The organism is Actinocrinis sp. (assembly GCF_035938995.1).
Classification (GTDB): domain Bacteria; phylum Actinomycetota; class Actinomycetes; order Streptomycetales; family Catenulisporaceae; genus DASZGI01.
Genome location: NZ_DASZGI010000070.1, coordinates 1 through 57,671 on the forward strand (window position 1 = coordinate 1; position 57,671 = coordinate 57,671).

Annotated in this window: 20 protein-coding genes (1 of these 20 running past the window's edge); 15 read left to right on the top strand and 5 right to left on the bottom strand. The window is 69.7% G+C overall.

Annotation, left to right across the window (positions count from 1 at the left end; genetic code table 11):
* Window positions 1-35: 35 nt before the first annotated feature.
* Together VGZ32_RS04475 and VGZ32_RS04480 are read right to left on the bottom strand one after the other, a co-directional pair.
* Window positions 36-1,004, bottom strand: a complete 969-nt coding sequence (locus VGZ32_RS04475; RefSeq protein ID WP_326884520.1) for an NADP-dependent oxidoreductase — start codon at window positions 1,002-1,004, stop codon at window positions 36-38.
* A gap of 185 nt (window positions 1,005-1,189) precedes the next feature.
* Window positions 1,190-1,891 (bottom strand): helix-turn-helix domain-containing protein, encoded by a 702-nt coding sequence (locus VGZ32_RS04480; RefSeq protein ID WP_326884521.1) that lies wholly within the window; start codon window positions 1,889-1,891, stop codon window positions 1,190-1,192.
* Between the two features lie 171 nt (window positions 1,892-2,062).
* On the opposite strand from VGZ32_RS04480, the gene VGZ32_RS04485 reads away from it, so the two are divergent.
* Entirely contained in the window at window positions 2,063-3,577 is a 1,515-nt protein-coding gene (locus VGZ32_RS04485) for an MFS transporter (protein ID WP_326884522.1), read from the top strand.
* A 58-nt stretch (window positions 3,578-3,635) separates the two neighbouring features.
* Here VGZ32_RS04485 and VGZ32_RS04490 read toward each other — a convergent pair whose 3' ends face one another.
* Entirely contained in the window at window positions 3,636-4,526 is an 891-nt protein-coding gene (locus VGZ32_RS04490; RefSeq protein WP_326884523.1) for a LysR family transcriptional regulator, read from the bottom strand.
* A gap of 284 nt (window positions 4,527-4,810) precedes the next feature.
* Here VGZ32_RS04490 and VGZ32_RS04495 point away from each other — a divergent pair, with 284 nt between their 5' ends.
* The 7 genes from VGZ32_RS04495 to VGZ32_RS04525 all read left to right on the top strand — a co-directional run bounded on the left by VGZ32_RS04495 (window position 4,811) and on the right by VGZ32_RS04525 (window position 36,920).
* Window positions 4,811-5,818, top strand: a complete 1,008-nt coding sequence (locus VGZ32_RS04495) for an alcohol dehydrogenase catalytic domain-containing protein (protein ID WP_326884524.1) — start codon at window positions 4,811-4,813, stop codon at window positions 5,816-5,818.
* Window positions 5,819-5,828: 10 nt separating this feature from the next.
* A complete protein-coding gene (locus tag VGZ32_RS04500; protein ID WP_326884525.1) occupies window positions 5,829-6,722 on the top strand; it encodes an SDR family NAD(P)-dependent oxidoreductase in 894 nt (297 codons plus the stop codon).
* A gap of 501 nt (window positions 6,723-7,223) precedes the next feature.
* Window positions 7,224-7,958: a response regulator transcription factor gene (locus VGZ32_RS04505; RefSeq protein ID WP_326884526.1), complete on the top strand. Its 735-nt coding sequence runs from the start codon at window positions 7,224-7,226 to the stop codon at window positions 7,956-7,958.
* A 215-nt stretch (window positions 7,959-8,173) separates the two neighbouring features.
* Complete coding sequence (locus VGZ32_RS04510) at window positions 8,174-8,617, top strand: YbaB/EbfC family nucleoid-associated protein (protein ID WP_326884527.1); 444 nt, start codon at window positions 8,174-8,176, stop codon at window positions 8,615-8,617.
* 283 nt (window positions 8,618-8,900) lie between these two features.
* The gene (locus VGZ32_RS04515; protein ID WP_326884528.1) at window positions 8,901-9,878 is read left to right on the top strand and encodes a hypothetical protein; all 978 of its coding nucleotides are present in this window, start codon (window positions 8,901-8,903) and stop codon (window positions 9,876-9,878) included.
* Between the two features lie 327 nt (window positions 9,879-10,205).
* Complete coding sequence (locus VGZ32_RS04520) at window positions 10,206-35,750, top strand: scabin-related ADP-ribosyltransferase (RefSeq protein WP_326884529.1); 25,545 nt, start codon at window positions 10,206-10,208, stop codon at window positions 35,748-35,750.
* Between the two features lie 57 nt (window positions 35,751-35,807).
* Window positions 35,808-36,920, top strand: coding sequence for a hypothetical protein (locus tag VGZ32_RS04525; protein WP_326884530.1), 1,113 nt, complete (start codon window positions 35,808-35,810; stop codon window positions 36,918-36,920).
* An 89-nt stretch (window positions 36,921-37,009) separates the two neighbouring features.
* Here VGZ32_RS04525 and VGZ32_RS04530 read toward each other — a convergent pair whose 3' ends face one another.
* On the bottom strand, window positions 37,010-38,479 hold the full coding sequence (locus VGZ32_RS04530; RefSeq protein ID WP_349263482.1) for an ATP-binding protein: 1,470 nt from the start codon (window positions 38,477-38,479) through the stop codon (window positions 37,010-37,012).
* Window positions 38,480-38,778: 299 nt separating this feature from the next.
* Between VGZ32_RS04530 and VGZ32_RS04535 the strand changes: the two genes are divergently transcribed.
* On the top strand, window positions 38,779-39,819 hold the full coding sequence (locus VGZ32_RS04535; RefSeq protein WP_326884532.1) for a hypothetical protein: 1,041 nt from the start codon (window positions 38,779-38,781) through the stop codon (window positions 39,817-39,819).
* A 116-nt stretch (window positions 39,820-39,935) separates the two neighbouring features.
* Here VGZ32_RS04535 and VGZ32_RS04540 read toward each other — a convergent pair whose 3' ends face one another.
* A complete protein-coding gene (locus VGZ32_RS04540) occupies window positions 39,936-41,300 on the bottom strand; it encodes a hypothetical protein (protein ID WP_326884533.1) in 1,365 nt (454 codons plus the stop codon).
* Between the two features lie 246 nt (window positions 41,301-41,546).
* Here VGZ32_RS04540 and VGZ32_RS04545 point away from each other — a divergent pair, with 246 nt between their 5' ends.
* From VGZ32_RS04545 to VGZ32_RS04570, 6 genes are all read left to right on the top strand, one after another.
* Complete coding sequence (locus VGZ32_RS04545; protein WP_326884534.1) at window positions 41,547-42,206, top strand: sigma-70 family RNA polymerase sigma factor; 660 nt, start codon at window positions 41,547-41,549, stop codon at window positions 42,204-42,206.
* Window positions 42,203-42,433 carry a hypothetical protein gene (locus VGZ32_RS04550; protein WP_326884535.1) on the top strand — a complete coding sequence of 77 codons (231 nt, stop codon included), beginning with the start codon at window positions 42,203-42,205 and terminating at the stop codon, window positions 42,431-42,433. Before VGZ32_RS04545 ends, VGZ32_RS04550 begins: the two co-directional genes overlap by 4 nt.
* Window positions 42,434-42,745: 312 nt before the next feature.
* Entirely contained in the window at window positions 42,746-43,891 is a 1,146-nt protein-coding gene (locus VGZ32_RS04555) for an ROK family protein (protein WP_326884536.1), read from the top strand.
* 13 nt (window positions 43,892-43,904) lie between these two features.
* Window positions 43,905-44,663 carry a GntR family transcriptional regulator gene (locus VGZ32_RS04560; RefSeq protein ID WP_326884537.1) on the top strand — a complete coding sequence of 253 codons (759 nt, stop codon included), beginning with the start codon at window positions 43,905-43,907 and terminating at the stop codon, window positions 44,661-44,663.
* 295 nt (window positions 44,664-44,958) lie between these two features.
* Window positions 44,959-47,631: a hypothetical protein gene (locus tag VGZ32_RS04565; protein ID WP_326884538.1), complete on the top strand. Its 2,673-nt coding sequence runs from the start codon at window positions 44,959-44,961 to the stop codon at window positions 47,629-47,631.
* Window positions 47,632-48,097: 466 nt separating this feature from the next.
* Window positions 48,098-57,671 carry the 5' portion of a LamG-like jellyroll fold domain-containing protein gene (locus VGZ32_RS04570; protein ID WP_326884539.1) on the top strand. The gene runs 2,099 nt beyond the window's last position, so the window shows 9,574 of its 11,673 coding nt (coding positions 1-9,574); the start codon lies at window positions 48,098-48,100; the stop codon falls past the right edge of the window.

A 57,671-nucleotide genomic window follows, 5' to 3' on the forward strand; every position in this document is an offset into this window, starting at 1 on the left:
CGTGCCAGGGCCGTGAGGCGAGGAGCGGCGGCAGCTTAGGGAAGGAACAGCGTCTTTCCTCGGGCATGGCTGACGCGAGCGTGGGCCACGGCGGCAGGTGCGGCGCTCAGGCGTACCTGCCGGTCGATGTGCACGCGAAGGTCGCCGGTCGCCGCGAGCTCGGCGAGCTTGGTCAGGATGTCGGCGCTCGCGGCGCTGGACAGGTTGATCCCGCGGATGCCGCGCCCGGCCAACGCCTCCGGCGGGGCCGCGTGGTTGGCGCTGACCAGCGTGCCGCCCGGGCGGATCAGGGCGCTCATGGCCTGAAGGTCGCCGCCCGCCGGGGTGACCAGGTCGACGATCGCGTCGATTCCGCCCGGATACGCGGCGGCGACCTGCCGGTGCGTGGGCGCGCGGGTGAAGTCGAAGACCGTGGCGGCGCCGAGGCTCCGCAGATGGCCGGCGAGGTCGGTGGCGCCGGTGGCCAGGACGCGGGCTCCCGCCAGCACGGCGAACTGGATCGCGCACTGCCCGACGCCGCCGCTGGCCCCGTTGATCAGCACCACGTGCCCCGGCTTGACGCGCGCGGCCTCGACGGCCTGGTAGGCGGCCACCCCGGCCGTGGGCAGCGACGCCGCGACGGGAAACGGCACGCCGTCGGGGATCGTCGCGATCGCGCCGTCCTGATCGGCGACGCTGTACTCGGCGTAAGAGCCGAGGCCGCGCTGGACGTGCATGAACTGCCCGAAGACACGGTCGCCTGCGCGAAAACGGGTGACCCGCGATCCGGCCTTCTCGACGACCCCGGCGCCGTCCGAGCCCATCACCAGCGGAAACGTGTGAGGCACGACGTCTCTGAGGGCGCCGTCCGCGACTTTCCAGTCCGAGGGGTTGAGCCCCGCGGCATGGATGCGCACGAGCAGTTCGGTGGGTCCGGGCTCGGGGACGGGCAGCTGCGCGAGCCGGGGCTCGGCTCCGAACTCGCTGACGACGACGGCTTGCATGGCGTGCATGGCGGTGGTCATTCTCCAGGGCGTGCAATGAGCGTGTGGGTCGGCCGGTCCCGACCGGGCGCACCGGCGTCCGGCGGAACCGCGGCGCCCCCCGTCGGCGGGCTCCTGCACAAGGAAAACGGAGGGCTCGCACTTTCGTCACCATACGCGACCGACGTGATGCGCTGAGCGACCGGTCTGCGTCGCCGGGCGCGAGCCTAGTGGTGCTGGCGTGGAATCTGTCGCGAGCCGTACTTCCAGCCCTCGAAGCAGACTTCCAACCGGTCGTCGTCGATCGGCGGCTGCTCGAGCCGGCTGTTGCCGCCCTCGGGCCGCGCGCGCATACCGTCGAACACGATCGTCATGTACCGGCGCCACGCCTCGGGACCGGCGGCGGCGACGAACTCCGCGGCGCCGACCGCGGCCACCTCGAGGACCGAGACGTCCGCCGCGACCATGTCCGCACGCAGGTCGCCCTGCTCCTTCGCCCGCTGCACCAGAGTCTCCAGCGGCGGTTTGATGCGCTCGCGCAGGATGTCGTCGGCGGGGTCGTTCGCCCGCTGGGCGAGCAGGACGTCGCGCAGGCCCTTGTCGCGCGCCTGCAGTTCGAGCAGCGCGACCATGAAATGCTGCAGCCCGTCCCAGCCCCTCGGCATCGCCAGCGCCTCGTCGACGATCCGGACGATCGTGTCGATCGCGTCCGCGAACAGGGCGTCGATCAGCGCCTCGCGGTTCGGGAAGTGGCGGTACAGGGTGCCCACGCCCACGCCCGCGCTGCGGGCCACGTCCTCGAGGGAGGCGGCCAGGCCCCGCTCGGCGAACAGGGCCCGCGCGGTGGCGAGGATGAGCTGCCGGTTGCGCTCGGCGTCTCGGCGCAGCGGCCGCGCCGGGGCGGTGGTGGTGATCTGTCCCTCATCCATGGCAGCTCGCAGCCTACCTTTCTCCCCCGCCCATCAGGCCCGATCCAGCGGATCCGGCGCCGTCGGAGGTTAATCGGAAGATGACCCTCCATATGGAGGACAACATTCCGCTTCCTATGCTACGCTCGTCCCTGAAGCGGAAGAGAGACCTCCGGATAAGCGGGAGCAGCCATGTCAGAGACCCGGACGGCGGCCGTGGGGAGGCCGGTCCACGAACAAGACCCGGCGCACGACCGCCACCACGCCAGACGCTGGTGGACCCTCGCCGTGATCGGCCTGGCCCAGCTGATGATCGTGCTCGACGTCACGATCGTGAACATCGCGCTGCCCGACGCGCAGAAGGACCTGGCCTTCTCCAACGGCGACCGGCAGTGGATCGTCACCGCCTACTCGCTTGCCTTCGGCAGCCTGCTGCTCCTGTTCGGCCGCGTCTCCGACCTGGTCGGACGGCGGGTGATGTTCCTCGTCGGCCTGGTCGCCTTCGCCGGCGCCTCCGCGCTGGGCGGCGCGGCGCCGAACTTCGAGGTGCTCGTCATCGCCCGCGCGCTGCAGGGTGCGGGCGGCGCGATCCTCGCCCCCGCGGCCCTCTCGCTGCTGAGCACGACCTTCACCGACACGAAGGAGCGCGCGACCGCGTTCGCCGTGTTCGGCGGCATCGCCGGTTCGGGCGCGGCGATCGGAATGCTGCTCGGCGGCGTGCTGACCGAGTACCTCAACTGGCGCTGGACGCTGTTCGTCAACGTCGGCATCAGTGTCCTGGCCATCGCCGGGGCGGCCGTCCTGATCCCGCGTCAGCAGCGCGTCGAGGACCGGCCGAGGCTCGACCTGCCGGGCACGCTCCTGGTCTCCGCCGGCTTGTTCGGCATCGTCTACGGCTTCGCCAACGCCGAGTCGCACCCGTGGAGCGCCCCGAGCACCTGGGGCTTCCTGGCCGGCGGCGGCGTGCTGCTCGCCCTGTTCGCCGCCTGGCAGACCCGGGCCGCGCACCCGCTGCTGCCGATGCGCGTGGTGCTCGACCGCACCCGCGGCGGTTCCTACCTGGCGATGTTCATCACCGGCATCGGCATGTTCGGGGTGTTCCTGTTCCTGAACTACTACCTGCAGGTCATCCTGCACTACTCGCCGGTCGCGACCGGCGTGGCGTTCCTGCCGATGGTCGGCGTCCTGATGCTCACCGCGACGATCATGACCATCCAGGTCTACCCGCGCATCGGGGCGAAGCCGCTGATCTTCCTGGGCATGGCGATCGCGGCCGGCGGCATGGCCTGGCTCACCGGCATCAGCCTGACCAGCACCTACGCCGCCGACATCCTCGGACCGCTGCTGGTCATCGGCGTCGGCATGGGCGCCGTCTTCGCCCCGGCGATGAACGCCGCGACCTCCGGCGTCCGGGACCACGACGCGGGCGTCGCCTCCGCCATGGTCAACACCTCGCAGCAGGTCGGCGGGTCGATCGGCACCGCGCTGCTCAACTCGCTGGCCGCCTCCGCGGGCACGGCGTACCTGGTCGGCAAGAACCTGCACAACCCGATCGTGCTGGCGAACGCCCAGATCCACAGCTACGTCGTCGCGTTCTGGTGGGCGGCCGCGATCTTCGCCGCCGGAGCGGTCATCTGCGGCCTGATCCTGCGCGCCGGAAAGCCCGACCCGGTCGACCCGGACGCCGCCCCGGTCGTGCACGCATAGTCCACGCCGAAGCCCTCACCCGGCGCCCCTCCCGCAGCGACAAGCGGGAGGGGCGCCGTCATGCTCGCCCGTCGCCGACGGTCTGCTGGGCGGCTTCGGCGAGGCCGTCGACCAGCGGTGTGCGGCGACCGGCCGCCCAGGCCAGCGCCACCTGGCCGGGCGGGATGTCGGTGACGGGCACATACGCGATTCCGGGCCGCGGGAACATGGCGCAGACCACCGCCGGGAGGAACGCCACACCCCGACCGGTCCGCACGTACTCCACGATCTCCTCCATGTCGTGCACGACCGGCCCGCGGCGGGCCTGGGTTCCGTCGGGGCGCGGGTCGACGCACCAGAAGGCGTTCCAGGCGGCGATGGCGTCGGCGTAGTGCAGAACGGGCTCGTCCGCGATGTCGGCGATGCCGACTTCGGATCGGCTCGCGTGGGGGTGGTAAGCGGGGAGCGCGACGCTGACCGGCTCGGTGTACAGCGGCAGCAGCTCGAGCCCTTCACCGGCGATGGGCAGCCGCACGAAGCCGGCATCGACGCTGCCGTCGAGTATCAATTCAGCGTGTTTCCACCAGCGCAGACGCTGGAGCAGGACACTCACCCCGGGGTGGCGCGCGCCGAAAGCCGCCAGCACCGCTTCCGTGTCCATGGCGAGCATGAATCCGACCCGCAGCGTGTGGTCCCCGGCGGCCGCGCGGCGGGCGCCTTCCAGCGCCGTTCGACCGGCGGCCAGCAGCTGCCGACCGCTGCGGAAGAACGCCTCGCCGGCGGGAGTGAGGGCCACTTCGCGGCTGCTGCGCGCGAACAGCTCGACGCCGAGGTCACGCTCGAGCTGCTGGATCTGGCGGGACAGGGCCGGCTGGGTGATGTGCAGCGCCGAAGCCGCCTGGCCGAAGTGCAGCCGCTCGGCCACCGCGACGAAGTAGCGCACCTTGCGCAGGTCCAGGTCCGGATCCACTGCCTGACATCTCCTACCCACCCGTAGCCATCGATGCCTCGGCTGCATCGATCACGTCGAAAGAAGCCTTGGACGCCGGGGGACCTTCGCCTGAAGACTGGCGACATAAATCATAGGACTGGATGTGACGGGCCGAAACCGCACGTCGGCCGCCCGTGGGCGCACGGCGGACGCCGCCGCTCCGGTGCGGACCTCCGCTGCGCCGGCACGCCCAGCCCTGCTCGCCGAGCGTGATCGCCGATCGCGGCCGGGGGCACGATCCGGGTCGAGGGAGTTGTTCCGCCATGCGCGCTGCCATCGCCACCGCCGTCGACCAACCGCTGTCCGTGAGCGATCTGGACGTGCCCGAGCCGGCGGCGGGCGAGGTGCTAGTGAAGATCACCGCCTGCGGCGTGTGCTTCTCCGACCTGAACCTGCTGCGCGGCCACTATCCCTTCGCCCGCTTCCCCGTCATCCCCGGCCATGAGATCACCGGCACGGTCGTCGCTGTCGGCCCCGGCGTCACCTGGCCGGAGGTGGGCACCGCGGTCGGCGCCCAGTTCCTCTACGACTCGTGCGGGCACTGCGATTACTGCGTGCGCGGCGAGCAGATCCTGTGCGCCCAAAAGCGCATCACCGGAATCGTGGCCGACGGCGGCTACGCCGAGTACGCGGTGCTCAAGGCCGGGTTCGTCACGCCGCTGCCGACCGGCCTGGACCCGGTGGCCGCCGCGCCGCTGATGTGCGCGGGCATCACCGCGTTCAACGGCCTGCGCAAGGGCGGCGCGGCGCTCGGTTCGCGGGTCGCGGTGATCGGTCTCGGCGGCGTCGGCGGCATGGCCGTGCGCTACGCGGTCGCGATGGGCGCGCGCGTCGCGGTGATCGGCCGGTCCCGCCGCGGTGAGGACCAGGCCAAACAGCTCGGCGCGGAACTGTACATCGCCAGCGGCGACACCGATCCGGCCGCGGCGCTCAAGGCGTGGGACGGCGGCGCCGAGCTGATCCTGAACGCGGCACCGTCCAGCGCCGCGGCGGCCGCCACGCTCGGCGGCCTGGCCCCCGACGGCACCCTGCTGCTCTGCGGCTACGGTCCCGACCCGCTGACCCTGCCCACACAGCCCATGGTGCTGAACCGGCTGCGGGTGATGGCCTCGCCCTCCGGATCGCCGCACGACCTGCGCGACACCCTCGCGTTCTCGTCCCGCCACGGCATCATCCCCGACGTGACGCCGATCAGCCTGGACCAGGCGTCCGGTGCGCTCGACGACATGGCCGCGGGCCGTGGCCAGGGCCGCTCCGTCATCGTCTTCTGAGGGAGATCCAATGAGTAAGGTTATTGTCATTACCGGTGCGGGCTCCGGCTTCGGCGCGCTGAGCGCTCGTGCGCTGGCCGACCGGGGTCACACCGTGTACGCCGCGATGCGCGACACCGCCCGCCGCAACGCCGGCCGAGTCGCCGAGGCCGCCGACTACGCCGACGCGCACCAGGTGGATCTGCGCACTGCCGAACTCGACGTCCTGTCGCAGGAGTCTGCCGACGCCGCCATCGGCGCGATCGTCGCCGAGCAGGGCCGAATCGACGTCGTCGTGCACAACGCCGGGCATATGGTCACCGGCCCCACCGAGGCGTTCACCCCTGAGGAGATCGCCGCGGTCTACGACACCAACGTGCTCGGCACCCAACGCGTCAACCGGGCGGTGCTGCCGATTCTGCGTGCCCAGCGGGAGGGCCTGCTGCTCTGGATTGGCTCGACCAGCTCCCGCGGCGGCACCCCGCCCTACCTCGCGCCGTACTTCGCCGCGAAGGCGGCCATGGACGCACTGGCCGTGAGCTACGCGGGGGAACTGGCCCGCTTCAATATCGAGACCACCATCGTCGTCCCGGGTGCCTTCACCTCGGGGACCAATCACTTCGCGACCGGCGGCCACCCCGAGGACTTGGAGATCGTCAAGGCCTACGAGGAGCGCTACGCCGGAATGATGGACCAGGTCTCCCAGCGCCTGGCCGCACTCGCCCCCGCGGACGCGAACGTCTCCCAGGTCGCCGACGCCGTGGTCGAGGTCGTCGAAACCCCGCACGGCAGCCGCCCGTTCCGCGTGCACGTCGACCCCGCCGACGACGGTTCGGAAGAGGTCTCCGTCGTGGCCGACCGCATCCGCGAGCAGTTCCTCACCCGCATCGGCCTGGAAGACATCCTCCACCCACACACCGCCTGACGGTTGAAACCTCGAGGGGCCAGAGCCCGCGAACCGGAATCACTCCCGGTTCGCGGGCTCTGGCCCCTGCACGTTTTGACCGGCGTGAGCAGCCTGGCTGAACGGACTTCCCACGAAGTGCGGCTGCGATTGAGCAATGCCAGCGTGAAATGCGTACTCCATTTGAGAGCTTCGCCACGGCGGCGAAACGAACGCTCTTGTGAGGGCGCTGAGTTGGGGTGTGGGCAGCCATGAGTCCGACTGAGAATCCTGTTAGCGGGACGGCAGTCGGCCGGCCCGCGTGGTCAGGGCGCAAATCCAGTGGCCTGCTTCAGTCGGCCCGGCGGCGCACGCACACCCGCTCCGCCTGACGATCTCACAGCGTTACTCCGCTCTGTACAGCGAGCATAATACGTATCATGTTTGAAGAGCGCCACGTCAGCCGCGTCGTCGAGACGCCACCTTCGGGAAGAGTGGATCGTCGTGTTGGATGTCAAGCCCACTGCTCGTCAAGACCCTGTGATGGTCGCCAGCCGTCCCGCCGCCGTCCAGGAACAGCGCTCGGCGGCGATGTCGGTGCCTCCTCAGCCCGCGGCGCGCCGGACGGTCCTGCCACAGGCGTCCACAGTGGGCCCGATCACGGTCGCGGTGCTCGCGGGTGACCCGATCACAGGACAGGGCGCTGCGGTGTACCTGGATTCGTGCCCTCATGTGAAAGTGCTGCCGGCCAGCAGGCAGCACGAGGCCGAGGTGATCCTGATCCTGGTGTCGTGGATCACCGATGAGACCCTCGCGTGGATGCAGCAGGTCGCGGACGCCGCGCAGCGCGATGTCCGGTTCGTGCTGGTCGGCGACGGGATCCGCGAGCATCAGCTGCTGCGGGCGATCTCTTGCGGCCTGGTCAGCGTGATCCCGCGGCAGGAGGCTGACTTCGACCGGATCCTGCGCGTGATAGCGGCGACGCGCGAGGGCAGCCTCGAGATGCCCGGGGTGGCGCTCGGCTGGGTGATGAATCAGATCAGGGGGATCCAGCAGGACGTGCTGGAGCCCAAGGGTCTGACGACGGCCGGCCTGGAGGCCCGCGAGACGGACGTGCTGGGTCTGCTGGCGGAAGGGTTGGGGACCGCGGAGATCGCCGAACGGCTCCATTATTCCGAGCGCACGGTCAAGAACATCATCCATGGCGTGCTGACTCGCTGCCGGCTGCGCAATCGGGCTCACGCGGTCGCCTTCGCCCTGCGCAACGGTGCCATCTGAGTCGGCGCGGACACGCGCCGATGTCCGATCGGGAAACGTGGGTCGAGCAGGCTTCATGCGCGGCCGCGGTGCTTCGAGCGCTGTGACCGACAGGGCAGCGGTCAAGGATGTGTCGGGCACTCACAGGTCTGGACGGTTCGTCCGTAGCGCAGGCAGGCGCAGGATCGCAGTACATGGACGTTGCCGCGGGAACACGCGACTGAAGGTGATGTGAGATGAGCCTGCCGTTTGAACACGAGCTCGAAGGACTGATGGAGGAGTACCGCAAGCGCCGCGCGCGCACCGCCGAGCTGCAGCGCAGTATCCGGGAGATCTCGGCGACGGCGACGACTCCGCGCCAGACGATCAAGGTGACGGTCGGTGCGCAGGGGGACTTGACCGGGATCGAGTTCCCCACGGGGGCGTACAAGCGGATGGCGCCCAACGAGCTTTCCGAGGCCATCCTCGGCGCGGTCGCCGAGGCGAAGGTCAAGGCCACGGACGCCCTCCGGGAACTGATGCAGCCGGAGCTGCCCGCCGGCTTGAACTTCGACGACCTGATCCAGGGCAAGGCCGATATGTCGAAGGCGCTGCCGGAGAATTCGATAATGCCCGGCGCCGTTCGGGACTACATCGACAGTGGACGTGTGCCGGGGATGGACGGACGCGGCAACGGATAAACACGTCGGGGCCGACTCGATTCCTGTGGCTGGCAGAAGGAGCCATCCGCCGGTGTCCGTTCGGGCAGACGTGCTCCGCTGTACCTAGTAGGTCATATACCGCCTGAATAGCTTGTGAATATCGGTCGCGAGAATTCGACCAGGCAGGTCCCCAGGAAAGTCCGGCCGTGATCACGGCGAACCGCTGTTAAGGCGTCCTGTCACGGCGCTGTCGGCAAGCGGCGAAGTGCGCGAACACCGATTCGCGGTGCCACGGCGAGCATTGAGGGAGTGGATGGTTCAGATGGGCGAGACGACATCGGTTGACACCGATCTGATGGCCAAGCTGCTGCCGCAGATCGCCGCAGCCCGGCAGTTCGCCGCGGCGGCGCGCAGTGCTCTGGTGGCGAGCCAAGAGCCGCTGTCTGACGCGGCCGGCGACGACGCCGCGGGAAGACAGTTCCGCGATGCGCATACGAGCGCGCTGAGCCAGTGGGTGCAGTCGGCGGATGGCCTGGTGGGGACCTTGGTCGGCATCGAAGACGGTGTTAACACATCGGTTCGTGGCTACACCCAAACGGAGGAAGGCAACATCATCCTCAAGCCCCGTGCGGAGGATGTCACTACCAATCCCATGCCTGGTGCGCAGGAGGCCAGCCTCGACCTTAAGCCTGGTGCGCAGCAAGGCAATACCAATCCCGTGCCCGGTGCGGAGCGAACTACTACCAATCCGATGCCTGGTGCGCAGGAGGCCAACCTCGACCTCAAGCCTGGTGCGGGGCAAGGCAATCCCAGTCCGATGCCTGGTGCGCAGGAGGCCAGGATCGATCTCAAGTCTGGTGCGCAGGAGGCTAACCTCGACCTCAAGCCTGGTGCGGAGCGAGCTGCTACCAGTCCCATGCCTGGTGCGCAGGAAGCCAGCCTCGATCTCAAGCCTGGTGCGCAGCAAGGCAATCCCAGTCCCGTGCCTGGTGCGCGGGAGGCCAGCCTCGATCTCAAGCCTGGTGCGGAGCGAGCTACTACCAATCCGATGCCTGGTGCGCACGAGGCGAAGATTGACCTCAAGCCTGGTGCCGGACAAGCCCATGCCAATCCGATGCCCGGTGGGCACGAGGCGAAGATTGACCTCAAGTCCGGTGCGGGACAAGCCCATGCCAATCCCACGCACGGTGCGCACGAAGCCAGGATCGACCTCAAGCCTCGTGCGGAAGGCGACACCGGCACCCCTGCGGATACTCACATCCGCCCGGACACCGGCGACAAAGCCCCGCGGCGGGCCTAGTTAATCCGATCGTCACTTATCTCAGCGAGGAGATCGTGCGATGCGTAGCGAGCTTCGGGAGATGCCGGGTCGACCCGGCATCTCGCTGAACCGCGTCGCGTCGCACAATCGACTCGCCACCTGGCGGCGGCACGTGGTCCGGGGCGGGCGTCGCAGCGCACCCGTTCCGGAGGTGCTGTCGCGTGCTGGGGGCGTCTTGCTGTGAGTATTCAGATGCCTCCGGCTTTGCAGTGGGTGTCGCAGTTGGCGGTGGGTCAGCAGTGGCCTCAGGGGGATGAGGACCGGCTCAGTGAGCTTGGGGATGTGTGGCATAGCACTGCGAATCAGATGTCGGGGTTCTCGGATCAGCTCGGTCCGTTGTCCTACGGGATGCAGGACGCGATGTCGGGTCCTGCGGGGGAGCAGTTTCATGCCCTGATCTCGCAGATCGGGTCGATGGCGCCGCAGATGGTGGCGGGGGCGCAGCAGGTCGGGGATATGGCGAGGAGCACCGCGGTGCAGACGCAGTATTCCAAGCTGATGATCCTGTTGCAGTTGATCTGGATGGCTGAGCAGATCATCGAGTGGTCCACCACGATCTGGGGCCTGGCCGTGGCGGCGGAGGTGGAGGCGATCGGCCGCCTGGTGGTCTCCCAGATCGCCAGAAGGTTCCTGACCACCGTGATCTCGGCCACGGCGATCCAGACCGGGATGGACGCGCTGGTGCAGGCGTTCCAGATGTTCGTGCTGCACGACCGCACCAAGTGGGACACCTCCGCCACCGTGAGCGCGGCGGAGATGGGCGCGGTGGGCGGCGCGGTCGGTGGGGTGCTGCACGAGGTCGGGCACGCCCTCGCGCCGAAGTTCATCGAGACCGTGCCCGGGCGCTTGGGGATGGCCGGGGTGACCGGGTTGGCCACCGGGCTGGTGTCCAACGCGGCGTTCGGCGGGAGCCAGGACCTCGGGCTCGCGGTCACCTCCGGGATCGCCGGCGGCCTGTTCGCCGGGCGCGGCGGACAACACGGACACGGCGCCGAGAGCGGGGCGGGCATCGAGATGCCGAGCCCGGGCGCGCTGGACGAGCTTAAGGGCCTGCTCGATGAGGTGCGCTCGCAGAACGGCGACGAACCCGGCGTGCCCGGCGAACCTGGCGTGCCGGGTGAGTTCGGCGGACCGGGTGAGCCAGGCGTGGTGGACGGATCGCGGCAGGCGGCGGTGTCGTTCCCCACGGTCACCGGGCAGGTCGCGCCGCTGATCGGGTTGCCGGAGCGGACCGTGGCCGCGCCCGAGTCCGTGGCCGCGCCCGAGTTCGCGGCGGCCGCCCCAGATGCCGCCGGACTGACGGGGCTGACAGGACTGACGGGGCTGACGGGGCTGACCGGGTTCGAGACCGGGCTGGTCGACACCACCGCGGCCGTCGCACCCGAGAGCGGCGCGGCGCGGGCGGACATCGGCGCGGCTGCGGCTGCGGGTGTGACCGAGCCGGGACTGGCGACGGCTGGGTCGGCGATGACCGCCGCGCAGTATGCCGAGCAGTTGCGCGGGCTGGACTTCGCGCCGACCCAACCCGCGCAGCACACGGCCTTCTCGGAAGCAGCCAGCCTGACCAGGCCCGGGTTCTCCGACGCGGCTGGCCTGACCGGGCAGCACATCGAACCAGGCGCGGCACAGACCGGTTCCGTGACCGGCATCGGTCATGGTGCGGCACAGACCAGCATCAGTCATGCGGTGGAGACCAGCCCGATGACCGACGTCAGCCGGGTGACGGCGCCCGACGGTGCGATCGTGCCAGGGGAGCAGATTACCTCGGCCGAGTCGGCCGCCGTTCCGACGCACGTCGCCCCGGTCACCGAGCCGTCCGGGCTGGCGCACACGGTAGCCGAGCCCGCCCTCACCGGGCATCTCGACGCCGCCGCCCCCACCGCCGCCCCGACCGTCGTGGCCCCGAGCGAGCGCGTGCAGGCTGAGCTCGCCGCATCCAGCACGGCCGAAACGACGCGCTTCACCACACCAGAGCAGACAACTGCCATACCGGAGGCGTTCGGCGCACGGCTGGAGTCGGCCACACCCGCAGAATCCCTCGTCGCAGCACACGACGTGACCACGCCGGTGGAACCTCACAGTGTGCCGGAGGTTACCGGTGTCCGGCCGGAGCTGGCCACGGCAACCGAGCACACAGCTACACCGGCGGAAACTGTCACGGCGTCAGACGGGGTCGCCGAGCCGTCGGATGCCGCGCGTGCACGACTGGAGTCGGGCACGCCGACAGAGGCCACCGCGATGGACCGGGCGAGAACCGGCACCAGCGAACCGGCGCGGCCGGAATCTGCGGCCGATGAGACGAGCGCGCGGCTCGAGGGTCCGGCCACGGAGCGGCCTTCGCACCTTGAGACCGCCGCTGCGGCGTCCGAGGATCGCCAGGGCGATGCTGCCGGAAGGTCGCAGGAGGCGGCTCGCGGCGTGCGTCAGGACTCCGGGCCGGCCGACCACGCCGACCAGGCCAGCCTCCCCGACCAGTCCGGCCACCCCGATCGCGCCGCGTCCGAGCCGAAATCAGCCGAACCTGAGATCCCGGCGATCGTCGTGACCGCTCCGCACGAGGCGGGCGGGGAACCGACTCTGTTCCTGAGCGCCGGTGGCAAGGAGCCTCCGGCGTTGACGCGGCTGCGTCTGCCGGGTGACGTCGTCGAGCACGCCCAGGCGGCTGCCGCTGTGCCCCGGGCCGTGGGTTGGAAGACACTGCTGGCCCACTCCCGCGACGGGAAGATCGTGGAGGGCGACGGCACGGCGGCCGGCGATCGTGTCGTGTCGGCGGCGGAGCTGGCCGACCGCCTCGGGGCCGCCGCCGGTGGATTCGACGGTGTCGTGATGGTGGTGTGCCAGGCCGGCTCGGACATACAGGCCGGGGCCGCCGCGGCACTGCACGCTGAAACCGGCGGGAAGTTCCCGATCCTCGCGCCGACCCACGAAGCGATCATGAACGACAAGGGCGACGTCGTGTCCGGCACCTGGGGCAAGAACGCGCGCGTGCCCAACCCGAACGGCGGCTGGGTGTTGTTCCACGCCAAGGCTCCCGCCGGGGAGGGTTCAACCGGGGACGCGGGTCCGACCCAGGACAGGCCTCCGACCGAGTTCAAGACCCCGTCGCTCAAAGAGGTCCTGCAACAGATCAAGGTGGAGGCGGTCCCTGGCGGGCTTCCCCCGGACCGGGCCGTCGGCTTCATGTCCGCGGTCGTGCCCGCGCAGCCGCGACGCCCCGCCCCGCAGCCACTCTCCCCCGGGCAGCGCGCCGCGCTGAATCAGCTCAGGTACGAGGTGCGGCCGGAGGATCTGGCGGTGCAAGTGGGCGTGGACTCGTTCTACCATGCGTTGATCGACGCGGGCGCCGTCAGGTATGACCCCGCAACCGACGTCCGGCGGGACGTCATCGACAGGCTGCGGAACGCGATCGCGGACAGCGTGGAGCGAAATTGGGACGTACGCTACCGAACTCGTGCGGCTCCAGGTCAAACTCGAGACGAGGCGGTCGCCCTCATCCGTGACCCGTCCAGGTGGACGGTCACCGACTCCAGGATCGTCCCGCAAGCCGTCAGCGACTTCCTGCGCGTCAACGTGGGCGTTATCGGGCCGCTGGGCCATCCCGAGGCGGTCGGCGATGCGGGCCGCGACCGTCTCAACGACGCGAACAGAAACGCGTTCGTCCTGGTGGAGACGGTCGGCAGGTATGTCGCCGCGCACCCGCTCCCCGACGATCCCAACCAGCCGGCCCGACCCGAGCTGCAACCGCCGCGCCCGCGGGACGCCCAGAACGCGTGGATCGCGCCGCTCACGCAAAACGAGTATCAGCGGCTCCAGCAGGTGTCCGCGCGCGTGGGCCTGTCGGCGGACGGCTTTCGAGACGCCGAGGCGGCGCGTGTCAGGGCCGTATTCGAGGGGGTATCTCGCAACGCCGCCGCCCGACGACCGGATCCGATCGAATACAACCGCGTTGTCGAGGAACTCAGGCAGAACTTCAGGAACGCGGTACTCCACCCGGAGGAGGTGGCTCGGCGCGCTGAGCTCAATCGCCTCATTCGCCGGGAACAGGTGCGCGACGCCCTCGCGTACACGCAAGCCGACATCAACCCGCGAACGACCGAGCGGCGGGACGCGATCCTCGCGGCGCTCGGCCCGCAGGCTGACGCGCCCACCCGCGCAAGGGTGGACACGGTAGCACGTGAAATGGCAGAGGCCGAATTCTTCCCCGCCGCCGCACGGCATTACGACCGCATGGGCGCTGATCCTCAGCGGCAGTACGCGGTCGAAACGTTCGTGGAAGGGCTGCGTCACATCGAGACCGCGGGAGAGCCGCACGAACTGGCGGCCGAGGTGGAAGGGGCGCTCGCCGGCCCGGCGGTCGTCGCCCTCTTCCACGAGGTCGCCACCGCCCGCATCCGCTTTGACGAGGCCCAATTCAACCGGCGGGTCGTCGAGCTGGCCCTGCAAGACGGCCAACGGGCCTTCGCACGCAGGGAGCAGGAAATTCTCGACCCGCACCGACGCGAGGCCTTGGCCATCGCCGAGTGGCACCTCCGACAGGGCAACGCGATCGAGGATCTGTGGACCGAGCGGCCGGCGCGCTACATGCCGCCGGGTTTCGGCGAGCTGCGACCCGATGGCGAGCGGCACTTCGCGTTGGGGCGCACCGGCCAGTTCGTGCGGCTCGGCGAGGTCGAGGTGCACCAGCACGACCGCCTCGCGCAGTTGCTCGCCCAGTCCGCCGTGATCGGGCTGAGAGACGGCCTCGTGAACCCTGACGCCATCCCCGCGCAGCACCAGACCCGATACGAGGATCTGCGCCTTCGGATCGGCGGCTTCATCGACCACTACGGCGAATCCGTTTTCGCGCAGCGGCTGCTCGAGGACGGTCTGGAGTTCGAAGACCGGGCGGGCGGCGATCGCGTCGTGGTGCGTTTCCGGCTGGAACCCGACCCCGACAGCGCGCACGAGACCAACCCGAACCTCGTCGAAGCACAGCTCGGCGTCAAGTCCGGCGTCGTGTGGCACACCCCGGTCGAATCGGACACCGAGCGGACATCCGGTAACGGCCGTACGGTGGAGAGCGACAACACGCTCGGTGTTTCCGGCAGCATGGGCGGTTCGTTCGGCGAGATTCCCGCCGACGAGCCGAACCTGGTCTTCTCCGTCTCGGGCGCCCCGTCGGCGAGCGCGTCGGCCTCCGAGTCACACAGCTTCAGTACAGCCGCGGTGTCCGCCACCAAGCGGCTCTTCGCCGACAGCAGCGGGCTGACCGCATTCTTCGACTTCCCACGCGCCACTCTGCAGGTCGACGTCGAACGACGCTTCCAACCACGCCACGAAAGCTTCCCGCTGACCGCCCGTTTCGGGTTTCCCGAGGATCTGTCGCCGATCAAACCGGCCGACGCCGGGCCAGGGGTGGTGTTCGAGAAGCGCGAGGATCCCGCAGAGCGGTTCGGTATGTCGCAAGCCGACCTGGCGGCACTCGAGACCGAGCCGGCCGGCGGTGCGCTGCACCAGGCCGCCGCCCGCGTCGCCGCGGTGCCGCACCACTTCTTCTTCCTCGGCGAGTCCGTCGCGGGGCTGGGTCCGGTCCGCAGGCAGGTCCTCGCTCTGCTCGGTCCGGAGGCGAAGCGCGAGCTGATCGAAGGCGTGCAGTTCAACCTGGGCGAACGCGCGGTCCTACGCGTGCTCGTCGACAACATGAACGACGCCGGTTACACCTCCCCGGAGTTCTTCACCGCCGACGGCCGCGAGCGGGTGCGGATGACGTCGCAGCTGGACATGCGCAGCGCCGTCTTCCTGAATGAGAGCGACGTCAACATCAAGGAGGAGGCCCAGCGCTTCGTCAGCTTCTCCCTGGGCGACACGGAGGGCGATTCCTTCGGGGCGACGTTCGGCCTCAACGGCGGCCACACCTTCGGAGACTTGAGCGCACCCGCGGGGGGCAACGACAACCTGTCAGCGAGCGGGAACGCTTCGGCCCGGATGTCATCGAGCCGCTCGACGAACGCGAACATCGGGTCCGGGCACATCGTCGGTTTGGTCTACGAGGGCCCGACCGCCCTGTACAGGGTCACGTTCGGGATGAAGGTGCGGCTCGAGCAGACCGGCCAGGAGAGCCGTCCGGTCGCGGGCGACATCACCGTGTTGCTGCGGGTACCGCTGTACCAGCGGGCGCGGTTCGAGGCGATGCTCGCGGACCAGGCCTCGCCCGCGCCACGGGGCCACGCGTCCTACCCGAGGGACGTCGAGCCCATCGGCCACCTTCCCCAAGCGCGGCAGGACGAGCTGCTACGGCTGCAGGCCGAGGAGCACTTTCCCCCCGTGTCGATGGCTGCCGGCAAGGGTGTCGGGTTCAGCGCGATCAGCCATATCGGCGGCGGCGAGAAGGTGCTGCCGGAGATGGTGGACATGGCCAAGCAGGTCGGCGCGAACCTGGCCTACTCGCGTCCCTGGGATGCGGAGCAGGCCGACTACATGGCCACGCAGCTGGCGTCTCGGCTCCCCCGGGGCGGCCTGATGAACTGGGGCAGCGCGCTGTTCCAGGACGGCGGCGTGCGCATGGAGGTCACGCGTCCGGCCTGGGAGGGCCGCGAGGTGCTCACCTTCACCGTCAAAGGCCGGCTGTTGGGCTCCGCCCAGGCGGAGGCGGAGGCGGCGGCGAGGGCGGCTGCCCGGCCGCAGGACCCGCCGCCCCCGCCGCCCCTGCCGGAGCCGATCGACAAGGGGCGGCTCAGCAGCGCGAAACTGGAGATCATGCCGTCGGCGTTCGCCGGCAACAGCGGTTCGGACACCGTCGACCGCGGATGGACATGGTCCGGCCAGGCCACGGGCACCTTCGGCCTGGGTGCGGGGAACCCACTGCGCTCACTCGGGATCACGGGCGGCGCCTCGGGCTCCTACGACAAGGCCGACACGCTCAACGTCGGCGCCTCGGCGTTCATGCTTTCGGCGGACCTGTACCACGGCCCGGTGTGGTTCTTCGACCACCTCGCCGAGTTCCAGCTGACTCTCACTTCGCGCCACGAGCCCGGGTACAACCCCACCGACTTGGTCAGGACACTGCCCGGCCTCGCCATGGGCCGCAGCGGGAGGGGGACATTCCCCTTCACCGAGCAGACCACGAGGCCGCTCGAGCGCACGGTGGGGGATGCCCGGGTCCGCTTCGTGATCGCGGAGCAGCTCGCACCGCGGCAGCCGGTCGATCCCGACGTCGCGAGGCGTGTCGGCACTCCGCGCGTGATCGCCACCGAAGCGGACAACCCTCCCCGGTTCGCGGGGGCGCGGCCGCGGAGGCTGTCGTTGCCACTGCCGGTGAGCGCGCGCGCGCGGCGTTCGGCGCAGCCGCCGTCGGAGCAGCACCTGGTGCGTCCGCTCCGGGTCCAGCCCCACCTGCGCGGCACGGGCCATGTCCCGCTGAACCGGAGCGACCAGGTGACCGACGTGCTCGGCGGCGGCAGGTTGGCCGACCACATCGTCGGCGCGCTGCACCGGACCGGTGTGACGGTGGAGACCTACCGGGAAGAGCCGTGGATGATGACCAGCGCGGAGACGCTCGCGGCGTCGCAGGTGCGCGGTCCGAGCGAAATCCAGCGGGTATTCCACATCGGCGGGAAGATCGCCACCCGGAAGGTGATCGTCACCCTGACGGGTTTCCCGCACAACGTCGAGCCGACCGGCCAGCGTGCGTCGATCTTCCGGATGGACGTGGGCGAGGGCAACAACTCGGTGGCCTCGACCACCACGCACTCCACCGCTTACCAGATGCGGGGTTCGGCGAGCCTCAACTTCCTGGACCACCAGGACGCCCACGGCGCGCAGACGACCACACTGACGCCGTCGGGTTCGATGAACTTCTGGAACGAGTCGGCCAGCAAGACCATCAGCTACACCCCGACCACCGGGCGGCTGATCCAGGGCACCCAGCATTCCGTGGAATACAAAGGCGACATGCTGTGGCAGGTCAAGGTGGTCGTGGTGCCGGTCAACCGGCTCTTCACCGGCCCGCCGATGGAGGCGCACGCCCTGGTCGACGTGCCCGGCGGCATCAGTTTCCTGCGGTTGGCCGAGCCGATTCCCGCCCCGCGCACGCTGGACGGCCTCGCCGCCGTCCCGCGCCCCGTGGACGCCCCGGCGTATTTCCCGGACAGGCTCGTCATCGGCGAACCCGTCGCGAACCAGGACGGACATGCGCTGGCATTCCGGACGATACCCGCCACGCCGGGCAGCGGCGACCGTGTTCCCCTGGTCCCGGCGATCCCGCCGTCGGCCGCGTCCGAACGTTTCATGTCCCCCCACCAGGCCGGCCCGACCGCGTTCGAGGTGACCGGCGAGGGCAACCCGATCCACGACGCGGTGCGGGACCTGCTGGCAGCGCACGCCCCGGACCACCTCGAGGGTTATTGGACGGTCCAGGAAGGCGCCGGTTCGACGTCGGCCGACGATGGTCTGGATCCGCCGCATGCCCGCGAACTGCCCTTCGAGCTGCGCAACCTGCTCAACACCGGCTCGCTCGTGTCCTTCGGGGACTCGCTGTGGGGGACGGGACTGGTGATGACCAGAACCATGCAGAAGCTGGGCGGCGCCGTCGTCGAGACGGCGCGCGTGTCGTTGGAGTTCGAGCGCCAGGGCCCGTACAAGCTGGTCCAGTACGTCGACAGCGCGAACGTGACCCGGTACTCGTTCCGGCTCAACGCCGAGACCGAAGCGCGCACGGTCCCCGAGGCGCACTCCGCCGGGATCGGCCTCAACCCGATCCTGCGGGACGCCCCCTCCTCCGGCGACCATGAACTGAACGTGCTTCAGTCCTGGAACGTGGGGGCGTCGGCGAACTTCTCCACCTCGACCGCCCGGGGTCATTCGGTGGCGAAGACCTTCGCGACCCGCGACACCCACTTCATCGCCGGCGCCGCCGGACGCTTCGACGGCCCGGTCGACGTCAAGGTCACTCTGACGACGACCACGACCGTCGTGGGCATGCGCACGGCCAACTCCGCCTGGCAGCGGGTGCCCCGCACGTTCACGACAGTGCACCCGAGCGTCCACGTGCCGATGCGTGAGCGGGTGATCATCCCCGCTCAGCTGATCGGGGACCACATGCGGGTGCCCGAGGACCCGCCGGCGCCGGTCGCCCCCGCCGGCGCGGCCGCGCCGCCGCGCTTCACGGCGGCGGTCACCGAGGTTCCGGTCGACTCGACCGCCGCCACGCTCGGGGCCACGCCGTTCCACCTCACCGCCGACGACCTGCTCGAGCACCACGCGTTCGTCACCGGATTCGACCATGCCAAGCTTCGCGTCGCGGACGGCGAGTTCCTCGGCCGCATCCTCGGCGGCCCTCCGCGGCCGGGCAGCCACGTCGACCCCGCCGACCCGCGGACCAACGTCTACAAGGCCGCCGTCGCCGCGCTTTTCGAGGAGGGCACCCGCGGCCGGGACGCGTTCCACTCCCTGTTCTCGTATCAGATGGCCACCCGGCAGCTGGAATTCCTGGTGACCGACACCGGGTTCACCTCCCCCCTCCTGGTGCGCGAGGGCGGGGTGGCCGGGGACATCCACGGACGCGTGACGATGAAGTTCGAGCTGTTCAACCCGCGCGTCGTGGGCGAGTCGACCGGCTGGTTGGAAACCGTGGACTACACATTCCGCGAATTCAACAGCTTCGACTCCACCGGTTCCAGCCGGAGCGCGGCCGTGAACGGCGGCGTCGCGCTGAACGTGGTCAACCGGGACGCGGGCCAGCCCCCGAACTCGTTCGGGCATCAAACGCTCAACATCTCCGGCAGCGCCGCGCTGGGCCAGTCGGACGGCAGCAACGGCTTCGGCGTCCTCAAGACGATGCCCTGGCACCACCCCCAGAACCAGGGGGCCGCGCGGTTGCACGTGCGGCTGGACGTGAAGGTGACCGTTTCGGTGACCGCGCACACCGAGGGCCCGATCGACCGGCTCCCGATCGAGGTGCCCGGCGGCACGGTCGAGGTGGCGCACATGATGCGGGACGCCGTCGAGGTCGCCCTGTCGCCGGAAGCAACGCTTGAAAAGGGAATCGTCAATCCGCGCGGCATGACGATCCCGTCCGGTGTCTTCGCGGTCGCGCACAACGCACAACGCCACGGCGTCGAGGACAGCGTGATCGGCGACGTGACGGAAATGTACAACCTGCGCGGGGTGGATCCCGCACGTCACTTCGTCGTGTACGCGAACGTCATCCCAGGAACCCGCAGCGTCGTCGTGGGGGACCGGGTTTTGACTGCTCGTCAGTTCTACGACGAAGTCCTCGCCCACCGCGACTTGTCCAACCGCACCATCGTGCTCATCGCAGCCCACGGTGACTTTACGGATGATCCGGGTCGTCTGTCGGTGGCCGCGCAAATCGCCAGACTGAGCGGCCGCAACGTCTTGGCCACCGTCAGCCGTGTGGGATGGACCCGCGACGGCACGATCCGCGCGTTCTCGGGCGAGATGGGGCCCTTCGAGGGGAGATCCGCGTGGGGCCTGGTGACCCCGCGCCGGACCCGCACGTGGCACGGCAGCGTGCTCGATCAGGCACTCGCCCGGATCGACGCGCCTCGACGCGGGGCCCTCGCCGCGCCGCGACCGCCTTCTGACGTGGCGCGCCGACCCATGTACCCGCGGCGTGCCACCTTCTCCGATGTGTCGATTCCCAGCATTGCAGAGGCGTCGACTTCTGCTTCTACCCCGTCTCCGACCGCCCCGCACCGGCGTACTTCCCTCCCCCCGACGTCGGCGGTTTTCGAGCAGGCGAGGGAGTCCTTTTCGCCGCAGTCGTCGCGGGTCGGCTCGCCGGCCCCGTCGCGGCCCCCGTCGCCGCCGCCCGGTGAGCGGATTCCTTCGGCAGCACGGACGCCGGGCGAGACGCCGTCCGTCTCGCGGCCCATTTCACCGCTGCACGAGTCGCCGCCGCTCGAGTACTCGCCCGAGCGGCCGTCCGAGTCGCCGTCCGGGTCGACGTCCGGGACGCCGTCCGAATCGCCCTTCCCGTCGCGGCGTGGTTCCCTCACGACGCCGGCGGTGCCTCTTGCCCAGGGGCGCATGCCCGAAGTCCCGGTGACCGGTGTGCGGTCGCGGCGTCAGTCCCTGATCGCGCCCATGGCGCCGATTGCCGAGACGGCGGCGCGCCTTGCCGAGCAGCAGGGGGCGGAAGGCCGCGGCGAGGAGCCGGTCGGCGGGCAGGTTGCCGCGCGGGTCGACTTCGCTGCTCTGGACGACGCTGCTGTCCGGGATGAGTTTTTCAGCGCGCAGGATGCCGCGATCGCGGCCACGGACGCTCTAAGCGAGGCTCAACGTGTGTTGAGCGAGGGGGGCGGCGCGGGAGGATCCCACGCCCCTGACCCCTTCCAAGCGGTCCTGGATGCGCAAGGAGTGTTGAGTGGCGCGCGGGCCAGGTTGGTGCAAGCAGAATCCGAGATGGTGCGGCGCGGCCTGCCGACCGATGTGACGGACGCCCGGGGGCCGGGTGGGATCCGGATCGAAGACCGTTCGCAGGGGCGGCCGACTGCGCCGAGCGACGTCCCGCCGCGACAGGACCCGTCGACGTCGGCGGTGTCATACGAGCAGCCGGCCAGGCGGCTTGGGCAAGTCGTGGGTCCGCGGGTGGCGCGGATTGAGGAGCGCCTGGCCGCTGAGCGAGAGGGGCAGCAGCGTTCGGCGTCCTCCCTGTCCGCGCCGCCGCAGACTCTGCCGACGGAGGCCCGGTCGCACGAGCACGCCGCCGTGCCGCCGGAGGGTGGGCTGCCCGGTGGGCCGGGCGAGCGGGCGATCCCGCACGTCGACTTCAATCCGGAGCTCGACGCCAGGGAGGCGTTCCGGCAACACGTCGTGCCGACGGACCGGGGTTGGGCGGTGAGCGACCGCGGTGACGAGGCGGAGTGGGCAGGGCGGGTCTCCGTGCCGGACGGGTGGCGGGCGATCGGGGTTCACCTGGATCCGGAGACCGGCGGGGTGCTGGTGGACGGGCGGCGCCTGTCGCGGGATCAGAGTATTGAGTTGTTGCTGCCTGAGGCGCGGCGGGTGCAGGAGGCGGGCCAGTCGCTGGCGCTGGTGGCGTGCGGCGGCGATTGGCTGGCGGGGGAGCTGTCGGCGCGGCTTCCGGGGTTGCGGGTGGCGTCGTTCAACGACGTGGCGGTGCAGTTGCGGGACGGGCGGGTGGTCGCCGGGGATCTGACGGGGGCGGTGGGGTTGCCGCCCGTGGAGAATCGCTGGTGGTTGGCCGAGAGCCGGCTGGCGCCGCATGAGCCGGGGGTGCAGGTGTGGCGCGACGGAGAGATCCAGCCCGGGGTGTCGGGCCGGGTGCTGCGTGACGTGCTGGAGTCGCGGCCTGCCGATCCGGCGGCTCGGCCGGTGAGCGCGGAGGATGCGGCCAAGGCGTATGTCTGGAGCGACCCGAGCGGGAGCGGGCTTCCTCTCGATCGGCCTGCGGACACCGAGGCCGGACTTTCCGATCCGCAGAACGCCGAGCTGGCTCGGCTCCGCTACAGGGTGCTGTCAGAGGATCTGGCGGCAGAGACGGGGCCGGACTCGTTCTACCGAGCGGCGATCGCGGCGTACGCCGTCGCTCATGACCCCGCGAGGCAGAGCCTGGACGAGAGAATCGCCGAGCTGCGGGAGGAAGTCGTCCAGGGCGTGATCAGAGGGTGGGACGCGCGCTACAGCACCCGTGCCGGAGGCCTGACTCTGGACGAGGCGGTCGCCCTGATCCGGGACCCGACCAGGTGGACGCGCGTGCACGAGCGGATCGTCCCGCACGCCTTCGCCGACCTTCTCGACCTCAATATGGGCGTCATCGGGGCTCGGGGCGTTGTCGAGCCGGTCGGCGACGCGGGCCGCCACCGGATTGGCGACGAGCACAGACGCCCGTTCGTCTTGGCGAAGGTCGCCGACGGGTACGTCGCCGCGCACCCTATCGGAGACCGTCCCGGCCAGCCGGCGGCCCCAAGGGAGCTGCAGCCGCCGCGCCAGCCGGGGAGTGCCTGGACCGATCAGCTCACGGAGAACGAGCGCGACCGGCTCCGGCAGGAGTATGGCGGCGTGCGCCTGGAGCCGGAAGACCATCAAGCGGCCGGCGCGGCGCGCCACAGGGCCATATACGAGTCGATGGACGGCAATGCCGCCGACCGAGCGCGACCGGCCGATCACGCCGCCACCGTCCAGGAGATCCAGCAGACCGTCAGGGACGCGGTGCTTTCCACGGACGACACGTTTCAGGGCGCTGCGATGAACCGTCTCCTCCTCTGGGAACGGGTGCACGACGCCTTTGCGCACAGCGCAGCCACCATCAACGCGCGCGCGACCAGGGGACGGGACGCGTTCCTGTCGGCGCTCGGCCCTGCGGCCGATCAGCCCACCCGGCAGCGGGTCGACGAGGTATCGCGTGCGATCGCGGACGCCGAGTACCTCCCCCAAGTCGAAGCGCACTACAACCAGTCGCAGACTCGGCCCGACGGTATCGCGGCGTTCGTGGAGATGGTTCGTGGTCGGGTGGAGCGGCTCGCGGATTCCGAGCGGGCAGCGTACCTGGAGGGGGTGCTGGGCTTCCGGGAGACCGTCCGCCGCTTCCACGAGATCTCGACGGCCCGTATTCGCTATGACGAGGCCCAATACAATCGTGAAGTCTTCGCGGATGCGAGAGACGAGGGCGATCTGGCCCACCAGCAAGCCCTCGAGGTGCCGCGACGCGAGGCCATGCGGATGGCCGAGGAGAACATCCGCCAGGACAATGCGCTCGCCGACGTGTGGAACGCGCGACCCGCGCGATACATGCCACCGGGTTTCGGCGAACACGGACCCGATGGAAGGCTGCGATATCCCCTGGGGCGCACCGGGCAGTTCGTGAGGCTCGGCGAGATCGGCGTGCGTGACCACGAGGGCGTCGCGCAGTTCCTCGCGCAGAACGTCGGGACCGGGCTGCAAGACGGCCGGCGGGATGAACTGCACACGGCGATCATCGATTTCCTCGGGCACTACGGCGCACCCATCTTCGCGCAGCGGCTGCTCGAAGACGGTCTCGAGTTCCAGGTCGGCGCGGGCGATCGTCAGCGCGTGGTGCGTCTCCGGCTGTCACCCGACCCCGACCGGGCTCACGAGACCAACCCGAACCGGCTCGAATACGAACCGCTCGGCGTGACGGCCGGCGTGGTGTGGCACACCCCGGTCGAATCGGACAACGAGGAGACGGCCGGCAGCAGCCGTTCGGTGGAAAGCGACGCCACGGTGAGTCTTTCCGCCAATGTCGGCGGCTCGTTCGGCGCTCTTCCCGCGCACGATCCGAACCTGGTCTTCTCCTGGCAGTTCGCCGCGGCGGGGAACGCGTCGGCTTCCCTGACGCACAGCTACGGTCAAGCCGCGGTGTCCGCCACCAAACGGCTGTTCGAGGCCAGCGGCGCGCAGACCGTCTTCTTCGACTTCCCGCAGTCCACGCTGCACATCGACATCGTGCGGCCTGGCGGGCGAGACCGCCAGGAAGAAATCGTGGGCGCGGGAACCATGAAACTGACCTCCCGTTTCGGGTTCCCCGAGGATCTGGCGCCGGTCAAACCGGAGGGCGCCGGGCCCGGGGTGGTGTTCAGGCCGGAACCCGGAAGACCGCTGTTCGGCATGACCAATCTGGCGGCACTCGCCAACGAGGGTGCCGGCGGCCCGCTGCACCAGAAAGCCGACCGGGTCGCCGCGGTGCCGCACGACTTCTTCTTCATCGCCGAGTCCGTCGCGGGGCTGCACGCGATCCGCGAGCGGGTGATCGGCCAGCTCGATGCGCAGGCGGATCGCAGGCTGGTCGAAGGCGTGCACTTCAATCTCGGCGAACGCGCGGTCCTGCGCATGCTCCCCAACGAGATGACGAAGGTCGGTTGGGTCTCCCCGGAGATCCGCACCGCCGACGGCCGCACGGCGGCGCGCACGACCGTGCAGATGGACCTGCGCGACGCCGTCCCGCTGGTGGAGAGCCACGTCTCCATCAAGGAGGAGGCCCAGGTCTTCATCAGCTTCTCCGAAGGCGACACGGAGAACGATTCCTTCGGGCTGACCGGCGGCGGCACTTCCGGCCACACCTTCGGAAGCCTGGGCGCGCCCACGGGAGGCAACGACAACCTGTCGGAGAACGCAAGCTTTACGGGCCGGATGTCGTCGAGCCGCTCCACGAATTCGAACATCGGGTCCGGGCACATCGTCGGCCTGGTCCATGAAGACAGCGTCCTCTACCGGACCACGGTCCACACCCGGGTGCTGCTCGAGGTGACCGGCCGGCCGAGCCGCTGGGTCGAAGGCGACGCCACCGTGTTCCTGCGGGTGCCGGCGCACCAGCGGGCGCGGTTCGAGGCGGCGCTCACCGACCAGGCCTCGGACGCGCCGCGGGGCCATGAGTTCTACCCGAAGGACGGCCGGCAGCCCGACACCATGCCCGAAGATCAGGTCCGTCATCCTCCCGAGACGATGGCCCTCGGCCGCGGCACCGGGTTCAGCGCGATCGACCATATGCCCGGCGGCGAGAAGGTGCTGCCGCGGCTGTTGGAGATGGCCGAGCAGGTCGGCGCGCACATGGCCTACTCGCGTCCCTGGGACGCGGAGCAGACCAACTACATCCGCACGCAGCTGGCGTCCCGCTTCACCCGGCAAGGGCTGATGAACTGGGGTAGCGCGCTGTTCCAGGACGGCGGCGTGCGCATGGAGGTCACGCGTCCCGCGCAGGACGGCGTCGAGGTCATCACCTTCACCGTCAAGGCCCGGCTGTTGGGCTCCGCCCAGGCAGAGGCGGCTGCCCGGCCGGACGACCCGCCGCCCCTGCCGGAGTCGATCGGCCGGGGGCGGCTCGACAACGCGAAACTGGAGATCATGCCGTCCGCGTTCGCCGGCACCAGCAGCTCGGACACCGTCGACCGCGGATGGACGGGGTCTGGCCAGGTCACGGGCTCCTTCGGCGTCAGCACGCGCCACCCCGACCGCACCACCAGCGAAACTGCCGGCGGCTCGTGGGCTCACGATACGGCCAACACGCTCGGCGTCGGCGGCTCCGGGTTCATGCTTACCGCGGACCTGCACAGCGGCGGGGCGTGGTACTTCGACTACCGCACCGTCCTCGAACTGGCGGCGACCTCGCGTCACGAACCCGGGTACAACCCGGGCGACCGGGCCAGAGCGTTGCCCGCGCTCGCGCGCGGCGCAGTGGCACGCAGGTCATACGCCGCGCAGACCACGCCGCCGACCATCGTGGGCAGGGTGGAGGATGCCCGGGTCCGTTTCGTGATCGCGGAGAAGCTGACACGGAAGCAGCCGGTCGATCCCGAACTCGCGAAGGTTGTCGGCATCCCGCGGGACCTGCCCGGCCCCGCCCAACGTGTCAGGTTCCCGGGCGTGCGGTCACGGAGTACGACGCTGCCGCTGCCGGTGACCGAGCGGCGGCCGGCGCTCTCGCCCGAGGTGCATGTGGCCCATCCGCCCGAGGTTCAGCCCCACCTGACCGGGGGCCACACCCCGCTGCACCAGGACGACCAGCTGACCGAGGTGCTCGGCGGCGGGAAATTGGCCGACGTGATAGTCCGCGGGCTGCGCCGGTTCGACGTCGGGCCCGAGACGTACGGTCACGAGCCGTGGATGATGACCAGTCAGGAGACGCTCGGGGCGTCTCAGGTGCGCGGTCCTTCTGAGATCCGGCGGACCTTCTACGTCGGCGGGCCGATCGCCGAAAAACGGGTGGACGTCACGCTGGTCGGGTACCCGCACGACGCGCACCGAATAGGCACCGAGGAGGTGCCGGTCTTCCGGATGCACGTGGCCGAGGGCAACACCGGGGTGTCCTCGACCACCACCCGGTCCGTCGCGGGTCAGGGGCGGGGTTCGGCGAACCTGGGTCTGGTGTACCGGCAGGGCGATCACGGAACACTGTCGGGCACACCGTTGTCCGGGTCGGGTTCGGTGAACTTCCGGAACGAGGTGGCGAGCAGGACCGTCAGTTACACCCCGACCACCGGGCGGCTGGTCCAGGGCGACGACGCCTATGTGGAGTACAAGGCCAACATGGTGTGGCGGGTCTCGGTGGTCGTGACCCCGGTGAACCGGCTCTACACCGGCCCGCCGATGGAAACGCACGCCCTGGTCGAAGTGCCCGGCGGCATCAGTTACCTGCGGCTGGCCGAGCCCGTGCCGTCCCCGCGCACGCTGGACGAGCTGCTCGCGTTCCCCCGCCCCGCGAACGCCCCGGAGTACGTCCCGGACCGGCTCGTCGTCGTCGGGACGTCCCGGATCGCAGACTTCGGCGCTCACGACCGTGTCTTCGAGACGATGCCGGCGACGCCGGGCAGTCTCGAGCGCGTTCCCGTGGTCCCGATGGTCCCGGCCGCGGCCGTGTCCGAACGGCTGATGGCCCCACGCCCGGAACATCTGATCGCATTCGACGTCACCGGCGAGGGCAACCCGGTGCTCGACGCGATGCAGCGCCTGCTGCGAGACCACGCCCCGCACTTCCTCGAGGACTATTGGACCGTCCAGGAAGGTCTCGCATCGAGCCGGACGCCCGACGGCGCTCTGCATCCGGACGCCATTCGCCGTGTGCCCACCAAGCTGGGCAACCTGATCAATCCCGGCTCGATGATGGCGCTGCGAGACTCGATATACGGGACGGGACTGGTGATCAGAGCCACCAGGCCGGACAGGGGCGGCGCCGGCACGAGAATCCTGGACGTGTTGATCCAGGGCGACCAGGTGGGCCCTTACCAACTGGTCCAGCACGTCGAGAGCGCGAACGTCACCCCCTACTCGTTCCGGCTCAACGCCTGGACCGACGCGCTCACGATCCCCCAGGCGCACTCCGAAGGGTACTCCGCCGGCCCGGCCCTGCGCTTCGCCCTGCCGGGCCTCCACCGGCTGCAGTCCGTCAACGTGGGGGGAGGGGCGAGCGCCGCCTCGTCGCTCGCTCCGGGTCATTCGCTGATGACGACCGACGCGACCCGCGACACCCACTTCCGGGCCGGAGGCGCCTCGCGCTTCATCGGTATGGACAACATCAAGGTCTCCCTGATGGAGACCGTGATTCCCACACGCGCGGCAAACACCCTCGGGCTCGGCGTGCCCCGCATGCTCGCACGGCTGTGGCAGGGCGCCGACGACCCGCTACGGCCGAGCATCGACGTCCAGATGCTCAATCGGGTGATCATCCCCGACCAGCTGATGAGGGACCACATGTCGGCGCCGGAGGTCGAGCCGGGGACGGCGGCGGTCACCGAGGTGCCGGTCGGCTCGACGGCTGGCACGCTCCGGGCCACCACATTGGACGTCACCAGCCGCGACCTGCTTAGCCACGCCGTGTTCACCGTCGGCTTCGACCGTGCCAAGCTGCGCATTCTGCACGACGAGTTTCTCGCCCGCGTCTTCGGCGCCCCTGCGCGGGCGGGCAGCGGTGTGGACCCCAACGACCCGCGGACCGACGTGTACAACCCGCTGGTCGCCGCGCTTTTCAAGCCCGGCGCGCTCGGCCGGGACGCATTGCCCTACCTGTTCTCGTATCAGACGTCCACCCGGGAGCTGGAATTCCTGGTGTCCCCGGACGGGTTCACCTCGCCCGTCCTGGTGGTCGAAGGTGGAGCGCGCGGGGACATCCGCGGGACCGTGACGATGAACTACGAGCTGCTCAACCCGCGCATCCTGGGCGAGTCGCGCGGCTGGGTGGAGACCGTGGACTACGGCTTCCGCGAATTCAACAGCAACGACTCCACCGGTTCCAGCCAGAGCGGGAACCTGAACGGCGGATTCGGACTGAACATAGGCGCGCGGCCGGGCCAGCCTCCGAACGCGGCCGGGCATCTCACGTTCAACGCCTCTGCCGGCGGCGCGCTGGGCCACTCCATCGCCAACAGCAGTTTCGCGGTGCTCAAGACGATGCCCTGGCACCGCCCCCAGAACCAGCCGGCCGTGCGGCTGCACGTGTCATCGGACGTGAAGGTGACCGTGCGGGTGAACGCGCACGTCGAGGGGCCGGGCCCCGTGCTCCCATGGGAGGCGTCCGACGGCGCGGTCGAGCTTTCCTTCCTGGTGAAGGGCGGGGCCGAGTTCGCCCTGTCGCCGGAAGCATCGATTGGGAAGGGTCTGGTCAATCCGCGCGGCATGACGATCCCGTCCGGTGTCTTCGCGGTGGCGCACGGCGCGAAGGACACCCTGGGCGTCGAGGACAGCCCGATCACGGATGTGGCGGAAATGTACAACCTGGGCGGAGTGGACCCCGCACGCCACTTCGTCGTATACGCGAACGTCATTCCCGCGGACGGCACGTTCGTCGTCGGGGACAGGGCTTTGAGTCCCGATGTGTTCAGCCGGCAGGTCTTTGCCGACCGTGTCTTGACCGACCACATCGTGGTGCTCCTCGCCCCCCAGGGCGACCTCGCGGTGGAGGGATCTCGGTCAGCCGCCGAGCAGATGGCGAGAGAGACCGGCCTGCCCGTCCTGGCCACCGAAGGCGGTGTGAGATGGACCCGCGACGGCTCGATCCAGGCGTATACCCTCCCGGGGGGCGAGTTGGGGCCGGGCGGGGAAGGGGCCCAGTGGCGTCTGCTGACCCCGCGCGGCGACGTGGTCGAGACAACGATCCACGGCCACGTTCTCGATCAGGCACTGATCGACATCGAAAGGCGCCGGGCGCAGGCGACAGCCGGTCCGCAGCTTACCGCCGGGCCGGCGGCGCATCCTGATGCGGCACGCCTGCCCGACCGCCCGGCGCAGCCGGAGCGCCGTGTCTCCACTCCGAGGGCGACGACGCCTTCAGCTCTACCGGTCAGCCCTAGGCGGCGTTCTCTCCTTGGCGAGGTGCCCGCGGCTACCGCGCATCGATTGGCGGGCTTTTCGCCGCCCTCGTCTCGTCCCGAGTCGCCGTCCGGACCGCGGGCCGCGTCGCCGCCCGGGGCGCCGTTCGAGGCGCTGTCCGGGGCGCGGGGCGAGTTGCCGCGAGAGACCGCCGCATCGCCGACCCCTTCGCGGTCCCGGAGCGGGTCTCTGCTGGGCGCGGCGGCCAGAGTACGGAGCGGGTCGTGGGCGATGTCGCCGAGAGAGTTGCTCGGGCTAGGTCCTCAGCGACCTCGTCCCACCGATATTCCCCGCCTGGAAACCGGTGCGGACACCGTTGGTCGCCGGACCCGGTTCTACATCGACCCGTCCGAGCAGTCGCCCGAGTCCCCTTCGCCGTCGGTGTCAAGCCCCGAATCGAGGCGTGCGCCGTGGCGGTCCCGGATCGCCGCGGGAGAGGGTATTCGGCTACGTCGCCGCGCTTCGGGACTCGGAGAGGACCCGGTCGAGTACGTCGTCGAGCCCTCCAGGCCGCCGTCGCCGGAGGTCTCTGGGCCGCATGTTTCGCCGTCGGAGTCGCCGTCGGAGTCGCCGTTCGCTTCGCGGCGCGCTTCGGCGTCCGCGCCGAGGTGGCCTCTTGCGGAGGGGCAGGTGCCCAGTCCGCCGCGGTCGCGGACCGTTTCGCGGCGTCCTTCGATGTATATGGGGTCGATTCCCGAGCGCCTTGCCGAGCGTTGGGCGGCGGAACGCCAGGCGGAGGAGCGGGTCAGCCCGCCGACGTCCGAGCCCTCGTCACCAACCTCATCGCGCCTGGGCGGGGTGCCCGGGTCCCGGCAGGAGGGGAGGAGCGAAGGGAGAGTGGTTCCGGCGGCCGACGACAGCGCGCAGATTGCCGCTCGGGAGGAGATCGCCGCCCAGGAGGAGTTTGTCGGCACGCAGAGGGCCGCGATCGCCGCCCGGGATGCCTTGGACGAGGCGCGACGGGTGTTGGAAGAGGGCGGGGGAGCGGGAAGGTCCGACGCCCCGGACCCTCTTCAGGCGGTCCGCCAAGCGGAAGCGGACTTGGCTAGCGCCCGGGCCAGGCATCAGCGGGCTGAGGCAGAGATGCTGCGGCTGGGCCTGGAGACTGATGTCGCGGGTGGCCCGGTTGTGGGCGGGATCCGCCTGCGGGAGCCTGCGCCGGCTCGGCTGGCTCCGCGGAGCGAGGTCCCACCGCGGCCGGACCCAGCGACCTCGGCCGTGTCCCGCGGGCCGGCGGCCAGGCGGCTGCTTGAGGAGGGCTTCGTCGCTCAGCGGGTGGCGCACATTGAGGGGCGTGAGACTGTTGCGCGCGAGGAGCAGGGTTCGGTGCCCTCCCCGTCCGCGCCGCCGTCGAGCCATGTGTCGTCGCGGGAGGTCTCGCCGGAGGCGCAGTCGGCGCCGGCAGACGCTCCGTCGCGTGAGTACTCCGCCCCGGCGCCCCCCGAATATGGGTCGTCCGGCGGTGCGGAGGGGCTGCCGCGCATGCAATTCGAGGGCCGTGCGGATACAAGCGTGAGAGAGGAGTTCGGGAGCTCGGTCATGTCGTCGGGCTCGGCGTGGGCTGTGCTCGATCGCGGCGACGAATTGGCCCGGGCGGAGCAGGTCACCGTGCCGGACGGGTGGCGGGCGGTCGGGGTTCACCTGGACGCGGAGACCGGCGGGGCCTTCGTGGCCGGGCGGGCCCTGACGGTGCATCAGAGTGTCGAGTTGCTGGAGCCGTTGGCGCGGCGACTGCGCGATAGCGAGCAGTCGATGGCGTTGGTGGCGTGCGGCGGTGATCGGCTGGCGCGGGCGTTGTCCACTCGGGTGCCGGGGCTGCGGGTGGCGTCGTTCAATGACTTTGCGGTGCAGCTGCGGGACGGGCGGGTGGTTGCCGGCGACTCGACGGGGCGGGTGCGTTTGCCAGACGTGGTTCCCTGGTGGCTGGCCGAGGCGGACCGTGAGCACGTGCCGGGGGTGCGGGTGTGGCTCATCGGGCAGATCCAGCCCGGGGCGCCGGGGCGGGTGCTGCACGATGTGCTGGCGTCGCGGCCGGCCGACCCGGCAGCTGAAACCGTGAGCCGCGCCGAAACGGCCGACGCATACGTCTGGACGGATTTCATCGGGGGTTCGGACCGGTTGGTGCCCTCGCGGTTCGAGCTGCGGACGGTCGGGTCCCACCCCGGGACGCCGCTGACGACGCATGGGGCACGTGACTTCCTGATACGCAACGGTTTCGGCGTCGAGCAGAACAGGGAAGCAGCGCTGAATCTGTTCCTGCACGGCACGCAAATGGAGGGGAGGGCGTTCTCGGACAACTGGTTCGGAGCGTTCGTGCTGAATCACCGGCTTGACGCAGTCGCGGCGCAGCTGGAGCGAGTCGCGCCGGAGTACTACGACCCGGAGCGCCATGCACCGTTCGATCAGCGGGTGTATCTAGACGCGCACGGGCAGGTTCAGATTCTCCCCGAGGAGGAATTCCACACCGGCCTGGCGCGCATGCCGTTGGAGGACAGCGAATACGAGCACGAATTCGGCGATGAAACGCCCTTCCGGGACGCCGAAGTCCTCTCGCAGTGGGTACCCACGGGCGCGCGCGTCACGCAGGTCCCGCCCGAGTCGGTGGGTTTCAGCGGTACCAGGCGGGAATACCTGCCAGAGGAACTGGCGGCGACCCGGTTCCCGGCGGGATACTCGTTCGCTCCGAACGACGGGGTGCAGAATCCTCCCCTGTATTTCCGGTCTGACCACCAGCCGTTGTTCCGTTTGGACCGGCGTTCGAAGGGGTTCGTGTTCGGCCTGGGCTTCTTGCCCGGCAAGCGGGTGCTTCCCTCGAGCGTGGATGAGTATGAGCGCAATAAGCAGTCCACCGGCCTCATCAGCACCACGCGATCATCCGAGTGGCAGCCGCAGTTTTCTTGGGCTGTGCGGCCCGGGGGAATCGTCTCCCGCTATGAGATCGATGCGCCCGGCGGACTCGACGTCCACGCGACCCTGGGCAAGGTGACTCCATATCAGCCGACCTGGCTCGACGTCTCGTTCTGGGACGGAATCCGGCCGGAGTACATCAGAAGCGTGCAGGAAGGCAGGCTGTTCGGGCCACAGGGCGAGCCCATTTTGGAATTACCGGAAAAAGACCCGGTAACGGGTAATGCGCCTATGGCCGATGGGCAGTTCGTGTGGGGAGAGGTGACGACGCGCGCCGACTGGCTGAGGGGGAACGTGTCACCGTTGCCACCGCACGTGGATGCGGAGACTGCGGTCCTGCTGTCGTCGCATCGCTTTGACAAGTGGGTCGGCGAGGCGTTGCCGACGGGATTCGTTCTGGTGAATCGTGCCGAGGACGTGGGCATGGCTGACGCGCTTCCGCGCATGCCCGGCTACATGACGATCGCGTTGCACAACGACCCGGCCGTTCCCGGGAACTATCTGGTGCGGGGGAGGAGTTTCCCGGCGGCGGAGTTGGCGCCGGCACTGGCTAAGCGGGTCGGGCAGGAGGCGCGGGGCGTGGTGATCGTATCCAGTCACGGTGCGGAGTTGGGGCGGGCGCTGGTCGAGGCGGTGGCTGCCACAGACCGGCGAGACCTGGTGGTGATGAGCACCGCCGGGCGGGTATGGCAGATTCCCGGAGGAGACGTGCGGGTCCGCGCCGCTGACGCCGCGGGGCCGGAAGGAGCGGTCGTCGCGCCATGGAGCTCAGAATGGCGTCCCGAGGTAAATCCGCAGCGTGTCTGGAGCGCCCAAGACGGTTCCGGGAGGGTGGAGTACGTCGGCAGCGAATTGAAGAGGGCATACGAGTCGGCGGGCTACCGGTTCGGCAACCTTGACAACCCCGACGACCGGGCCACCTCGTCGCCGTTCGCGTCGAAGGCACTTTCGATGGGCCCTTACTCGTGGGACGGAGCACCGGGACCCGCCGAGCACGGCCCTGACATCCAGCCCGCGGCCCCGCGTTCGACGCCTTTCGATTCGCGTCTGGAGCAGGAACCCCCGTCGGTCGCCGCCCGTCCGGCGCGGCCGGTCGTGGCCGCGGGTGCGTTCGGTCCTCCGGTAGCCGGGACCGAGTCGGGGTGGAGAGTGGATCCCGGCGCGGAGCACGCGCCGATCTGGACCGGGGATGTGGCGGTGCCCGATGGTTGGCGGCCGGTGGCGGTGCGGTTGGACCACGTTACGGGCGGAGTGCTGGCCGACGGGCAGCCGCTGTCGCGAGAGCAGAGTATTGAATTGCTGCGACCGGTGGCCGAGAGCGTCCGCGACGGCGGCGAGTCGCTGGTGTTGGTGGCGTCCGGCGGAGACTGGTTGGCGCGGGAGTTGTCAGGCCGGGTCCCCGGCCTGGATGTCGCTGTGGTCAATGAGACGGCGGTGCGCCATCCGGATGATGTGACCTCGGCTACCGCCGGTCCGCACGTGCCGGATGTGGGGCGCCTGTCGAAGGGCGCGGTGTGGAACACCGGAATCCAGGTGGCTGAAGGCGTCAACCGGCTGCCGGGCGACGGGGTCGCGCCCGCACCGAAGGGCGGCGGCGAGGTGATGATGACCACGGAGAGCGCACGGGAACTGCTGGCCCGGCACGGCTTCCCGGTCACGCCGCAAAAGCTCGCTGTGCTGGATCTGTATCTGCATCAGTCGCAGGCACCGCGGAGCATCCACTCTGACGACTGGTACGGCGCGGCACTCCTGGACGAAAAACTGCGCCAAGTCGTGATCGACCTGCAAGAGGTCGCGCCGGACGCGTTCGGGGCGGGAACTCCGGAGGTTCTTCGCGAGAGCGTCTACCTGGACCGCGGCGGGAACGTCCAGCGGATGCCGGGTCCGGATGAAGGTCCACCGCCCGGGAACTGGAATGACGAGCCCGCGTGGCTGGCCAACCGCGGTGAGCCACACGCCGAGGGGGGATTTCTCACGTACTCGCATTTCATCGGAGTGCGTACCACGACGGAGCGCCCGGAGGGATTCCCCGTCGGGTTCGAAACTCCGGAAGATCTGCCGCCGGTGACTTTCCGTGACGATAATGCTCCCTTGTACCACTGGAATCGGGCCACGCCCGGATCGGTGTTCGGGGTCGGGATCCGCCCCTCGGCGAGTGTCGAGACGCTCGACCTGCTCGACCCCGGGACTTACTCGAGGGAAGAGAACGTGACCATCGCCTCGGCTTCGCCGCTTTGGACTGACCGGCCGCCTACGTTCTCTCGGTTCGACCGCCGGGTTTACCGTTATCTTCTGGAAAACGCGCCCGGCGGGATCGTCGTCGAGAAGACGCTGCCGGGGACGGAGCATGGCTTCGGCCGTCATGACATCGCGTTCGTGGGCGGCATCAGGCCGCAGTTCATCCGCGCCGTGCAGGAGGGCATTGTGCGGCCGGGTGCCGACAAGCCCGAGTGGGGAGCGGTGACCACGCGGGCGGATTGGCTGGCGGCCCATGTGTCGCCGCTGGCGCAGGATGTTCCGGTGACAACCGCGGTGACACGCTCGCTGCACCAAATCGACCGCGCCGGCTTCCACACCCCGGTGCGAGGGTTCGTGTTGGTGGATCGGGTAGAGGACGTGGCCATGGCGGACGCGCTACCGCACCTGCCGGACTACGTCGTGGTCGGCGTGAACAGCGATCCGGCGGCCGAGGGTCGCTATCTGCTGCGGGGACAGAGTTTCTCTGCGGAGCAGTTGGCGCCCGAGCTGGCCGGACGTATCTGGGGCGGGGCGCGCGGAGTGGCGATCGTGTCCACCCGTGGCGCGCAGCTGGGACAGGCCCTGGTCGGCGCGATGGCCGCCAGGGGGCGGGGAGATGTGGTGGTCCTAAGCGCGGCCGGACACGTGTGGCAGGAGTCCGGTGGTGACGTCACCGCTTCCGAGCTGGGCGCGCAGAATACGTGGCAACCGGCACAGTGGCGGGCCGCCAACGCCGACGGGACGGTGAATGGTCTCGGCAGTTCTCTGGCGGATGCCTATGCAAGCGCGAGGCGGTCGTTCAGGCAGATCCCCAGGCAATTCGCAGGGTCACCGTACGCGGCCTCGACGCTGTTCTTCGGTCCTCGCACCTGGGATGGGATGACTCCGGAGGCGATCCCACCCGGTCCGGAGTTCACCGAGGACTAGTCGGATGAGGACTCCTGCCCAGTATGGCTTCATGATCGAGGAAGCGAGACTACGACCGTGAACGACGACAACCAACAATCAGTTCTCTGCCACAGCATGTTGCTCGGGCTGGCAGGACTCATACCCGACTCGGCGCTGGCTGAGGCCCGGCGACTGCTCGGCGCCGGCGGGCCCGGTGCCACAGCTTCGGCGGCCGCGGTGGTGGTCGACGCCGTGACGGCTGCGCCGATCCGCCTGACCGATGACGATCGGGAACTACTGGCGGCGCTGCTCGGGAGGCCCGACGCTGACATCCCCGGGCTTCCGGGCGACGAGGTGGCACCGCCGCCGACGTTCTGGTTCGCGCCCGGGCCGATATCGGTACTCAAGGAACTCGGAGGGCGCGTCGGAGCGTCGCTGGACTTGACGTTCGGCCCGGACACCGAGCTCCTGCATGACGCGACCATTGGTCTGCTCGGCGCGGTCGACTCCGCGGTGATCGCAGAGGTCGAGCAGGCCGCAATGTTCTCCGTCGGGTTGCCGGGTGCGCCGGTGGGCCTGTGGCGGGCGTGGCGCTACGCCGGAGTCGACGATCCCGACCCCCGCCCGGTCTATCTCGTCGAGGTCGTGCCGGGCGGCACGCCGTGGGTCGCGACGGCCGCCATCCAGAACGTCGTGTCCAGGCTGGGCGTGACCGCGCCGTCGGTCGAGGTCTTCGAGTCCTGGGAACCGATCGGCTCATATCAAGCGCAGGCGCGATCGAGCTCCGCGTTGCTGTGGGCCGCGACTCCCGGCCGGCCGTTCCAGTCGGCGCAGGTGTACGACCGAGTCGACGAAGCCACCGGCGCCGGCGGTTTCGACGCCGGACACCCGCTGATCGAGGATGAGGATGAGGCCGAGGCGCTGCTGTACTACCTGGATGCGGGCATCGCCCTCGCGGTCACCGACGCGATGCTGGACGACGTCATCGATCCCTCTCTCCGGGCGTGCGTGCCGCTCAACTTGCGCACCGACGGCGAGTGGATCTGGACGGACACCGTGTTCTACTACCTCCACCAGCACGGGCTCTCGCCCGATCCGAGGCTGGTGGCGCACATCGAGGAGCGGCGCGATCCTCCGCCCGAGATGCTCGACGGGGTCGCGCTGTTCCGTGCGATCCACCATCTGGAGCGTTCGCCCGCCGCGCTGTGACTGCTGGCTCAGGCTGCGGCGTGGGGCTGAACGTGGCGAGATCAAGGAGCACATGACTTGGCTCATCCGCGCAGTCATTCGGCGTGTACTCAGCGGCCGTAGATCTGGTCCAGGCCCACGAGCACGACGTCGTCGTCCCCTCCGGCGACATGGCGGAGCTGGTCGGTGAATCCGGCGCCGCTGAAGCAGAGGAGCTTCGCGGTTCGGGCACCGGGGCGGTCTTGCTCGACGAGCAGAGCGCGGATGCGGCGCAACCGGTCGAGGTGCCCCACCCCGACGACGTCGTTGCTCTTGGCCTCTCCGATCGCGATCAGAGGTGAACTGTCGTCGTCGGCGAGGCCGAAAACGGCGACGTCGAGCTCGTGGCTGGTCTTGTTGGACGGATCGGCCACGGTGCCGGCGGCGACCCGGTTGGGGTGGTCGTCGAACAGGTCCGGCGGCGCCATGTGCCATGCCCAGTCGCGACAGGTTCTCTCGAAGTGCGGTCCGAGCACGTTGCTGGCATAGCGTTTGCGGGCGCGCTGCCAGATGCGGGACAGGTCGCGGGAGCGCTCGAGTTCGGGCCAGATCGGCCTCATGATCGCGTGGTAGAAGGTGATCAGCGGCTCGGCGATCCGGTAGTGGCTGCGGTTGGCTCGGAACGCGTCGACGTCTCGGGTGAGCAGGCCGATGTCCTCAAGCACGGTGAGCGGGTGGGTGATGTCGGTCGACTTGCGCCCGATGTAGCCGGCGATGCCGCTGCGGGCGTGGTTGCCGGTCGCCACGGCGGCGAGCACGGAGTGGTAGAGGCCGGTGTCGTTGATCTCGGCTTCGTCGGCCAGCAGGTAGCGCGCCTCGCGGAACAGCGGGCTGCTCGGGTCCAGGACGGTGCGCACCACCCACGGGTCGAAGTCCTCGGGCCCGGCGGGGGTGTCGTTGCGGATGAACTCGCGCCGATAGGCTGGCGTGCCGCCGACGATCGCGCCGACCTGCAACGCCAGCCGCGGATCGTCGAGTTCCCAGAACTCGGCGGCCGCTTGGTGGTCGAGTGGGCGCACCACCATGTCCAGTCCCGCCCGTCCGCGGAGGGGAGCGTCGCCGGCCAGGATGCGGCCCATGAAGCTCATCGCCGAGCCGCACAGCAGGAGTCGCGTGCGCGAGTCGCGGCGTTCAGGACGCAGCGGACCGTAAGCGGCCTGGATGACGGAGGGCAGGGCGTGATTGGCCTTGGCCAGGTAGGGGAACTCGTCGAGCACCACCGTCACCGGCTGCTCTCGGCCCAGGTCCAGCAGTGCGTCGATGGCGGCGCGCCAGTCGTCGAGGCGCAGCGGGGCGGGCGAGCCGAGGTACCGGGCCAGCGCTTCGCCGAGGAAGGCGAGCGATTCGACGTCGGTACCCTCCTGGGCGCAGAAGTAGAATCCGCCGGACTGCTCGCACAGCGCCTGCAAGAGGAAGCTTTTGCCCTGGCGTCTGCGGCCGGAGACCACGCCAAGGGTGGCACCCGGTTGGGGATCGGTGACGAACCGGGTCAGCGCAGCCCATTCCCGATCTCGGTCGAACATCTCCGCAGGCTTGTCCACGCGAGGCCTCTCGTCATAGGAGTCGAGTTATTATAACTCGACTCCTATGAGGTGCTCCTTGATGGGGCATGGCCACGTATCCCTGGGTGGATACGTGATCGCTATGACAGACAGATGTGTACGGTGCCGCGCACTTGAGGGGCGCGTAACCGAGCGTCGCAAGGCGGGGGTTCCGGCTTCCTTGGCCGCGCGCAAGCGGGCCGACAGCGCCGGTCAGGAGACGGTGTCGAGGATCGGCTGGTAGAGCGGGAGCACGGCCGCGACCCGAGAGCATGCCGCACTGGAAAAGGCCCCAGCTGATGACGCATGAGCCGATGACCGTGTCCGTGCTCGCACCGGCGGACGTGCCGCAGGAGGCGTGGGAAGCGGAGTGGTCCACCCACGCGCTCGCGGTCCACCCCCGCCGCGTCCGGGAGATGGTGCGCACCCCGAGCTGGCGGCACTGGATGGCAGTGGCGTGCGAGGGCGGGCAGGTCATTGGGCTGATGCCGATGAGCCAGATCGTGGGCGACCGATTCCCGGTGCAGCTGTTCGATCCACGGCTGCGGGCGCCGGGCCTGGCCACGGCCGCGAAGGCCGAGGAGTACCTGCTCATCGGCGGCCATTTCGATCTCGCCTCCGGCTGCTCGGTGTTACCGGAGCTGTCTGCTTCGCGGGCCGCGGACGTGCGGCGCGCCCTGGCCCGCGCCGGCTTCGATCACGCCCGGCGGGAGGGTCTGGACGGCATCGCGCTCTATGTGCCGGACGCGGAGCGGGCCGCGTGGGACGATCCGCAGGCCCCTTACACGTGCGAGCAGGTCAGCGAGTTCAACGCGATCGAGCTGGCCGAACCGGGCTGGGACGGCTACATCGCCGGGCTCAAGAGCAGCCGCCGCTCCGTCGTGGTCCGCGACGTGCGCGCGCTCGAACAGCAGGGGTTGCGCGCAGAGCTCGTCGATCCCGCGACGATCCTCGCCGAGGCGGCGCCCCTGATCATCGACGTGAAGGCGAATCACGGCCAGGACGAACACCCGCAGCTCGTCGAGTACCGGCTCGAACGCTGGATCGGCCAGGGTGCGGGCGTCGCGCTGGCCTTCGCGCTGCGCGACGCGCACGGTTCGCTGCTTGCCGCCGCGTTCGGCCGCCGATGCGGCCGCGTCATCGAGATGTACGAGATCGGTCTTTGCAACGGCATCCCCGCGCGCACCCTCGCCTACGCCGAGGTCCTCATCTACGCGCCGCTGCGGCACGCCGCGGACACCGGCTGCACGGTGCTGCGCCTCGGGTGCGAATCCGGTCACCCGAAACAGTTGCGGGGGGCGGCGGTCAGTCCGGTGTGGGCGGTGGGCTTGCCGTCGTAGCCGGTAGCGGTATCAGCGCCGGGCATGGCTCCGGCGGCGAGCCCGGGTAGGGCCCACCGCCGGAGCGCGATGTGGTTACTGCGGCGTGGTTACCGCGGGTTGGCTACCGCCGTCGGTCAACGCGGCGGGAACTGGGAGTTGGGGGCGGGATCGGCCAGGTTGGCGGTCGGCGGCTGGTTGATGTAGCCGAGCACCGCGCAGTCGATGTCGACGCCGACCGAGCCGTAGGGCTCGGGCTGGCCGGTGGCCGGGTCGACCCCGGTCAGCAGGTCGGGCCGGGTGGCGGCCAGGTTGAACACCTGGTTCTCGTCGATCTGGCGGGTGTCCAGCCCTTCCTTGATCGCCTTGGGCGTCCACAGGCCGAGCTGCGCGTCCCACAGCGGGCTGTAAGCCTTGGAGTGCCGCGGGTCGGTCAGGGTCGGGAAGTCACCGAACACGTTCAGCAGGTCGCCGCCGTTGCGCAGGGCATTGATGAACGCCGGGTCGCTCAGCGAGGCGTCCTTGCCCACCATGCCGTCCAGAGCCAGATGCTGGAACCCTTGCGCGTTCGGGTTGTCGACCCCGGTCTGCCCGTTGACGAAGCCGAACAGCCGCTCGCGGGCCGAGCCGAGGAAGTCGTCGCCGCCGTTGAACGAGACGTCGTTCAGCGCGGGCACATAGGTCGCGCGCTCGAGTACCGCGGTCAGCGGCTGGCCGGCGTCGGTGGAGATGTAGACGATCGGCTGGCCGGCGTCGAAACCCTTGACGAACAGCATGTCCACCCAAGACTCGGCGAACTGGCCGGGCTTGGAGGGGCCGGCGATGTGGACCCCCAGCACCCGGTCACCGGTGTCGGTGTGGGTGGTCACGTCGAACGGGCCGTCCCCGGTGGCGACGATCGGCGCGTCGTAGACGGTGTCGGAGCCGGCGATCTTGATGAACGGGCTGTAGCCGGGGCCGGCCACCGCGCCGGGCTGGAACTCGGCCAGCGGGAACCCGTTCGGGCCGGGGACCGCGATACGGGTGGGGCTGAAGTCCGGCGCGCCGGCGAAGTCGAGGACCGCCGGGCCGAACGGGTTGGCCTTCGGCGTGGGGTTCTCCAGCGTCACGGTCTGCACGGCGGCCGGGTCGCCGATCGCGATGTTGGCCAGCTTGGGCGCGTAGTTCACCCCCAGATCGTCCGCGGCCCCCGCGTCGGAGGCATCCAGCAGCACGTACCAGACCTTCTCCTCGTGCGAGGTGCCCTTGTACGCGATACCGGGATACAGCGGCAGCCGCGCGGTCTCGTTGCTCAGGTTGATCTGGAGGGCGCTTTCCAGGGTCAGATGGTCCCTCGGCAGCAGGCCGCTGAGCGGACCGAGACCGGTCGACTCGCCCGACGCCTTGGTTGTCTGGGCAGCCGGCGCTGCGTTAGCGCCGGCGGGCACGACGGTGGCGAGCACTCCCGCGGTGGCGGCCGCTAAGGCAGCCGCTGGCCACCATCGTCGTGTCGAGATCTTCATCTCTCGTCCTTTCCGCATTCCTGACGGCGACACCGGATCCAGGACGGCGGTTTCCCCGCCGCTGTGTCGCTCGGCAAGTTGGCGTCAGCCGCTTGCGGGGTCTTACGCCGAAAGGTGCTTACGAAGGAATGACGTGTCGGCCACTGCGCGTGCAGGGTCTTCTGCGCTGTTCCGGCAGGTGGCGGCCACGCTGGGCCTGGCAGGTGACGGCGTCGCAGGCCAGAGCGGGGGAGTAGCTTGACGACCATGACAGCACCGGGAGCGCCGCCCGAACCGCTCGTAGACGCACCGTCGGCCCCGGACGAGTGGGTTCGAGCGCTGAGTGCCACGGGGGTCGAGCGGGAGCGCGCCACGGCCCGGCTGCACGAGATGCTGCTGCGCGTAGCGCGGGCGGAGGTGCGCCGCCGCGGTGCACGGTTGCGGATATCCGGCCCGGAACTCGACGATCTGGCGCACCAGGCCGCCGCGGACGCGGTGCTCGCCATCCTCGCCAAGATCGGCGAGTTCCGCGGCGAGAGCCGCTTCACCACCTGGGCGTACAAGTTCGTCGTCTTCGAGGTGTCCGGCAAGATCGGGCGCCATTTCTGGTCCCAGCCCGCGGCCGTGCTGGAGGCGGGGGACTGGGACCGGCTGCCCGACAGGTTCGGCCTCGACCCGGCCCGGGAGTCCGAATGGCGCGACCTGGTCCGCGCGCTGCGGCGGGCCGTCGAGCAGGAGCTGACGGAGCATCAGCGGCAGGTGTTCACCGCGGTCGTGGTGGACGGTGTGCCGCTGGACGCGCTGGTCGCGAAGCTGGGATCCAGCCGCAACGCGCTTTACAAGACGATGTTCGACACACGGCGTAAGCTGCGCGCGAGCCTCGTCGCTCACGGCTATCTGCACGAGAAACCAGGGAGGCGCCCATGAGCGGCTGGCCCGCCCTGGACCGTTTCCTGCAGACCGACCCGGACGACGCGGGATGCGGCGGGGCGATGGAACTGCTCCACGTCTACGCGGAAATCGCGCTCGCCGATCCCGACGCGGCCAGGCGACGGTACCCGGAGGTGGCCGCGCATATGCGGGACTGCGGCCCGTGCGCCGAGGACCTCGAAGGGCTGGTCGCGGCCATCAGGGTGACCGTCGCGGACGGGTAACCGCCGACGGCGCTTCGCCGCGCGGTAACCGCGATCTTCCTTAAGGACGGCAAGCTGACGGGGTCGAACCCGGTCGATCGCGGCATGCCGGGCAGCACGCAACCCTTCCGCACTGACGCAGACGGGCCGCCACCCCTCGCGAGCATCGTTGCTCGTGTGCGTGTGTTCTCGGTTCGTGACTGGGTACGGGGGGTTGCATGCCTGGTCGTACCGCTACCCGATGGAATTGGTCGAGACCATTGACTTTCCTTGGAAGCTAACGCTACCTTCCAAGGAAACTTCGCACGCGCCACCACGACCCCAGAAGCGGCCATGGAGTCTTTGCGGACCACGGGAAAGGCCACGCCGGCCGATGTGCGCGCCGTGAACCGACGGCTGCTGCTCCAGCACATCAGCGAGGGGCGCGGCACCATCTCGCGCGCGGACCTGGTGCGGCTGGCGAGGCTCAACACGGCGACCGTCTCAGGGCTGGTCGCCGAACTGCTGGAGCGGGGCCTGGTGCGGGAGGTCGGGGTCGGGCCGTCCGTCGGCGGCAAGCCGCCGATCCTGCTGGACCTGGACGAGCGGCTGTTCGCCGTGCTGGGCGTGCAGCTGATCCGCGACGGATTCCGCATCGCCGCGCTCTCGCTGCGCGGGCGCATCATCGAGCAGCACGACGAACTCGGCGAGCCCGAGCAGATGATCGAGGCCCTGGTGCCTGCGGTGCGGAAGATGGCCGAAAACCTTGGCCGCAGCGTGCTCGCCGTCGGCGTCGCGGTGCCCGGGGTCGTCGACCATCGAGGACTGATCGCCCGGTCGGTGCTGCTGCACCGCAGCGACTTCGACCTGGGCGGCTGGCTGGGCGAGCGGCTGGGCTACCCGATCCACCTGATCAACGACAGCGACGCGTGCGCGCTCGCCGAGGCGGCGCTCAGCGACGATCCGGCACCGACGCTGATGGCGCTGTACGTCGGCGACGGCGTGGGCGCCGGACTGATCCTGTCCGGCGCGCTCTTCCAGGGCGAGAACTTCGGCGCGGGCGAGGTGGGTCACCTGAACCTGCGCACGCACGAGCTGCGCTGCGAGTGCGGGCGCACCGGCTGCCTTGAGGCGGCCGCCCGTCTCAGCGTCCTGACCGGACGGCCCCAGTCGCTGCAGCTGACCCCGCGCGGCGAGCAGCCCGAGGGCAGCCTCGACGAGGAGGCCGCACGGCGCGCGGCGGTCAACATCGCCGCGCTGCTCGAGCTGGTCTACGAGCTGCTCGACGTGCGCCACACGGTGATCTGCGGACCGGTGTGCGCACTGGGGCCGCGTCTGCTTAAGGACATCCGAAGCGCACTCGCCGACAACCTGCCCTACCTGGGCGGCCACATCACCGTCGAGTACTCCCGGCTCGGATGGAACGGCACCCTGCTGGGCGCCGCCGCATCCGCGGCGCACAAGGAGCTCGGCCTGCTCTGGTCCATGATCGATGCTTGAACAGGGGAACGCAGTGAAGACGGATGCTGTGGAAACGCCGGTGGAAGGCCTACGCGAGCCCAGGTATCTGAAGGTGAAGGGCCACATCGTCGAGCGGATCTCGCAGCTGCCGCCGGGAAAGCCCATCCCGCCGGAGCGCGACCTCGCGGTGGCGTGCCGCACCTCGCGCACGACGGTTCGCAAGGCCGTCACGGAACTGGTCGCCGAGGGTCGGCTGGTGCGCCGCCAGGGCTCGGGCACCTACGTGGCCGAGCCCAAACTCGCGTGGCCGCTGATGGTCTCCGGCTTCACCGAATACGCCGAATCCGAAGGACTGCAGGCGCGTACTGCCTTCCTCTCCGCCGAACGCATCCCGGCCAGCCGCGAGCTCGCCGCGCGCCTCGGCATCCGGCAGGGCGCTCAGGTGCTGTCTATGGAGCTGCTGCGCATCGTGAACGGCACGTCCATGGCGCTCGAGCGCATCCACGTCTCCGCCCGCCGCTATCCCGGCCTCGCGACCGCGGTCGCCAGAACCGGCTCCCTCTACGAGGTGCTGCGCGATAAGTACGGCGTCAGCGTCACCCACGCCGTGGAGACCATCGAGACCGCGCCGGCCGCGCCGCGCGAGGCCGCCTTGCTCGGCACCGAGATCGGCGCGCCGATGCTGCTGGTCTCCCAGCACAGCCACAGCGCCGAGGGCGAACCGGTCGAGTGGGTGCGCACCTGGTACCGCGGCGACCGGTACTCCTTCGTCGCACACATCTCCCGTCCGCCGGCCCCCGCGACCCCGTAGGCACTCAGGGCTCGAACGCCCAGGCGACTTTCATCGGATCACCTTGAAGGGCTTGGAGTCTCGCGGTTCTGCTGGCCTGGCCCAATGTGAATCAAGGCCCTTTGCTCACGCGAGATTTATCCGATGACTGCTCTTGACGGTGCGGTCGGCGGTGTGAACCATGAGCGTCATCCAGCCGCGGCGCCCGGTTGGCCGGATGGACAGCTCAGCCTCCTGACGATCCGTCGCGCCCGAAGCCGGGTCTCATGGTCCTGCGACTGTCCGGTCAGCCCACTGAGAGGAGAGATAGGGCCCCGTGAAGTCGTTCGAGCGCATCGGCCTCGTCGCCGCTACGTGCCTTGCCGCCGCCCTGACTGCTGTACCGGCACGAGCCGCGAGCCCGGTCACCGTGTACGCCTCGCCCACTGGCAGCGGCACCGCGTGCACCAGCAGCGCTCCGTGCAGCTTGACCGGCGCCCGGGCGCTGGTCGAGACGATGAACCGGAGCATGACCGTGAACATTGACGTCGACCTGTACGGCGGCGTCTACCGTCTGCCCTCGACCTTCCAACTCGGCCCGGCGGACTCGGGCAGCAACGGATACCAGGTGGTCTGGCAGGCCGTCGGCGGCCAGGTCCCCGTTTTCAGCGGAGCGGACCAGGTCACCGGCTTCACCCAGTACAACGCGGGGCTGAACATCTGGCGCGCCCCGGTCACCGCCGCCCAGGCCGCGACCGGCGGCCGGCAGCTGTTCGTCGACGGCCAGCGCGCCCAACTCGCGCGCAGCGCCGGAACTCCGGCCGGGCTGTCCGTGACCTCGACAGGGTTCTTCACCACCGACGCCTCCTACGCCTCGTTCACCGGCCAGTCCCGCATCGACGTGGTCGACGACAACGACTGGAAGCACGAATCCTGCCCGGTCGCCTCGATCACCCCGGCCTCCGGCGGCGCGAACATCAACATCCTGTCCAGCTGCTGGAACGCGAACCACACGAACGTCCCCAACCCGAACTTCCCGTTCAACGGCAACGGGTTGCCGGCCATGTCCGGCATCTCCTACGTGCAGAACGCCTACCAACTGCTGACCCAGCCCGGCCAGTTCTACCTGGACACCGCCGGCGACTACCTCTACTACATCCCGCGTGCGGGGCAGAACATGGCCACCGCCGACGTCGAACTGCCGCTGCTGCAGAGCCTGGTGACGTTGCAGGGCACCCCCGGCCACCTGACCCCGGTCAACCAGAACGCCCCGGGGACCGCTTACTCCGGCTCCGGCTGGTTCCTGTCCTCCGGCCGCTCGCTCGGCGACTTCGGCGACGACGTCGAGGCAACCCAGGCCAACGGCGGCAGCGTCAGCTACTCGTTCACCGGCACTGGCCTCGAGGTCCTCGCGGAGACTTACAGCGATGAGGGGACCTTCACGGTCACCGTCGACGGCAAGCCGGACACCAGCCAGCCGTGGACCGAGAACTCCTCCGGCAGCACCCGCCTTGCCCAGCAGGTCGTCTACGCGGTTCAGGGCCTGTCGCAGGGCTCGCACACCGTCACCCTGACGAAGACCGGCGGCATGTATCTGACCGTCGACGGCTTCGAGGCCACCCCGACCCCGATCGCCCCGGTCCACGACATCACCTTCTCCGGCGTCACCTTCACCGGCACCACCTGGAACACCCCGCAGACCGCCGGATACCTCGACAACCAGGCCGGAGTCCTGTGGGACCCCACCGTCACCCCGATCGCCCCCGTCCTGGTGCCGGCGGCCGTCACCGTCTCCCGCGGCACGAACATCACCTTCTCCGGCGACGTGTTCCAGCACCTCGGCGCGACGGCCGTCGCGCTGGCCGACGGTACTCAGAACTCCGCGGTCACCGGCAGCACGATCACCGACACCGCCGGCGGCGGGATCTCGGTCGGCAACGTCGATGACTACTTCCAGACCAACACCACGCTCATGACCAGCGGCGACACGCTATCCGACAACGAGATCTCCTTCGTGGGCCAGAACTACAGCGACACCGTCGGGATCTTCGCCGGCTACACCCGCGCCCTGGCCATCACCCACAACGACATCGGATACACGCCCTACTCCGGCATCTCGCTCGGCTGGGGCTGGGGCTGGCAGTCCGACTGCTCGCTTCAGGCCAGGCAGGGCCTGTCTGTCTGCCGCCACGGCACCGACTACGCAGAGGGCAACCAGATCACGGACAACTACATACACGACGTCATGGGCGTGCTCTACGACGGCGGCCCGATCTACACCAACGGCGGACAGGGCCTTGGCACCGGCGTCCCGTCAGGGCCCTGCCAGCAGTACTCCACCGTGTCCGGCAACGTCGTCGCCGACGGCAACCACACCAACAACATGCTCTACCACGACGAAGGCAGCTCCTGCTGGAACACCTACGACAACGTGACCGAATTCGGCGGCAGCGACTGGGTCGGCATGTGGACCCCGACCATCAACACGATCGACATCCACGACAACTACAGCGACAACGCGAGCTACAACGACAACGGGACGAACATCACCTTCAACCAGGCGACCATCGCCACCGGAGGCGCCTGGCCCACCGCCGCTCGGACGCTGATGTCCCAGGCCGGCGTACCCGCGCAATACGCGCCGGCCACCGGGCGCATCGACGACGCCAGCCTCGCCATCGGCTACACCGGCGCCTGGTTCGACAGCGGATTCCGCGGCTACGGCGACTACGACGACGATGTGCACGCCACCACTAACAACGGCGACAGTGCGACCGTCACCTTCTACGGCACTGGGATCACCTACTACAGCGAGACCTACTCCGACGAAGGCGTCATCGGCGTCACGCTCGACGGCACCGCAGAGCCGAACATCAACGCCTCCACCTCGACGCGCCAGGTCCAGCAGGCGCTTTACACCGTCAGCGGGTTGAATTTGGGTCTGCACACCCTGATCCTGACCAAGCAATCCGGCACCTACATGCTCGTCGACCGCTTCGACATCCGGTAGGAATCCCCGCCGGAGCCGCCTGCGGCCTCTTCGGACACGCGGCGACCGCCGCCTACGCCAAAAACTCATCGTGAGTGAAGGTCCTGAGCGCCGAGGCTCATGTTCGTTCCCGGCGGCTTCGCCGCCGCCCGCGGCGCCTGGGCGCCAGGACCTCCACGAGGTCGGCAGCGGCGCCGTCGACTCCGCAGTCGAACACGACGGCACCCCGACTCCCCGCTCCATCTCAGGGTTCGTCCTCAGGGAAGGTAACGGAACCATAAATTCACCCTCGGGATCTTGTGGCGCGGTCCGCGTCCGTGATCTTATGCGCATCGCGGGTATCTGATCTTGAACATGGCACGGGGGTGGAACGGGGATGCGTACTGGGCGGACGGCTGCGTCGTCGCATGCGATCCGGCGGCGGGCGCGGCGACGGCAACGCTGGGCAGCGCTGATCGCGACGGTAGCGGTTCTGTGGGCCGGGTCGATGTCGACCGCGGGCGCCGCGGAAAAGGGTTTCCCGCCGCTGCACCTGCCCTCGCTCGCGCAGATCGTGGCCTGGTTCCAGGATCCGCGCTGGGGCGCGCTGCCGGAGCAGACCTCCGGCACCGCCGCCGGACACAGCCACTCCGCGACCACCGCGTCGACACGAGCGGGCGGCGGCGCGGGACACCCGGCGGGCCAGGGCGAAGGCCAACTGCCGCCCTACGCCCCGCTCGCCAAACTGATCAAGCAGGGTCCGAGCGGAAACGCCCAGCGGGGCTTCGACGCGCGCACCAGCAAGCGGGTCGCGTCGAAGTCCTCGGCGACCTCGGACTACTACCAGAACGCCGACGGGACCTTCACCCGCAAGCTCTCCGCGACGCCGATCAACTACCAAGACGCCTCCGGCGCGTGGCAGCCGATCCAGACCAGCCTGGTCGGCGCGACGGGCGGACGCTGGGCGGAGAAGGCGAACTCCCTCTCCGTCAGCTTCGCGGGCCGTTCCTCCGACGCGGCGCTCGCCCAGGTCGCCCTTCCCGGCTCCGAGTCGTTCGGGTACGCACTCTCCGGCGCGGCCCCGGTGGCGGGCGCCGTCTCCGGATCCACGATCACCTACGCGGGCGTGCAACCGGCGACGGACCTTTCGCTCGAGACGACGGCCACGGGCCTGCGCGAGAACCTGACCCTCCACTCCGCGGCGGCTGGCAACACCTGGACCTTCCCCCTGCACCTGAACGGGATGACCGCGAAGCAGGCCGCTGACGGATCGATCCAGCTTGTCGACGCCGCCGGCACGACGGTCGGCGAGATCCCGGCGGGCTACGCCTACGACTCGAGGATCAACCCGGTCTCCGGCGAGCCGCAGAGCACGCACGCGATCGCCTACACGCTGCAGGCCGCGCCCGGCGGCGGCCAGCAGCTCGTGGTGACGCTCGACAAGGCCTGGCTGGACGACCCCGCGCGCCAGTTCCCGGTGACCCTCGACCCGTCCACGACCCTGAGCGTCGGCAACATCTCCACCTATGTCGAGACCACCGCCGCCGACGTCGGCGACCACTCGATGGAGCCGACGATCCGCATCGGCTCGTGGAACTCGGGCACGAACGAGGCCAACGCGTTCCTGCGCTTCCCCAACGGCGGCCTGGACTACTCGGGCACCACCGTCACCGCCGCCTCGCTCAGCCTCTACGACGTGTGGGCCTCGACCTGCACGGCCGAGCGGTTCGACGTGGCGCCGGTGACGCAGCCGTGGGTGGCGTCGCAGCTGACCACGTATCCTGGCCCGTCCTACGGCGCGTCCATCGGCAACCTGACCCCGAGCGTCCCGGCCGGCTGCGCCAACTCCGGCGGGGACCTGTCCAAGGGCAACTGGGTGACCGTGCCGCTGGCCACCGCGACCCTCACCAACTGGGCCAAGAACGGCGCCAGCGACTACGGCCTGGCCCTCTACGCGGCGACGAACGACTCGCTGCACTGGAAGCAGTTCGACTCGATGAACAGCGACTGGGCCCCGTACCTGTCGCTGACTTACACCACCTACCTGCTGCCGTCGATCTCCTACCAGTACCCCGGCAACGGCGCGAGCGCGGGCACGCTGACCCCGATCCTGTCCGCCGAGGGCTCGATCGACCCGAACGAGGAGCCGGCGCAGTCGCTCAAGTACGACTTCCAGATCACCGACGCGAGCGGCACCAAGCTGGCCGACTCCGGCGCCATCGCTGCGAGCGACTGGACCGTCCCGGCCGGGAAGCTGGCGTGGGGCAAGTCCTACTACTGGACCGTCCAGGCGTACGACGGCACGAACTACTCGGTCAACAACGCCTGGAACTCGCTGACCACGACCGTCCCGCAGCCGGCGATCACCTCCAGCCTGTCGCAGAACTCCGACGGGCACGGCTTCGACGGCGCGATCGGCAACTACACCACCTCCGCCACCGACGCGCAGGTGGCCGTGGTCGGCCCGACCCTCGACGTGGTGCGCGACTACAACTCCCGCGATCCGCGGGTGACCGGCGCGTTCGGCGCGGCCTGGTCGTCCGTGTTCGACTCCCGGGCCAGCGAGCGCTACGACTCGACCGGCGCGGTGCAGTCGGTCGTCGTGACCTACCCCGACGGTTCCGAGATCGGCTACGGCAAGAACTCGAACGGCACGTTCTCCCCGCCGCAGGGCCGTTTCGCCACCTTCAAGTCGGTGACCGGCGGCTACAGCCTGACCGACAAGAACGACACGACCTACACGTTCACCCAGTCGCTCGGCTCGGGCAACTACGGCATCACCGCCATCAGCGACGCGCTCGGCCGCGCGGTGAACTTCGCCTGGACCTCGGGCGAGATCACCACGATGACCTCGGTCGCTTCCAGCCGCGCGCTGCACCTGACCTGGTCCACCCCGGCCGGCGCCACGGTGGCGCACGTCCAGACCGTGGCGACCGACCCGGTCACCCCCGGCCAGACGGCCACCGCCCTGACCTGGACCTACGGCTACTCCGGCGACCAGCTCACCAGCGCGTGCCCGCCCGGCACGACGACCGCGTGCACCAAGTACGCCTACCAGGGCGGCTCCTCGTACCAGACACAGATACTCGACGAGGGCGCCACCAACTACTGGCCGCTGTCGGAGGCCTCCGGCACGACCGCGAACGACGCGGTCCTGGCCAACGAGGGCGCGGACAACGCCACCTACGCGAACGTGACGCTGGGTCAGGCCGGTCCATTCACCGGCGGCTCGGGCACCGCGGCCCAGTTCAACGGCACCAGTTCACTACTCACGCTCCCGTCGCTGCACATGGGCACCGGCCCGTCGTTCACCTACTCGCTGTGGTTCAAGACGACGACGGCGAACGGCGTGCTCGTCTCGGCCTCGGACAACCCCCTACAGGCCACCTCTACCTTCGGCAACTTCGTTCCCGCGCTGTACGTCGGCAGCGACGGAAAGCTCAACGGCCTGTTCTGGCAGAACACCCAGCCGACGCCGATCGTCTCGTCCGCCGCGGTGACCGACGGCAAGTGGCACCACGTCGTGTTCTCCTCGGCGCCGAACCTGCAGACGATGTGGCTCGACGACAAGCAGGTCGGCACGCAGCCGGGCTGGGCGGCGCTCGGCGACACCGCGATCGCGCCGTGGCTGCTGCAGTACACGTACGTCGGCTCCGGCTACCTCGGCTACACCTGGCCCGACCAGCCGCACCCGAACTCCTCGACGGTGTACGCGACCTACTTCAACGGCACGATCGCCGGCGTTTCCTACTACAACAGGCCGCTGACCACGGCCGACGTCGGCGGCCAGTACTCGGCGGCCACCCACGCCGCCACGCTGATGACGGGAATCACCCGCCCCTCCACCAAGGCCTACGCGGCGGTCCAGTACAACGCGGCGACGAACACGGTCACGCAGGTCACCGACGAGAACGGCGGCGTGTGGAAGCTCGCGCCGCCCACGGTCGCCGGCTCGAGCCAGGTCTTCCGCTCCGCGGTGCTCGGCGCCAAACCCCGGGACTACTACCGCCTCGGCGACGGCAGCGGCACGACGAACCCGGCGAACGAAGTCCACGGCGTGGCCGCGGCCTACAACGCGGCGACGCTCGGTGTCGCAGGGCCCTTCTCAGACGAGACCGCCGCCTCGCTCAACGGCACATCCTCGTACGTGTCCCTGGCCTACGGCCTGCTGGGCAACCCGACCCAGTCCCTCGGGATCTGGTTCAAGACCTCCTCGGCCAACGGGGTTCTGGTCGGCACGAACGGCGTGCCGGTCACGAACTCCGGATCCGCGGGATTCGATCCCCTGCTCTACGTCGGCAACGACGGGAAGCTTGCGGCCGAGGCATGGACCGGGGACGCCTACACCCCCATATACTCGAAGTCCGCGGTGGACGACGGCAAGTGGCACTACGCCGTGATCTCAGTCGCCGGGACCACCCAGACCCTCTACGTCGACGGCACGAGCCAGGCGACCAAGTCCGGCACCGTGAACATGACCGGCGCGCTCTACGACTACATCGGCGCCGGCTGGATGGGCGGCACCTGGCCGGACGACTCCCTGAGCGGCAAGACCTCCGCCGTGCAGTACTTCAACGGCTCGGTCGGCGAAGTCGCGAGCTACCCGACCGCGCTCAGCGGCGACCAGGTCGCGGCGCAGTACGGCGCGGCCCGCGGCTCGCAGGGCCTGCTGCCGGTCGAGACCGTGGTCACCACCGACCCGGGCGGCAAGACGGTCACCGACCGCTACGACGTGGCCAACAACTACCGGAAGATCTCCGAGACCGACGGGCTGGGCAATACCACCAGCTACGGCTACGACACCTCCGGCTACCTGTACACGACCACGGACCCGAACGGGAACGTCACCACCACCGGCCACGACGTGCGCGGCAACATCGTGTCGCAGACCACGTGCCAGAACCAGGCCACGAACGTCTGCTCCACGGCCTACTACACCTACTACCCGGACGACACGACCGCGCAGCTGACGACGGCGGACCCGCGCAACGACGTGATGCTCACCGCACGCGACGGCCGGTCGGCCTCGGCGACGGACAACACGTACGAGACCACTTACACGTACGACACCAAGGGCGACAAGACCGCGGTCACCACGCCGGCGGTGCCCGGGTTCCCGGGCGGCCGGACGACCACGATCACCTACAGCGACGGGACCTCGGCCTTCCCGGCGGTAGACACCGGCGCCGTCCCGGCGGGCCTGCCGGTCAAGACGGTCTCCCCGAGCGGGGCCGTGAACACGGTCGCCTACTTCCACGACGGCGACGTGGCCCAGACGGTCAACGCCGAAGACCTGGCGACCACCTTCACCTACGACGGCATCGGCCGGGTGGCGGCCAAGACGGTCAGCCCCCGGCAGACCGCAGGCTGGTGGCCGCTGACCCAGACCACCGGCACGAGCGTGACCGACTCCTCCGGCAGCGGGAACACCGCGACCGCGACCAACATGACCTGGACCGGCACGGCCGGCGCGTTCAACGGTTCGAGCTCGTACATGCAGCTGCCGAGCGGGCTGGTGGCCGCCTCGCCGATGGTGTCCATCTCGCTGTGGTTCGACACGACGGCGACCACAGCCGGCACGCTGTTCTCCACCGACCACGACCTGCCGACCAACACGACCCCCGGTCCCGGGGCGATGCCGGTGCTCTACGTGGGCTCGGACGGCAAGCTGCACGGCCACCTATGGGACACCACCGTGGCTGGCATCGTCTCGGCCGGTGCGGTCAACGACGGCAAGTGGCACCACGTGGTCCTGTCCGGCGCGGGCACCAGCCAGGCGCTGTACCTCGACGGGGCGCTCGTGGGCTCCCTGTCGAACCAGGTCCAGAACCTCGACCCGTACGAACTGGTCGGCGCGGGCGTCTACAACAACGACGGCTGGCCGGCCGCGCCCAACGGCGACACCTGGAACTACTTCAACGGCCAGATCGCCAACGTGCAGCTCTACCAGCGCGCGCTGTCCGCGGCCGAGGCGGCCAGCCTGCACACTGCGGGCCAGGGCGGGACGGCCATCGCCAACCCGACCCCGGCGGCCCAGGTCACCTCGTTCCAGTACGACGGCCAGGACCGCGTGACCCAGCAGACCGACCCGGCCGTGACCGACCGGGTGACCGGCGCTGTGCACACCTCGGTGACCGCGAACACTTACGACCCGGACGGGGACCTGACCCAGCAGGTGGTCTCCGACTCCACCGGCGGGGACGCCTCGCGCACGACCTCGAGCACGTACAACCAGTACGACCAGGTCCAGACCTCGACGGACGCGGACAACAACCAGACCTCGTTCACCTACGACGCCTACGGCAACAAGCAGACACAGACCGATCCGGACAGCACGGCCACCTCGTGGACCTATGACGCCAACGGCCACGAGCTGACGCAGGCGATCACGAACTACACCGGTTCGCCGCTGAACCCGCAGACCGCGACCACCATGACCGAGTGGTCCAAGGCCTACGACCCGGCCGGGCGGATCGCCTCGGTGACCGACGCGATGGGCAATGTGTCGAAGTACACGTACTTCGACGACAACCAGGTCGCGACGGTCACCAAGACCGACCCGGCCGGGAAGAACGCCTACGTCGAGGAATCCGACACCTACGACGCCGCCGGCAACCAGATCACCAAGACGACCGACAACGGCGCGACGGTCGAGGACGTCGCCGTGGACGCGGCCGACCGCACCGTCGACACGACGTTCGACCCCTCCGGCGTGGACCGCACGACCACGTACTCGTATACGCCGGACGACCAGGTCGCCACCCAGACGCAGACGGACCCGACCGGGGCGACGGAGGTCACCGCCGCCACCTACGACGGGATGGGCCAGCCGACCTCGCAGTCCACCTACCAGGACGGCGCTGGGCACCCGACCGGCTGGTGGCCGCTGACCCAGGCGGGCGGGACGAACGTCACCGACGCCTCGGGCACCGGCGACACGGCGACGGCCACCGGCGTGACCTGGACCGGCTCGAGCGCCTCCTTCCCGGGGACCGCCGGCCAGCAGATCGCCACCAACGGCCCGGTGCTCAACACGGCCGGCAGCTTCACCGTGTCCGCCTGGGCGGACTTGAGCAGCGTGGGCAGCACGTTCCAGGACCTGGTCTCCCAGGACTCGAAGAACAACTCCGGGTTCGAGCTGCAGTACGACACCGCCGACTCCGCCTGGGCGTTCTCCCGCAGCTCCGCGGACACCACCTCGCCCAGCGTGATCAAGGCCCACGGCACGACGAAGCCGACCGCGGGAACCTGGTACCACCTGGTCGGGACCTACAACGCGTCGACCGGCGCGATGACGCTGTACGTCAACGGCGCCGCGGCGGGCAGCGCGACCGACACCACCCCGTACGCCGCCAACGGTCCGCTGGTGATGGGCCGCGGCCAGTTCGTCGCCGCCCCGACCGCCCTGCTCGACGGGCAGGTCTCCAACGTGCAGGCCTATCCGCGGGTGCTCTCGGCCGCCGAGATCTCGACGCTCTACACGGCCGGGCACAACGGCGGCACCACGGCGTCCTCGTCGTGGATCACCACCTCGCGCACCTACGACCAGCGCGGCCTCCCGCTGACCTCCACGGACGCGAACAACAACACCACCGACTACACCTATGACGAGGCCGGGCACCTCGCGGTCACCACCGACCCGGCGGTGGCCGTGGAGACGAACGGCGGCACCCCGGTCCAGGAGCACCCGACCACCGTCACGGGCTACAACACCTTCGGCGAGCCGGTCGAGAACCAGGACGCCGACGGCAACGTCGTGACCACCGTCTACGACGCGAACGGCAACAAGGTCTCCCAGACCCGGCCGAACTACACCCCGCCGGGCTCGACGACGCCGATCACGGCGACCACGGTCTGGAACTACACCAAGCTCAACCAGGTCGAGTCGATCACCGACCCGCTCACGCACGCCGCGAGCTACGTCTACGACCAGCTCGGGGACACGGTGCAGACCACCGACCCGAACACCGGCGTGACGGATCAGACCTATGACCTGAACGGCCAGCTGCTGTCCACGACGGACCCGACCGGCGCGCAGACGCAGGCGACCTACGACTGGATGGGTCGTCAGCAGACCGCGACCGTGCTCGACCGGTACCCGACCGCGACCACGTCGACGACTACGTATTCGTACGCGGCCTCGGCGGCGAACCCGGACGGCGCGTTCCTCGCCTCGTCCACGTCGCAGGACGGCGCGGCCACCTCGTTCACCTACGACAACGTGGGCGAGCAGACCGCGGTCAAGGACCCGGCCGGCAACACGACCTCGACCTCGTACGACTTCCTCGGCCGGACGGCGGCGGTGACCGCCCCGGACTCGACGAGCACGTCGACGTCGTACGACGCGATCGGCGACGTGGTCCAGAGGCAGCAGAAGGACGCCACCGGCGCGGTGCTGGCCACCACCTCGTCCACCTACGACGGCATGGGCCAGGTGCTGTCCACCACGGACGCACGCGGGAACACCTCCAACTTCCTCTACGACGCCACCGGCGCACTGACGCAGGAGATCCAGCCGGTCACCGCCACGACGTCGATCACCACCAGCTTCGGCTACGACGCCAACGGCAACCGCACGCGCTACACCGACGGCCGCGGGAACGCGTGGATCTACACCTACAACCCCTGGAACCTCCAGGAGTCGGTGATAGAGCCGGAGACCAGCACCGACAACACGGCCGCGCTCTCCACGTTCACCACCGCGTACGACGCCGACGGCCGCGCTGCGACGCAGACCCAGCCGGGCGGGGTCACGCTGACCTTCGGTTACGACAACGAAGGCAACGTGCTGAACGAATCCGGCGCGGGCGCCGACGCCGCCACGGCCACCCGCTCGTTCACCTACGACGGCGACGGCAAGGTCCTGACAGCCGCCACCACGACCGCGGGCACGCAGGGCTCTGCCGGCTACCAGGCCGCGAGCTCGAACACCTTCACCTACAACGACCGCGGCGAACTGCTCACCACGAGCGGAGCCGCGGGTTCGAGCACCTTCGCGTACAACGGCGACGGTCTGATGACCTCGCGCCAGGACGCGGCGGGCACCACGAGCTACGGCTACAGCACCTCCGACCAGCTCTCCACGGTTACCGACGCCGCGACCGGCGTGGCGTCCGCCTACTCGTACAACAAGCTCGACCAGGTCTCGCAGATCCAGTACGGCACCGGCGGCGACCTGCGCAACTACACCTACAACTCGCTGCACGAGCTGACCGGCGACACGCTGACCAACAGCGCGGGCACCACCACGATCGCCTCGATCGGCTACGGCTACGACCCGAACGGGAACCTGACGTCGAAGACCACCACGGGCTTCGACGGGGCGAGCGCGAACTCCTACACCTACGACTTCGCCAACCGCCTGACGTCGTGGATGAGCGGAACGACGACCACGGATTACGGCTACGACGCCTCGGGCAACCGCACCCAGGTCGGCGCGAACGTCTACACCTACGACGCGCGCGACGAACTGACCGGCGACGGCACGAATTCGTACACCTACTCCGCTCGCGGCACGCTCACTCAGCAATCCTCATCGTCTGCGGCCACCGCCTACAGCTCCGACGCCTTCGGCCAACAGATCACCGTCGGCCAGCAGTCGTACAGCTACGACGCGACCGGCCGGATGCTGAGCGACGCGGCCACCGGCGGCAGCACCCTGTCGTTCGCCTACAGCGGCGCGGGCAACATCCTGGCCTCCGACGGCGCCAGCACTTACACGTGGACGCCGGCCAACACGCTCGTGGGCATCGGCACGGCGGCCTCCGGCGGCGGCACCGTGGCGGGCAGCGGCGAGCTGGCCTACGTCGACCAGCACACTGACGTCGTCGGCGACTTCACGGCCACCGGCGCGGCCCTGGACGGCTCGACGACCTACGACCCGCTGGGCAACGTCACCGCCACCAGCGGCCAGGCCGGCTCGCTCGGCTACCAGTCCGCGTGGACCGACAAGGCCACCGGCAAGGTCGACATGGGCTCGCGCTGGTACAGCCCGTCCACCGGCCAGTTCATGAACCGCGACACGATGGCGGTCAACCCGGCCCCGGACAGCGCGGCGGCCAACCCGTTCGCCTACGACGGCG

Bases quoted from the DNA above. Each gene is read 5' to 3' on its own strand.
- VGZ32_RS04550 (WP_326884535.1), top strand. From the start codon at position 42,203: ATGAGCGGCTGGCCCGCCCTGGACCGTTTCCTGCAGACCGACCCGGAC.
- VGZ32_RS04520 (WP_326884529.1), top strand. From the start codon at position 10,206: ATGTCGGGGTTCTCGGATCAGCTCGGTCCGTTGTCCTACGGGATGCAG.
- VGZ32_RS04485 (WP_326884522.1), top strand. From the start codon at position 2,063: ATGTCAGAGACCCGGACGGCGGCCGTGGGGAGGCCGGTCCACGAACAA.
- VGZ32_RS04495 (WP_326884524.1), top strand. From the start codon at position 4,811: ATGCGCGCTGCCATCGCCACCGCCGTCGACCAACCGCTGTCCGTGAGC.
- VGZ32_RS04515 (WP_326884528.1), top strand. From the start codon at position 8,901: ATGGGCGAGACGACATCGGTTGACACCGATCTGATGGCCAAGCTGCTG.
- VGZ32_RS04510 (WP_326884527.1), top strand. From the start codon at position 8,174: ATGAGCCTGCCGTTTGAACACGAGCTCGAAGGACTGATGGAGGAGTAC.
- VGZ32_RS04545 (WP_326884534.1), top strand. From the start codon at position 41,547: ATGACAGCACCGGGAGCGCCGCCCGAACCGCTCGTAGACGCACCGTCG.
- VGZ32_RS04475 (WP_326884520.1), bottom strand. From the start codon at position 1,004: ATGACCACCGCCATGCACGCCATGCAAGCCGTCGTCGTCAGCGAGTTC.
- VGZ32_RS04500 (WP_326884525.1), top strand. From the start codon at position 5,829: ATGAGTAAGGTTATTGTCATTACCGGTGCGGGCTCCGGCTTCGGCGCG.
- VGZ32_RS04535 (WP_326884532.1), top strand. From the start codon at position 38,779: ATGACGCATGAGCCGATGACCGTGTCCGTGCTCGCACCGGCGGACGTG.
- VGZ32_RS04480 (WP_326884521.1), bottom strand. From the start codon at position 1,891: ATGGATGAGGGACAGATCACCACCACCGCCCCGGCGCGGCCGCTGCGC.
- VGZ32_RS04555 (WP_326884536.1), top strand. From the start codon at position 42,746: ATGGAGTCTTTGCGGACCACGGGAAAGGCCACGCCGGCCGATGTGCGC.
- VGZ32_RS04505 (WP_326884526.1), top strand. From the start codon at position 7,224: ATGGTCGCCAGCCGTCCCGCCGCCGTCCAGGAACAGCGCTCGGCGGCG.
- VGZ32_RS04540 (WP_326884533.1), bottom strand. From the start codon at position 41,300: ATGAAGATCTCGACACGACGATGGTGGCCAGCGGCTGCCTTAGCGGCC.